54 protein-coding genes (1 of these 54 cut by a window edge) are annotated in these 56,095 nt (G+C 70.2%); 23 read left to right on the forward strand and 31 right to left on the reverse strand.

Annotation, left to right across the window (positions count from 1 at the left end; translation table 11 throughout):
• From ACZ69Q_RS20680 to glgB, 4 genes are all read left to right on the forward strand, one after another.
• Positions 1-795 (forward strand): alpha-amylase family glycosyl hydrolase (locus ACZ69Q_RS20680; protein WP_471043758.1); only part of this gene is annotated, 795 nt, incomplete at its 5' end.
• Complete coding sequence (gene treS, locus ACZ69Q_RS20685) at positions 792-2,492, forward strand: maltose alpha-D-glucosyltransferase (protein ID WP_471043760.1); 1,701 nt, start codon at positions 792-794, stop codon at positions 2,490-2,492. The genes ACZ69Q_RS20680 and treS, both read left to right, overlap by 4 nt.
• A gap of 83 nt (positions 2,493-2,575) precedes the next feature.
• Positions 2,576-4,021, forward strand: coding sequence for a maltokinase N-terminal cap-like domain-containing protein (locus ACZ69Q_RS20690; RefSeq protein ID WP_471043762.1), 1,446 nt, complete (start codon positions 2,576-2,578; stop codon positions 4,019-4,021).
• Positions 4,018-6,636 carry a 1,4-alpha-glucan branching enzyme gene (glgB, locus tag ACZ69Q_RS20695; RefSeq protein ID WP_471043764.1) on the forward strand — a complete coding sequence of 873 codons (2,619 nt, stop codon included), beginning with the start codon at positions 4,018-4,020 and terminating at the stop codon, positions 6,634-6,636. Before ACZ69Q_RS20690 ends, glgB begins: the two co-directional genes overlap by 4 nt.
• A gap of 165 nt (positions 6,637-6,801) precedes the next feature.
• Here the strand turns inward: glgB and ACZ69Q_RS20700 are convergent, their stop codons facing one another.
• The 4 genes from ACZ69Q_RS20700 to ACZ69Q_RS20715 form a co-directional block, all read right to left on the reverse strand.
• Positions 6,802-9,018: a HelD family protein gene (locus ACZ69Q_RS20700; RefSeq protein ID WP_471043766.1), complete on the reverse strand. Its 2,217-nt coding sequence runs from the start codon at positions 9,016-9,018 to the stop codon at positions 6,802-6,804.
• A 180-nt stretch (positions 9,019-9,198) separates the two neighbouring features.
• The gene (locus tag ACZ69Q_RS20705; RefSeq protein WP_471043769.1) at positions 9,199-9,531 is read right to left on the reverse strand and encodes a thioredoxin family protein; all 333 of its coding nucleotides are present in this window, start codon (positions 9,529-9,531) and stop codon (positions 9,199-9,201) included.
• Positions 9,528-9,914: a MerR family transcriptional regulator gene (locus ACZ69Q_RS20710; protein ID WP_471044670.1), complete on the reverse strand. Its 387-nt coding sequence runs from the start codon at positions 9,912-9,914 to the stop codon at positions 9,528-9,530. Before ACZ69Q_RS20710 ends, ACZ69Q_RS20705 begins: the two co-directional genes overlap by 4 nt.
• A gap of 29 nt (positions 9,915-9,943) precedes the next feature.
• On the reverse strand, positions 9,944-10,396 hold the full coding sequence (locus ACZ69Q_RS20715) for an Lrp/AsnC family transcriptional regulator (protein WP_471044672.1): 453 nt from the start codon (positions 10,394-10,396) through the stop codon (positions 9,944-9,946).
• A 111-nt stretch (positions 10,397-10,507) separates the two neighbouring features.
• Here ACZ69Q_RS20715 and ACZ69Q_RS20720 point away from each other — a divergent pair, with 111 nt between their 5' ends.
• Together ACZ69Q_RS20720 and ACZ69Q_RS20725 are read left to right on the forward strand one after the other, a co-directional pair.
• Positions 10,508-11,422 carry an NAD-dependent epimerase/dehydratase family protein gene (locus ACZ69Q_RS20720; protein WP_471043771.1) on the forward strand — a complete coding sequence of 305 codons (915 nt, stop codon included), beginning with the start codon at positions 10,508-10,510 and terminating at the stop codon, positions 11,420-11,422.
• Position 11,423: 1 nt separating this feature from the next.
• The gene (locus tag ACZ69Q_RS20725) at positions 11,424-12,320 is read left to right on the forward strand and encodes an aldo/keto reductase (RefSeq protein ID WP_471043774.1); all 897 of its coding nucleotides are present in this window, start codon (positions 11,424-11,426) and stop codon (positions 12,318-12,320) included.
• On the opposite strand, the gene ACZ69Q_RS20730 is transcribed toward ACZ69Q_RS20725, so the two are convergent.
• On the reverse strand, positions 12,275-13,744 hold the full coding sequence (locus ACZ69Q_RS20730; protein WP_471043776.1) for an AAA family ATPase: 1,470 nt from the start codon (positions 13,742-13,744) through the stop codon (positions 12,275-12,277). The genes ACZ69Q_RS20725 and ACZ69Q_RS20730 overlap by 46 nt on opposite strands.
• A 336-nt stretch (positions 13,745-14,080) precedes the next feature.
• Complete coding sequence (locus ACZ69Q_RS20735) at positions 14,081-15,475, reverse strand: cation:dicarboxylate symporter family transporter (protein WP_471043778.1); 1,395 nt, start codon at positions 15,473-15,475, stop codon at positions 14,081-14,083.
• Positions 15,476-15,675: 200 nt separating this feature from the next.
• Here ACZ69Q_RS20735 and ACZ69Q_RS20740 point away from each other — a divergent pair, with 200 nt between their 5' ends.
• From ACZ69Q_RS20740 to ACZ69Q_RS20760, 5 genes are all read left to right on the forward strand, one after another.
• On the forward strand, positions 15,676-17,436 hold the full coding sequence (locus ACZ69Q_RS20740) for an ATP-binding protein (protein ID WP_471043780.1): 1,761 nt from the start codon (positions 15,676-15,678) through the stop codon (positions 17,434-17,436).
• Complete coding sequence (locus tag ACZ69Q_RS20745; RefSeq protein WP_471043783.1) at positions 17,433-18,125, forward strand: response regulator; 693 nt, start codon at positions 17,433-17,435, stop codon at positions 18,123-18,125. Before ACZ69Q_RS20740 ends, ACZ69Q_RS20745 begins: the two co-directional genes overlap by 4 nt.
• Positions 18,126-18,343: 218 nt before the next feature.
• Entirely contained in the window at positions 18,344-19,720 is a 1,377-nt protein-coding gene (locus ACZ69Q_RS20750) for an extracellular solute-binding protein (RefSeq protein ID WP_471043786.1), read from the forward strand.
• A 22-nt stretch (positions 19,721-19,742) separates the two neighbouring features.
• The gene (locus ACZ69Q_RS20755; protein WP_471043789.1) at positions 19,743-20,699 is read left to right on the forward strand and encodes a carbohydrate ABC transporter permease; all 957 of its coding nucleotides are present in this window, start codon (positions 19,743-19,745) and stop codon (positions 20,697-20,699) included.
• A gap of 5 nt (positions 20,700-20,704) precedes the next feature.
• Positions 20,705-21,544 (forward strand): carbohydrate ABC transporter permease, encoded by an 840-nt coding sequence (locus tag ACZ69Q_RS20760; RefSeq protein WP_471043791.1) that lies wholly within the window; start codon positions 20,705-20,707, stop codon positions 21,542-21,544.
• Here ACZ69Q_RS20760 and ACZ69Q_RS20765 read toward each other — a convergent pair.
• The gene (locus tag ACZ69Q_RS20765) at positions 21,534-21,980 is read right to left on the reverse strand and encodes a PPOX class F420-dependent oxidoreductase (RefSeq protein ID WP_471043794.1); all 447 of its coding nucleotides are present in this window, start codon (positions 21,978-21,980) and stop codon (positions 21,534-21,536) included. The two genes, ACZ69Q_RS20760 and ACZ69Q_RS20765, sit on opposite strands and share 11 nt — an antisense overlap.
• Before the next feature lie 186 nt (positions 21,981-22,166).
• Here ACZ69Q_RS20765 and ACZ69Q_RS20770 point away from each other — a divergent pair, with 186 nt between their 5' ends.
• On the forward strand, positions 22,167-22,904 hold the full coding sequence (locus tag ACZ69Q_RS20770) for an XRE family transcriptional regulator (protein WP_471043795.1): 738 nt from the start codon (positions 22,167-22,169) through the stop codon (positions 22,902-22,904).
• 67 nt (positions 22,905-22,971) lie between these two features.
• Here the strand turns inward: ACZ69Q_RS20770 and ACZ69Q_RS20775 are convergent, their stop codons facing one another.
• Positions 22,972-23,997 carry an ATP-dependent 6-phosphofructokinase gene (locus tag ACZ69Q_RS20775; protein WP_471043797.1) on the reverse strand — a complete coding sequence of 342 codons (1,026 nt, stop codon included), beginning with the start codon at positions 23,995-23,997 and terminating at the stop codon, positions 22,972-22,974.
• Positions 23,998-24,180: 183 nt separating this feature from the next.
• Here ACZ69Q_RS20775 and pta point away from each other — a divergent pair, with 183 nt between their 5' ends.
• The 3 genes from pta (at position 24,181) to pyk (ending at position 29,041) form a co-directional block, all read left to right on the forward strand.
• Complete coding sequence (pta, locus tag ACZ69Q_RS20780) at positions 24,181-26,289, forward strand: phosphate acetyltransferase (RefSeq protein WP_471043799.1); 2,109 nt, start codon at positions 24,181-24,183, stop codon at positions 26,287-26,289.
• Entirely contained in the window at positions 26,286-27,524 is a 1,239-nt protein-coding gene (locus ACZ69Q_RS20785) for an acetate kinase (RefSeq protein ID WP_471043802.1), read from the forward strand. Before pta ends, ACZ69Q_RS20785 begins: the two co-directional genes overlap by 4 nt.
• Positions 27,525-27,610: 86 nt before the next feature.
• Positions 27,611-29,041 carry a pyruvate kinase gene (gene pyk / locus ACZ69Q_RS20790; protein ID WP_471043805.1) on the forward strand — a complete coding sequence of 477 codons (1,431 nt, stop codon included), beginning with the start codon at positions 27,611-27,613 and terminating at the stop codon, positions 29,039-29,041.
• A 122-nt stretch (positions 29,042-29,163) separates the two neighbouring features.
• On the opposite strand, the gene ACZ69Q_RS20795 is transcribed toward pyk, so the two are convergent.
• The 4 genes from ACZ69Q_RS20795 to ACZ69Q_RS20810 all read right to left on the reverse strand — a co-directional run bounded on the left by ACZ69Q_RS20795 (position 29,164) and on the right by ACZ69Q_RS20810 (position 33,529).
• Positions 29,164-30,543, reverse strand: coding sequence for a hypothetical protein (locus tag ACZ69Q_RS20795; RefSeq protein ID WP_471043808.1), 1,380 nt, complete (start codon positions 30,541-30,543; stop codon positions 29,164-29,166).
• Positions 30,533-31,105: a DUF6114 domain-containing protein gene (locus ACZ69Q_RS20800; protein WP_471043810.1), complete on the reverse strand. Its 573-nt coding sequence runs from the start codon at positions 31,103-31,105 to the stop codon at positions 30,533-30,535. The genes ACZ69Q_RS20795 and ACZ69Q_RS20800 overlap by 11 nt, the downstream gene beginning before the upstream one ends.
• 149 nt (positions 31,106-31,254) lie before the next feature.
• A complete protein-coding gene (locus tag ACZ69Q_RS20805; RefSeq protein ID WP_471043812.1) occupies positions 31,255-31,893 on the reverse strand; it encodes a DUF6230 family protein in 639 nt (212 codons plus the stop codon).
• A 661-nt stretch (positions 31,894-32,554) separates the two neighbouring features.
• Positions 32,555-33,529 (reverse strand): tetratricopeptide repeat protein, encoded by a 975-nt coding sequence (locus ACZ69Q_RS20810; RefSeq protein WP_471043814.1) that lies wholly within the window; start codon positions 33,527-33,529, stop codon positions 32,555-32,557.
• Between the two features lie 211 nt (positions 33,530-33,740).
• Here ACZ69Q_RS20810 and ACZ69Q_RS20815 point away from each other — a divergent pair, with 211 nt between their 5' ends.
• Positions 33,741-34,376 carry a TetR/AcrR family transcriptional regulator gene (locus tag ACZ69Q_RS20815; protein WP_471043816.1) on the forward strand — a complete coding sequence of 212 codons (636 nt, stop codon included), beginning with the start codon at positions 33,741-33,743 and terminating at the stop codon, positions 34,374-34,376.
• Positions 34,377-34,415: 39 nt separating this feature from the next.
• Here ACZ69Q_RS20815 and ACZ69Q_RS20820 read toward each other — a convergent pair whose 3' ends face one another.
• The 5 genes from ACZ69Q_RS20820 to ACZ69Q_RS20840 all read right to left on the reverse strand — a co-directional run bounded on the left by ACZ69Q_RS20820 (position 34,416) and on the right by ACZ69Q_RS20840 (position 38,757).
• Positions 34,416-36,116 carry an acyl-CoA mutase large subunit family protein gene (locus tag ACZ69Q_RS20820; protein ID WP_471043819.1) on the reverse strand — a complete coding sequence of 567 codons (1,701 nt, stop codon included), beginning with the start codon at positions 36,114-36,116 and terminating at the stop codon, positions 34,416-34,418.
• Between the two features lie 73 nt (positions 36,117-36,189).
• Entirely contained in the window at positions 36,190-36,522 is a 333-nt protein-coding gene (locus ACZ69Q_RS20825) for a DUF3817 domain-containing protein (protein WP_471043821.1), read from the reverse strand.
• Positions 36,523-36,572: 50 nt separating this feature from the next.
• Positions 36,573-37,082, reverse strand: coding sequence for a MarR family winged helix-turn-helix transcriptional regulator (locus ACZ69Q_RS20830; protein ID WP_380844463.1), 510 nt, complete (start codon positions 37,080-37,082; stop codon positions 36,573-36,575).
• Between the two features lie 83 nt (positions 37,083-37,165).
• Entirely contained in the window at positions 37,166-37,492 is a 327-nt protein-coding gene (locus ACZ69Q_RS20835; RefSeq protein WP_471043824.1) for an antibiotic biosynthesis monooxygenase family protein, read from the reverse strand.
• Complete coding sequence (locus ACZ69Q_RS20840; protein ID WP_471043827.1) at positions 37,489-38,757, reverse strand: cytochrome P450 family protein; 1,269 nt, start codon at positions 38,755-38,757, stop codon at positions 37,489-37,491. The genes ACZ69Q_RS20835 and ACZ69Q_RS20840 overlap by 4 nt, the downstream gene beginning before the upstream one ends.
• A gap of 144 nt (positions 38,758-38,901) precedes the next feature.
• On the opposite strand from ACZ69Q_RS20840, the gene ACZ69Q_RS20845 reads away from it, so the two are divergent.
• On the forward strand, positions 38,902-40,533 hold the full coding sequence (locus ACZ69Q_RS20845) for an FAD-dependent oxidoreductase (RefSeq protein WP_471043830.1): 1,632 nt from the start codon (positions 38,902-38,904) through the stop codon (positions 40,531-40,533).
• 56 nt (positions 40,534-40,589) lie between these two features.
• Positions 40,590-41,558, forward strand: a complete 969-nt coding sequence (locus ACZ69Q_RS20850; protein WP_471043832.1) for an amidohydrolase family protein — start codon at positions 40,590-40,592, stop codon at positions 41,556-41,558.
• Positions 41,559-41,614: 56 nt separating this feature from the next.
• Here ACZ69Q_RS20850 and ACZ69Q_RS20855 read toward each other — a convergent pair whose 3' ends face one another.
• From ACZ69Q_RS20855 to ACZ69Q_RS20895, 9 genes are all read right to left on the reverse strand, one after another.
• A complete protein-coding gene (locus ACZ69Q_RS20855; protein ID WP_471043835.1) occupies positions 41,615-41,938 on the reverse strand; it encodes a TcmI family type II polyketide cyclase in 324 nt (107 codons plus the stop codon).
• Positions 41,923-42,378, reverse strand: coding sequence for an SRPBCC family protein (locus tag ACZ69Q_RS20860; RefSeq protein WP_471043837.1), 456 nt, complete (start codon positions 42,376-42,378; stop codon positions 41,923-41,925). Before ACZ69Q_RS20860 ends, ACZ69Q_RS20855 begins: the two co-directional genes overlap by 16 nt.
• Position 42,379: 1 nt before the next feature.
• Positions 42,380-42,646, reverse strand: a complete 267-nt coding sequence (locus tag ACZ69Q_RS20865; protein WP_471043840.1) for an acyl carrier protein — start codon at positions 42,644-42,646, stop codon at positions 42,380-42,382.
• Between the two features lie 19 nt (positions 42,647-42,665).
• Positions 42,666-43,916: a beta-ketoacyl synthase N-terminal-like domain-containing protein gene (locus ACZ69Q_RS20870; protein WP_471043843.1), complete on the reverse strand. Its 1,251-nt coding sequence runs from the start codon at positions 43,914-43,916 to the stop codon at positions 42,666-42,668.
• Positions 43,913-45,187, reverse strand: a complete 1,275-nt coding sequence (locus tag ACZ69Q_RS20875; protein WP_471043845.1) for a beta-ketoacyl-[acyl-carrier-protein] synthase family protein — start codon at positions 45,185-45,187, stop codon at positions 43,913-43,915. The genes ACZ69Q_RS20870 and ACZ69Q_RS20875 overlap by 4 nt, the downstream gene beginning before the upstream one ends.
• Complete coding sequence (locus ACZ69Q_RS20880; RefSeq protein WP_471043847.1) at positions 45,184-45,648, reverse strand: cupin domain-containing protein; 465 nt, start codon at positions 45,646-45,648, stop codon at positions 45,184-45,186. The genes ACZ69Q_RS20875 and ACZ69Q_RS20880 overlap by 4 nt, the downstream gene beginning before the upstream one ends.
• Before the next feature lie 45 nt (positions 45,649-45,693).
• A complete protein-coding gene (locus ACZ69Q_RS20885) occupies positions 45,694-46,803 on the reverse strand; it encodes a SchA/CurD-like domain-containing protein (RefSeq protein ID WP_471043850.1) in 1,110 nt (369 codons plus the stop codon).
• Positions 46,804-47,096: 293 nt separating this feature from the next.
• Positions 47,097-47,390, reverse strand: a complete 294-nt coding sequence (locus ACZ69Q_RS20890) for an MTH1187 family thiamine-binding protein (protein ID WP_125524876.1) — start codon at positions 47,388-47,390, stop codon at positions 47,097-47,099.
• The gene (locus ACZ69Q_RS20895) at positions 47,387-47,731 is read right to left on the reverse strand and encodes a DUF3817 domain-containing protein (protein WP_351191897.1); all 345 of its coding nucleotides are present in this window, start codon (positions 47,729-47,731) and stop codon (positions 47,387-47,389) included. Before ACZ69Q_RS20895 ends, ACZ69Q_RS20890 begins: the two co-directional genes overlap by 4 nt.
• 262 nt (positions 47,732-47,993) lie before the next feature.
• Here ACZ69Q_RS20895 and ACZ69Q_RS20900 point away from each other — a divergent pair, with 262 nt between their 5' ends.
• The 4 genes from ACZ69Q_RS20900 (at position 47,994) to ACZ69Q_RS20915 (ending at position 50,664) form a co-directional block, all read left to right on the forward strand.
• A complete protein-coding gene (locus tag ACZ69Q_RS20900; protein ID WP_471044674.1) occupies positions 47,994-48,626 on the forward strand; it encodes an AIM24 family protein in 633 nt (210 codons plus the stop codon).
• Position 48,627: 1 nt separating this feature from the next.
• Positions 48,628-49,278 carry an AIM24 family protein gene (locus tag ACZ69Q_RS20905; RefSeq protein ID WP_471043853.1) on the forward strand — a complete coding sequence of 217 codons (651 nt, stop codon included), beginning with the start codon at positions 48,628-48,630 and terminating at the stop codon, positions 49,276-49,278.
• Positions 49,275-50,075 carry an AIM24 family protein gene (locus tag ACZ69Q_RS20910; RefSeq protein ID WP_471043855.1) on the forward strand — a complete coding sequence of 267 codons (801 nt, stop codon included), beginning with the start codon at positions 49,275-49,277 and terminating at the stop codon, positions 50,073-50,075. Before ACZ69Q_RS20905 ends, ACZ69Q_RS20910 begins: the two co-directional genes overlap by 4 nt.
• Before the next feature lie 112 nt (positions 50,076-50,187).
• Positions 50,188-50,664, forward strand: coding sequence for a MarR family winged helix-turn-helix transcriptional regulator (locus ACZ69Q_RS20915; RefSeq protein ID WP_471043858.1), 477 nt, complete (start codon positions 50,188-50,190; stop codon positions 50,662-50,664).
• A 36-nt stretch (positions 50,665-50,700) separates the two neighbouring features.
• Here the strand turns inward: ACZ69Q_RS20915 and ACZ69Q_RS20920 are convergent, their stop codons facing one another.
• Entirely contained in the window at positions 50,701-52,122 is a 1,422-nt protein-coding gene (locus ACZ69Q_RS20920; RefSeq protein WP_471043861.1) for a sensor histidine kinase, read from the reverse strand.
• A complete protein-coding gene (locus tag ACZ69Q_RS20925) occupies positions 52,119-52,787 on the reverse strand; it encodes a response regulator transcription factor (RefSeq protein WP_471043863.1) in 669 nt (222 codons plus the stop codon). The genes ACZ69Q_RS20920 and ACZ69Q_RS20925 overlap by 4 nt, the downstream gene beginning before the upstream one ends.
• A gap of 116 nt (positions 52,788-52,903) precedes the next feature.
• Here ACZ69Q_RS20925 and ACZ69Q_RS20930 point away from each other — a divergent pair, with 116 nt between their 5' ends.
• Positions 52,904-53,521 (forward strand): PepSY domain-containing protein, encoded by a 618-nt coding sequence (locus ACZ69Q_RS20930; RefSeq protein ID WP_471043866.1) that lies wholly within the window; start codon positions 52,904-52,906, stop codon positions 53,519-53,521.
• Between the two features lie 10 nt (positions 53,522-53,531).
• Here the strand turns inward: ACZ69Q_RS20930 and ACZ69Q_RS20935 are convergent, their stop codons facing one another.
• The 3 genes from ACZ69Q_RS20935 to ACZ69Q_RS20945 form a co-directional block, all read right to left on the reverse strand.
• The gene (locus ACZ69Q_RS20935) at positions 53,532-54,767 is read right to left on the reverse strand and encodes an MFS transporter (protein WP_471043868.1); all 1,236 of its coding nucleotides are present in this window, start codon (positions 54,765-54,767) and stop codon (positions 53,532-53,534) included.
• A gap of 239 nt (positions 54,768-55,006) precedes the next feature.
• Entirely contained in the window at positions 55,007-55,963 is a 957-nt protein-coding gene (meaB, locus tag ACZ69Q_RS20940; RefSeq protein WP_471043871.1) for a methylmalonyl Co-A mutase-associated GTPase MeaB, read from the reverse strand.
• A gap of 38 nt (positions 55,964-56,001) precedes the next feature.
• On the reverse strand, positions 56,002-56,095 hold the end of the coding sequence (locus ACZ69Q_RS20945; protein ID WP_471043874.1) for an acetyl-CoA C-acetyltransferase. The gene runs 1,109 nt beyond the window's last position; only the last 94 of its 1,203 coding nucleotides appear in the window; the start codon falls outside the window, past its right edge; the stop codon is at positions 56,002-56,004.

The following is a 56,095-nucleotide window of genomic DNA, read 5'->3' on the forward strand; positions in this document are numbered from 1 at the left end:
TTCACCCGGCCGGCGATGATGCACACCCTGGCCCAGATCGGCTTCCAGCAGTCCTACACGTACTTCACCTGGCGCAACAGCAAGCAGGAGCTCACGGAATACCTGACCGAGCTGTCCGGGGAGGCGGCCGCCTACATGCGGCCCAACTTCTTCGCCAACACCCCCGACATCCTGCACGCCTACCTGCAGAACGGCGGCCGGCCCGCCTTCGAGGTCCGCGCCGTCCTCGCGGCCACGCTGTCGCCGTCCTGGGGCATCTACAGCGGCTACGAACTGTGCGAGAACACCGCGCTGCGCAAGGGCAGCGAGGAATACCTCGACTCCGAGAAGTACCAGCTCCGCCCCCGCGACTGGGCCGCCGCCGAACACGACGGCCGCACCATCACCCCCCTGCTCACCCGCCTCAACGCCATCCGGCGCGAGAATCCGGCCCTGCGGCAGTTGCGCGACCTCCACTTCCACCACGCGGACCAGGAAGCGGTGATCGCGTACTCCAAGCGGCAGGGCTCGAACACGGTTCTGGTGGTCGCCAACCTCGACCCGCACCACACCCAGGAGGCCACGGTCTCGTTGGACATGCCGCAACTCGGCCTGGAATGGCACGAGTCGGTGCCGGTGCGCGACGAGCTCACCGGCGAGACCTATCACTGGGGCAGGGCCAACTATGTGCGCCTCCTGCCCGGCGGCGCGCATGTGCTTGTCGTCGGCTGGGGGTCCGGGGGTTATCCCCCGGACGGGCACAGCCGTGTTCTGCGACCGTCCACCCCGCAGATCGGAGGGTCACCCACAAAATGATCGTCAACGAGCCCGTTCAGGACACCTTCGAGGACACCCCTGCCAAGGATCGTGACCCCGACTGGTTCAAACGCGCCGTCTTCTACGAGGTCCTGGTCCGCTCCTTCCAGGACAGCAACGGCGACGGCGTCGGCGACCTCAAGGGCCTGACCGCCAAACTCGACTACCTGCAATGGCTCGGCGTCGACTGCCTGTGGCTGCCGCCCTTCTTCAAATCACCCCTGCGCGACGGCGGCTACGACGTCTCCGACTACACCGCCGTCCTGCCCGAATTCGGCGACCTCGCCGACTTCGTGGAATTCGTCGACGCCGCCCACCAGCGCGGCATGCGCGTCATCATCGACTTCGTCATGAACCACACCAGCGACCAGCACCCGTGGTTCCAGGAATCGAGAAAAGACCCCGACGGCCCCTACGGCGACTACTACATGTGGGCCGACGACGACAAGCAGTACGCCGACGCCCGCATCATCTTCGTCGACACCGAAGCCTCCAACTGGACCTTCGATCCGGTCCGCAAGCAGTACTTCTTCCACCGCTTCTTCTCCCACCAGCCGGACCTCAACTACGAGAACCCGGCCGTGCAGGAGGAGATCCTCTCGGCGCTGCGGTTCTGGCTGGATCTCGGAATCGACGGGTTCCGGCTCGATGCCGTGCCCTATCTGTACGCGCAGGAGGGCACGAACTGCGAGAACCTTCCGGCGACGCACGAGCTCCTCAGGCGGGTGCGCAAGGAGATCGACGCCCACTACCCGGACACGGTGCTGCTGGCGGAGGCCAACCAGTGGCCGGAGGACGTCGTCGACTACTTCGGCGACTACAGCAGCGGCGGCGACGAATGCCACATGGCCTTCCACTTCCCCGTCATGCCGCGCATCTTCATGGCCGTACGGCGGGAATCCCGCTACCCCGTCTCGGAAATCCTCGCCAAGACGCCGGCCATTCCGTCCGGCTGCCAGTGGGGCATCTTCCTGCGCAACCACGACGAGCTGACCCTCGAAATGGTCACCGACGAGGAACGCGACTACATGTGGGCGGAATACGCCAAGGACCCCCGCATGCGCGCCAACATCGGCATCCGGCGTCGGCTCGCGCCCCTGCTGGACAACGACCGCAACCAGATCGAGCTGTTCACCGCCCTGCTGCTGTCGCTGCCCGGCTCGCCGATCCTGTACTACGGCGACGAGATCGGCATGGGCGACAACATCTGGCTCGGCGACCGCGACGCCGTGCGCACCCCCATGCAGTGGACCCCGGACCGCAACGCCGGCTTCTCCTCCTGCGATCCGGGACGGCTGTATCTGCCGACGATCATGGACCCGGTCCACGGCTACCAGGTGACGAACGTCGAGGCGTCCATGGCCTCGCCGTCCTCGCTCCTTCACTGGACCCGCCGGATGATCGAGATCCGCAAGCAGAACCCGGCGTTCGGCCTCGGCACCTACACCGAACTCCAGTCGTCGAACCCGGCGGTCCTCGCTTTCCTGCGCGAATACGAGGACGATCTGGTGCTGTGCGTCCACAACTTCTCGCGGTTCGCGCAGCCGACGGAACTGGATCTGCGACGGTTCAACGGCCGACATCCCGTCGAGCTGTTCGGCGGGGTGCGATTCCCGGCCATCGGTGAGCTCCCGTACTTGCTGACCCTCGGGGGCCACGGCTTCTACTGGTTCCGGCTGCGCAAGGACGCCGCCTGAGAGCCCGGCGGGGCGGTTTCCACCGCCCCGCCCGGGGCACGCATGAGTAACACCCCGACCACCCGGGGAAAGGACGCGACGCCATGTCGGAAGCCGTCACCCGTACCGTCACCACCCCGCCCGCCCTCCTTGCGTCACTTGATCCACTGCTGCGGGAGTGGCTGCCACGGCAGCGGTGGTTCGCGGGCAAGGGGCGTCCGGTCACCGGGTTCTCGCTGGTCGCCGCCACCGAACTGCTGCCGCCCGGCGGCAAGCTGGGCCTGTACCACCTGCTGGTGCGCGCCCATCAGCCGCTCGCGCCGGTGCCGGGCGCACCCGAGCAGCCCGCCGACTGCTACCAGCTCCTCATAGGGGACCGAGAGGCGTTGCCGCCGCGGCTCGCGCCCGCGCTGATCGGGCACGTCGCCGAGGGCCCGCTCGCCGGACGAACGGTGTACGACGCCCTGTGCGACGCCCGTCCCGCCGAACTGCTCCTGGAGGCCATGCGCACCGGGGCCCGGATCGGCGCGCTGCGCTTCGAACGGGACGGCGGTGAGGAGATCCGGTCCTCCCTGGTGCCGCGCCTGGTCACCTCCGAGCAGTCGAACTCGTCGGTCGTCTACGGCGATACGTTTATCTTGAAGCTGTTGCGCCGGGTCGTGCCCGGCGTCAATCCCGACCTCGAGCTGCCGCTCGCGCTGGCCCGCGAGGGCTGCGACCGGGTGCCCGCGCCGACGGCGTGGTTCCGCTCGGAGCTGGCGGGCGAGTCGTACGTACTGGGTGTGCTCCAGCCCTTCGTGCAGGGCGCGGCGGACGGCTGGGAGCTGGCGCTGCGCGAGCTGGCCAAGGTTGAGGACTTCGCCGCCGAGGCGCGGGCGCTGGGGCGCGCGACCGCCGAGGTGCACACCGCGCTCGCCCGTACGCTGCCGACCGTGACGCTGGGGCACACACAGGTGCAGCAGCTCGTCGACGGCATGGTCGAGCGGTTGGACGCGGCCGCGCAGGCGGTGCCGGCGCTGCGGCCGTACGCGCCCGCGCTGCGCTCCGCCTTCGAGGCGCTGGCCGATCTCGCCGGCGAGGGCTGCACCTGGACCGCCCAGCGCATCCACGGCGATCTGCATCTCGGGCAGTGCCTGCGCTCGCCCGGCGGCCGGTGGTGGCTCATCGACTTCGAGGGCGAGCCGTCGAAGCCGCTGGCCGAGCGGCGGATGCCGCAGCCGCCGGTGCGGGACGTCGCGGGCATGCTGCGCTCCTTCGACTACGCGGCCCACTCGGCCGACCTGCCGGTGCCCGGCTGGGCCGAGGCCTGCCGGGCCGCGTACTGCTCCGGGTACGCGCAGGTCAGCGGCGTCGATCCACGGACCGATCCGGTGCTGTTGCGGGCGTACGAGACCGACAAGGCGATCTACGAGGTCGTCTACGAGGCCCGCCACCGCCCCGACTGGCTGCCGGTGCCGTTGTCCGCCATAGGCCGCCTCGCCGCGGACGCCGGCACCCCGTCCCCCTCCCTCCCCTCATCTCCACCTTCGCCTAGGAGGCCCCGCCCGTGACCCCCCGCACCACTCCCTCCAGCGGTTCGGAAGCCGAGAGCAAGGCCGAGCAGTCGGCCGAGAAGACGAGCGTCGCCAAAAGGGCGACGACCAAAGCCGCGGAGGCCGCCGAGGCCGTGAGGAAGGGGACGGCGAAGAAGACGGCGAAGGCCGCCGGGCAGAAGAAGACGGCCGAGAAGAAGACGGCCGGGGAGAAAGCCGCGGCGAAGAAGCCGGCCGCCAAGAAGGCCGTCGCGAAGAAAGCCGTCGCCAAGAAGGCGGTGACGAAGAAGGCCACCGCGAAGACGACGGCGGCGAAGAGCACACCGGCCAAGAGCACCGCCCCGAAGAAGGCCGCCAAGAAGATCCCCGCGCAGAAGGCGGCGCAGAAGAAGATTCCCGCGCAGAAGGCGGCTCCGAAGCCGGCCCGGCCCGTGGAGATCGCCGTCTCCCCCGCCCTGGACGCCTCCGACCGCGACCGTCTGCTCACCGGCACCCACCACGCCCCGCACTCCGTGCTCGGCGCGCATCCGGTGCCCGGCGGTGTCGCCTTCCGGGCCTTCAGGCCGTTCGCCCTGTCGGTGACCGTCGTCGTGGACAACCTGCGGGCGGAACTGCACGACGACGGGGAGGGGTTCTTCTCGGGGCTGCTGCCGCTGCGGGAGGTGCCGGCGGGCTACCGGCTCCTCGTGGCGTACGAGGGGTCGGTGCAGGAGACCGAGGACGCGTACCGCTTCCTGCCCGCGCTGGGTGAGCTCGATCTGCATCTGATCGGCGAGGGACGGCACGAGGAGCTGTGGCGTGCGCTCGGCGCCGAACCGATGACGCACCAGGGCGTGACCGGCACCCGGTTCACGGTGTGGGCGCCGAACGCGCGCGGCGTCTCCCTGGCCGGCACGTTCAACTTCTGGGACGGCACGGGCTGTCCGATGCGCTCGCTCGGCGGCACCGGTGTCTGGGAGCTGTTCATGCCCGGCATCGGCGAGGGCGAGCTGTACAAGTTCGAGATCACCCGGCCCGACGGCTCGAAGACGCTGCGCGCCGACCCGATGGCCCGCCGTACGCAGGCCCCACCCGACACGTCCTCCATCGTGCACGCCTCGCGGCACGAGTGGGGCGACGCGGCGTGGCTGGCCCGGCGCGGGTCGGTGCCGACGCACGAGGCGCCGTTCTCGGTGTACGAGGTCCACCTGGCGTCCTGGCGCCCCGGCCTGACGTACCGCGAACTCGCCGCGCAGCTCCCCGCGTACGTCAAGGACCTGGGGTTCACGCACGTGGAGCTGATGCCGGTAGCCGAGCACCCCTTCGGCGGCTCCTGGGGCTACCAGGTCACCGGCTTCTACGCGCCCACGGCCCGCATGGGCACTCCGGACGACTTCAAGTACCTGGTCGACGCCCTGCACCAGGCCGGCATCGGTGTGCTGATGGACTGGGTGCCGGCACACTTCCCGCGCGACGACTGGGCGCTGGCCGAGTTCGACGGGCGTCCGCTGTACGAGCACGAGGACCCGCTGCGGTCCGCGCACCCCGACTGGGGGACGCTGGAATTCGACTTCGGGCGGCGCGAGGTGCGCAACTTCCTCGTCGCGAACGCCACGTACTGGTGCGAGGAGTTCCACATCGACGGGCTCCGGGTGGACGCGGTGGCGTCCATGCTCTACCTGGACTACTCGCGTGAGCCGGGCCAGTGGGTGCCGAACGAGCACGGCGGGCGGGAGAACCTGGACGCGGTTGCGTTCCTCCAGGAGATGAACGCGACGGTGTACCGGCGCAACCCCGGGGTCGTCACCATCGCGGAGGAGTCGACGGCCTGGGACGGAGTGACGCGCCCGACGCACGTTTCGGGTCCGGGCGGCTTCGGGGGCCTGGGGTTCGGCCTGAAGTGGAACATGGGCTGGATGCACGACTCACTGCAGTACATGGCCAAGGAGCCGGTGCACCGCAAGTACCACCACAACGAGATGACCTTCTCGATGGTGTACGCCTACAGCGAGAACTACGTGCTGCCCATCTCCCACGACGAGGTCGTCCACGGCAAGCGGTCGCTGGTGTCGAAGATGCCGGGCGACTGGTGGCAGCAGCGGGCCGGCCACCGTGCCTACCTGGGCTTCATGTGGGCGCACCCGGGAAAGCAACTGCTGTTCATGGGGCAGGAGTTCGCGCAGGGCGCCGAGTGGTCGGAGGCGCACGGGCCGGACTGGTGGCTGCTGGACCCGGCGTACGGGGCGGAGCCCGACCACCGCGGGGTGCGGGATCTGGTCCGCGATCTGAACACGGTCTACCGCCACACGCCGGCCCTCTGGCAGCGCGACACCGATCCGTCGGGCTTCCAGTGGGTGGTGGGTGACGCCGCCGACGACAACGTGTTCGCGTTCCTGCGCTACGACGCGGAGGGCACCCCGCTGCTGGCGGTGTCCAACATGTCGCCGGTGGTCCGCGACGAGTACCGCCTGGGCGTCCCGGACGACGTCCCGGCGTGGCACGAGACGGTGAACACCGACGCGGCGAAGTACGGCGGCAGCGATGTCACCAACCCCGACCCCCTCAAGCCGGAGCCGCAGAGCTGGCACGGCCGCGCGGCCAGCATCCGGCTGACGCTGCCGCCACTGGCGACCGTCTGGCTGCGGCCGGCTTAGTTTGTCGCCCCCGCCGCCCCTGCCCGTCCCATCCTTCTGGGGCTCCGCCCCAGACCCCGCTCCTCAAACGCCGGAGGGGCTGGATTCTCAGCCCGTCCGGCGCTTGAGGAGGGGCGGCAGCCCCCGGGGACGGGAAGGGTAGGGGCGGCGGGGGCGAACCCAGTCTCAGGCGGTCGTCAGCGCCTTCGGCAACCGTCCCGTATGCAGCACTCCCAACCGCTGTGTGGCCCGCGTCAGCGCCACATACAGATCGCTCGTGCCGTACAACCCCGGTTCCACCACCAGCACGGAGTCGAACTCCAGGCCCTTCGACTGGCGGGGGTCGAGGAGGACCACCGACTGGGTGAGGTCGGGCTCCGTCCCCGCCGTCACCCCGTCAAGCCGCGCCGCCAGCTTGCCGTGCAGATGGCGCGGGGCGATGACCGCGAGCCGCCCCTCGGCCGGGGTGAGTTCCTCGACGGCCTTCGCGACCGCGCCGGGCAGGTCGTCGGTGGCGCGCACCCAGGGACGTACACCGGTGGACCGTACGGAACTCGGCGGTTCGAAGTCCGGGTTCTCCGCCCTCACGACATCCGCCGCGAGGTCCATGATCTCGGCGGGCGTGCGGTAGTTGACGCCGAGGCGGGTGTGCTCCCAGCGGTCCTCGACGTACGGCTGGAGGATCTTCTGCCACGAGCCGACGCCCGCCGCCTCGGCCGTCTGGGCCGGGTCGCCGACCAGGGTCATCGAGCGGGTCGGGCTGCGCCGCATCAGCAGCCGCCAGGCCATCGGCGACAGCTCCTGCGCCTCGTCGACGATGATGTGCCCGAACGCCCAGGTCCGGTCGGCCGCCGCGCGCTCGGCGGCGCTGCGGTGATCGTCCTCCTCGTGACGTTCGGCGAACCGCTCGGCGTCGATGATGTTGTGCGCGGACAGGACCTCGGAGTCCTCCTCGTCCTTGTCATCGAACTCGTAGGTGCGCGAGGCGTACGACACGTCCAGCACGCCCTGGGCGTAGGCGACCTGCGTCTGCCGCTCCCGCTCGGCCAGCGCCCGCTTCAGCCGGTCGTCCTCGCCGAGGAGTTCGGCGGCCTCGTCGAGCAGCGGTACGTCCGCCACGGTCCACGCCCGGGTCACCGGCCGGCGGATCGCGGCGACGTCCTCGTCGGGCAGGTAGCCCACGGGGTCGGCGAGGAAGTCCGCGACCAGCCGCTGCGGGGTCAGCCTCGGCCACAACTGGTCGATGGCGGCCCACACCTCGGGGTTCTCGGCGATGTCGTCACGGATCTGCGTGATGTCGCTCGGGTCCAGCAGATTCGTGCCGTCGAAGGGGTCCGTCCCGACCCGCTCGGCGTACAGCTCGGTGAGGGTGTTGAGGATGTGGCCCTCGAAGTGCTCGCGGGCCGCGTTGTGGGGCAGCCGCACCGCGCGGGCCTTCTCGCGCGCCACCTTCACCAGACCGTCGTCGAGCATCAGGATCTCGCGGTCGTGCTCGATGGCGATCACCGGGTCGGGCAGCGCCTGCCAGTCCCGTACGGCCTCGGCGAGCACGTCCGCCATGTCGGCGCGGCCCTTCACCGCGGCCGCCTCCCGGGTGTCGGTCGCCGTCGCCTTCACGCCGGGGAACAGTTCGCCGACGGTGGCCAGCAGCACGCCCGTCTCGCCCAGCGCGGGCAGGACCTCGCCGATGTAGCCGAGGAAGGCGGGGTTGGGGCCGACGATCAGGACCGCGCGCTTGGCGAGCAGCTCCCGGTGTTCGTAGAGGAGATAGGCGGCGCGGTGCAGGGCGACGGCCGTCTTGCCGGTGCCCGGGCCGCCCTCCACGACCAGCACGCCGCGGTGCGGCGCCCGGATGATCTCGTCCTGCTCGGCCTGGATGGTCTGCACGATGTCGTTCATCCGGCCGGTGCGCGCGGTGTTCAGCGCGGCGAGCAGGACCGCGTCGCCCGTCGGGTCCTCGTGGCCGGTGCGCTCCCGGTCGCCGAGGTCGAGGATCTCGTCGTGCAGGGCGGTGACCGTACGGCCCTCGGTGGTGATGTGCCGTCGGCGCCTGAGCCCCATCGGGGTGTGGCCGGTGGCCAGGTAGAAGGGGCGGGCGACGTCCGCCCGCCAGTCGACGAGAATCGGTGTGCGCTCGGCGTCGTCGGTGCGCAGGCCGATGCGGCCGATGTGGTGGGTGATGCCCGAGGAGAGGTCGATCCGGCCGAAGCACAGCGAGCCGTCCACGGCGTTCAGCGCGGCGAGCAGCCCCGAGCGCTCGGCGACGAGGATGTCCCGCTCCAGCCGTGCCTGCATGGGCGTGTTGCCCTGGGCGAGCGCGTCCGTGACGGAGTTCTCGGTGTCACCGCGCAACGCGTCCACGCGCGCGTACAGGTCGTCGATGAATTCCTGCTCGCGTCGCATTTCACCGTCTTGAAATTCGGTGTTTGACAATTCTGCTCCCGCCCGGATATACTGTGCTCACTGAACTTCACCGCGACCGAATTCACGCGAAGTCGCGAACCATTAAATATACGCAAAGAAATCCCCCGAGCGCAATTGCTCGGGGGATTTCTTGTGTTCCGGTTCGTGTCCCGGGTGGAATCACAGCACGTCGGCGAGCTCCTCCAGCAGCCGCCGCTTGGGCCGCGCCCCCACCATCGCCTTCACCGGCTCACCGGCGCGGAACACCATGAACGTCGGCATGGAGAGCACCTTGTAGGCGTTCGTGGTCAGCGGGTTGGTGTCCACGTCCAACTGCACCACCTTCAGGCAGTCGCTCGTCTCGTCCGCCAGGGCCGTGAGCACCGGCCCCATCTGCCGGCACGGCGGGCACCAGTCCGCGGTGAACTCCACCAGCACCGGCAGCTCCGCCCCGATCACCTCCGCCTCGAAGTCCGCGTCCGTCACCTCGGCCACGCCCGCCGCTCTGATCACGGTTCCTGCCCTCCCAGTTCGCACAACGGTGGTTCCCCTTCGGCCATCGACAGCCGCAGGCCGATCTTGGCCCGCACGGCCTGCAACTCGCCGATCAGCGCGTCGAGCTCGTCCAGCTTGCGCCGGTAGACCGCGAGCGAGGCGGGACACGAGTCACCCTCCGGGTGCCCGGCCCGCAGACACTCCACGAAGGGCCGGGTCTCCTCCAGGTCGAACCCGAAGTCCTGCAACGTCCTGATCTGCCGAAGCAGCTTCAGGTCGGCCTCGTCGTACGTCCGATAGCCGTTGCCGCCGCGTCGCGCGGGCAGCAGCCCCCGCGACTCGTAGTAGCGCAAGGTGCGCGTCGTGGTCCCGGCCCGCGCGGCCAGCTCGCCGATTCGCATGTCCACGAACGTAATCCTTGACGCCGACGTCAGGGCAACCGCGGCAGGAGCGGCTTTCTCGGCAGCGGGGAGGACAGCACGATCGACGTCGTCGTGCGGCCCAGCGCCGAGGTCTGTTCGAGGATCTCCTCCAGGTGGACGGTGTCCTCGACAGCGACCTTGAGGATCCAGCAGTCCTCGCCGACGACGTGGTGGACCTCCACGATCTCCGGGCGGTCGATCAGCTCCAGGGTGCGGGGGTGACGCAGGGTGTAGCCGCCGTGCGGGTTGACCCGGATGAAGGCCTGGATGCCGTAGCCCAGCCGGGCGGGGGCGATCTGCGCGCCGTATCCCGTGATCGCGCCCGCCGCCTCCAGCCGCCGCACCCGCTCGGTGACGGCCGCCGGGCTGAGCCGCACCCGCCGGCCCAGCTCGCTGAGCTTGATCCGGCCGTCGGTCTGGAGCAGCTCCAGGATCTGCCGGTCCAGGGCGTCGAAGGCCACCGATGTTTCGACGGCGGACGGGCGCAACTGCCGTGGTTCTTTCCGCACGGTGACCGGATCTCCCATGTCTTCCCCTTCAGGACGTGGTGCATGGCCGGGAGAATTATGGTCATGGGAAGCGCACGAGAGGTACTGGTCATAGGCGGCAGCCGCTACTTCGGCAAGCGGCTGATCGCGCGGCTGCTGGCCGCCGGGGACCGGGTGACGGTGCTCAACCGCGGTTCGTCGCCACCGCCGCCGGGCGTGGTTCACCTGATCGCCGACCGCGACGACGAGAAGTCCATGACGGCGGCGCTGGGTTCGCGGACCTTCGACGCCGTGGTCGACCAGGTCTGCTACACCCCGCGCCAGGCGGCGATCGCCCGCCGGGTGTTCGCCGGCCGCACCCGTCGTTACGTGCTGACGTCCACGGTGGAGGTGTACGAGTACGAGGACTCGATCGCCCCCGTGCGCGAGACGGACGTGGGCCCGCTGGGCGTACCCGTCGACCTCGAACTCCCCTGGGACGACCCGGAGTTCCTCGACACCCACTACGGCGAGGGCAAGCGGCAGGCGGAGGCCGTGTTCGCCGCCGGCCAGGACTTCCCGTGCACGGCGGTGCGGGTGGCCCATGTGCTGGGCGGGGACGACGACTTCACGGGCCGTATGACGCACTACGCGAGCCGGATCCGCGCCGGTGCGCCGATCGCCGTACCGGTGGTGAACCATCCGGCGACGTACATCCATGTCGAGGAGATCGCCGACTTCCTGTTCTGGGCGGTGGGCCAGGACTTCACCGGCCCGGTCAACGCCGCCTCGCACGGTCTGCTGACCACCGAGGAACTGTGCGCCGAGATCGCCGCGCACTACCCGGAGGGCCGGACCGTCCTCCAGCCCGTCGAGGTCGGTGAGGTCTCCCCCTTCTCCTTCACCCGCGCCTACGGCATGGACAACTCCCGCGCCACACGGCTCGGTTTCCGCTTCACGCACGCCCGGCAGTGGCTCCCGAAAGCCGTCGCCGAGACCCTCGGAAAGGACGGCGGCTGACATGCGCCGGCGCACTCTCGGCTCCCTGCGCGTGAGCGCGATCGGCCTCGGCGCGATGCCGCTGTCCATCGAGGGCCGCCCGGACGAGCGGCGCGCCCTGGCCACCGTGCACGCCGCCCTCGACTGCGGGGTGACGCTGCTGGACACGGCGGACTCCTACCATCTGCCCGGCGCCGAGCCCGGCCACAACGAACTCCTCGTGGCCCGCGCGCTGGCCGCGTACGGCGGCGACACGGACGACGTCCTGGTGGCCACCAAGGGCGGCCGGGGCCGACCGGCCGACGGCGACTGGACGGTGAACGGCGATCCGCGCCGGCTGAAGTCCGCCGCCGAGGCGTCGCTGCGCCGGCTCGGCATCGAGGCGATCGGGCTCTACCAGCTCCACAAGCCCGATCCGGCCGTTCCGTTCGAGGAGTCGGTCGGCGCGCTGCGCGAGTTGCTCGACGAGGGCAAGATCCGCCTGGCCGGCGTCTCCAACACGGACGTGGACCAGATCCGCACCGCCCACCGGATCCTCGGCGACCGGCTGGTGTCGGTGCAGAACCGGTACTCGCCCGCCGTACGGGACAGCGAGGCCGAGCTCCGCCTGTGCGCGGAGCTCGGGCTCGCGTTCCTGCCGTGGAGCCCGCTCGGCGGCATTTCGCGCAGCTCGCTTGACGGGCCGTCGGGAAGCGAGGAGGACACCCGCCTCGGTGCCTTCCGTGCCGTGGCGCAGGCGCACGGTGTCAGCCCTCAGCGGGTCGCCCTGGCCTGGCTGCTGGCACGCTCCCCCGTCGTGATCCCGATTCCGGGGGCGAGCCGCCCGGAGACGATCCGGGACTCGGCGGGCGCGGCCGACCTGGGCTTGAGCGCTCAGGAGCTGGAACGGCTCGACGGTGCGGTGGTTTCCGTCGGTTGACGCTCGCCGTCCTCGTCGGGGGTCTCCTCCACGCCGAGCAGGCGGCGGGTGAGGTGGTCCTGGTCGGAGAGGAGTTCGTCGAGCGCGGCACGGACGTCGTCCGGCTCCGTGCGAGGGGACTCGCGCTCGGCCGCGATCAGTACCGAGCGCCGAACCAGCTCCTTGGTGAAGGAGGCCGTCGTGCCCTCCGTGCGGGCCACCACCTCGTCCTTGACGTCCTTGCCGAGGCCGAGTCCGGCGCCGTAGAGGTCGAACAGCCGGGAGCGGCCCTCCCCGTCGGGCAGGGGGATCTCCATGGCGAGGTCGATCCGGCCGGGGCGCTGGGCCAGGGCCGGCTCCAGCAGGTCGGCACGGTTGGTGGTGAGCAGGAAGGCGACGTCGGCGTCGTCGCCGAGGCCGTCCATCTCGTTCAGGACCTGGAAGAGCAGGGGCTGGTCGCCGCCGCCGTAGTCGCGGGCCTCGGCGATCAGGTCGCAGTCCTCCAGGACGACGAGCGCCGGCTGGAGCATCCGGGCCAGCGCGCAGGCGGGGCCGATGGCCGAGATGCTGGTGCCGGCGAGGATCACCACCGTGAACTGCGGGAGGTGGGAGAGCAGATAGCGGATCGTGTGGGTCTTGCCGGTGCCGGGCGGGCCGTAGAGCAGCAGTCCGCGGCGCAGGTGCTGGCCCGCCGCGAGAAGCTGCTCGCGGCGCCGGGCGACGCCCATGACCTGGCGTTCCAGGCGCTCCAGCAGGCCGGTGGGCAGCACGATGTCGGTGCGGGTGAGGTCAGGGCGGCGGTGGAAACGGAACGGGCCGAGGCCGTGCCCGAACTCCGAGCCCTCGAAGGAGAGGACCTGGCCGCGGAAGATGTTCCCCTCGCGTACGAGGGTGTCGAACTCGGCGAGCAGCCGGTCCGCGAACTCCTTGTCCCGGGCGAGGACCTCGACCTCGACCTTGTTGCGTCCGTACTCGTCCCGCGGGCCGCGCAGCAGCACCGCGAACCGCTCGTCGCCCTCCCGGCCGAGGTAGAACCCGCTGGAGACGCAGGCCAGTTCGGTGTCCGGGGCGACGGGGAGGTGGGCGTAGTCGACGGCGCCGATCACGAAGCGGTCGTAGCGGTCGGCCGCGTCGAGGATGTCGCCGAGGGTGAGATCGCCGTGGTGCTGGGCGCCGCGCAGGCCGATGAGTTCGTAGGAGCGGGCGGGGTCGGCGGCGAACCAGCGCTCCAGGGCGAGGTGGACGTTGGGGAGGTCGTACGGCGCGTAGGCCGCCTTGACCACGGGGCGGTCGGAGGGGGTGGAGCCGAGGTGGGCCATCAGCCGGGTGCTGAGGTTGCGGCCGCTCTCCTGGTCCTTGCGCGAGGCGCGGGCGACCGCTTCGAGGAACTCGTAGAACAGGTCGTTCACCTGGTCCAGTGAGAGGGGTGCCGCCTCTTGCGCCATGCCCGCCTCCGAACGTCCGCGCCGGTAGGTCCACGTCGAGGGCACCAGCGTGAGCCGAACGGGCTGACAGGTCAAAGGATTTAGGGTGCGGGGCCGAGCAGGGGACCGGCCACCGGGAAACGCGGGCATCCCTGCCCGGGCGCAGGGATGCCATGCAGTCAGGCGTACGGCAGTTGCCGTACGCCTGAGTCGGGAGGGGGTTGGGACCGGGCGGCTGGGAGACGGGGGAGCATCCCGGCCGCCCGGAGCATTTGTGGCCGGACGCCCGGCCCCGGTTCAGGCGGGGCCGGGCGTCCGGAGCAGGTGGGTTCCGGTGCTTTTGCAGCGGGCCGCAGGTCAGGCCTTGGCGAGTTCCTTCTCCCCGCCCTGTTCCGGAGCCTGCGCGGCCGGGGCGGCGCCGTGGCCGTCGTCGTCCAGGAGGGTCTTCTCGTCGAACGGGAGCTGTCCGGCGAGCACCTGGTCGACCTTGTCCTTGTCGATCTCCTTCGTCCAGGTGCCGATCAGCACCGTGGCGACGGCGTTGCCCGCGAAGTTCGTCAGGGCGCGGGCCTCGCTCATGAAGCGGTCGATGCCGACGATGAGGCCGATGCCGTCCACCAGGGCGGGCTTGTGCGACTGCAGGCCACCGGCCAGGGTCGCGAGGCCGGCGCCGGTGACACCCGCGGCGCCCTTGGAGGCGACCAGCAGGAACAGCAGCAGCGGGATCTGCTCGGCGAGCGCCATCGGCGTACCCATGGCGTCGGCGATGAACAGGGACGCCATGGTCATGTAGATCATGGTGCCGTCGAGGTTGAAGGAGTAGCCGGTCGGGACGGTGATGCCGACCACCGGCTTGCTGACGCCCAGGTGTTCCATCTTCGCGATGAGGCGCGGCAGCGCCGACTCGGAGGAGGAGGTCGACAGGATCAGCAGGAACTCACGGCCGAGGTACTTGAAGAACGTGAGGATGTTCAGGCCCGCGACGATCCGCAGCAGCGCGCCGAGCACGATGAAGACGAAGAGGAAGCAGGTGACGTAGAAGCCGAGCATCAGCACGGCGAGGCTCTTCAGCGCGTCCAGACCGGCGGAACCGGTGACGGCGGCGATGGCGCCGAAGGCACCGATCGGGGCGGCCCACATGACCATGGCGAGGATGCGGAAGACGAGCCGCTGGATGTGCTGCACACCGCGCAGGATCGGCTCACCGGCGGAGCCCATGGCCTGGAGCGCGAAACCGGTGAGCAGCGCGACCAGCAGGGTCTGGAGGACCTCGGGGACGGTGAAGGCGGAGACGATCGTGGTCGGGATGATGCCGAGCAGGAACTCGGTGGTGTCCTTGGCCTCCGCGTCGACCTGCGCGTGACCGGCGTCCTTCACGGCGTCGGTGACGGCGAGGCCGGTGCCCGGCTCCAGGATGTTGCCGACGACGAGACCGATGGCGAGCGCGACCAGCGACATCGCGAGGAAGTAGACCAGCGCGATACCGCCGACCTTGCCGACCTTGGCGGCCTTCCGCACCGAGCCGATGCCCAGGACGATCGTGCAGAAGATGATCGGCGAGATCATCATCTTGATCAGGTTCACGAAGCCGGTCCCGATGGGCTTCAGCTCGACCGCGAAGTCGGGGGCGACGAGGCCCACGGTGATACCGAGGGCGACCGCGATGATCACCGCGATGTAGAGGTAGTGCGTGCGGTCCCGTTTGGCGACGGGTGCGGCAGGTGCCGTATCGGGGGAACTGGCGGCGGCCACGGCTGCCCTCCTTGACGTCTTCGTCGGTTTTGTCACCGGCGTGCGGCTCACGTCCGGGGTGGGGGGTCGCTGATCGGCTGCCGAGCCCCGGGGGGACGGGGGTCGTAATTCAGCGATGCCGTGACTATCTCCCGCGGTGTGAGGGCGGTCACCCTTCCGTTCATTTAGTTCACAATCGGCCATGGAGGCAGACTGACGACATGCGCATCCCCGTCCCGAGACCCCGCAGCCTGGCCGGCCAGCTCTTCGCCATGCAGGCCGTGCTGATAGCGGTGCTCGTCGCCGGATACGCGGTGTTCACCTACCTCAGCGACACCGGGCAGGCCGAGGACGCCGCGGGCCGCCAGGCCAAGGCGGTGGCCCAGTCGATCGCCGACGCCCCGTCCGTACGGGAGGCGATCCGCACCGCGGACCCGACGGCCGAGCTCCAGCCGTACGCGCTGCGCGTCCAGCACGACGCCGAGGTCGACTTCGTCACGATCATGAACACCAAGGGCATCCGCTGGACGCACCCGGACGAGGAGCAGATCGGCCAGCACTTCCGCGGCCACACCGAGCGCGCCCTGCGCGGGGAGCCCTTCACCGAGACGTACACCGGCACGCTGGGGCCGTCCGTGCGGGCGGTCGTGCCGATCTACGACGGGGGGCGGGACCCGGCCCACATCGTGGGGCTGGTCAGCGCGGGCATCCGGGTCGAGGCGATCAGCAAGCGGGTGCAGGACCAGCTCACCGCGCTGATCGGGGTGGCGGCGGGCGCGCTCACGCTGGGCGCGATCGGCACGTACGTCATCAACGCGCGGCTGCGCCGGCACACCCATGGCATGAACGCGGCCGAGCTGAGCCGGATGCACGACTATCACCAGGCCGCGTTGCACGCGGTGCGTGAGGGGCTGCTGATGCTGGACGGGCAGTTCCGGGTGGCGCTGATCAACGACGGAGGGCGGGAGCTGCTCGGGGTGGCGGGTGACGTGGTGGGGCGCTCGGTCGCGGAGCTCGGGCTGCCGGCCCCGCTGACCGGGGCGCTGCTGGCCTCCGAGCCGCGGGTGGACGAGGTGTATCTGACGGCGGAGCGGGTGCTGGTGGTGAACACCTCGCCGGTGTCGGGCGGTGAGCGGCGCGGCACGGTGGTGACACTGCGGGACGTCACCGAACTCCAGTCCCTGATGGGCGAGCTGGACTCCGAGCGGGGCTTCACGCAGGCGCTGCGGTCGCAGGCGCACGAGGCGGCGAACCGGCTGCACACGGTGGTCTCGCTGATCGAACTGGGCCGCGCGCAGGAGGCGGTGGACTTCGCGACCGCCGAGCTGGAGCTGGCGCAGGCGCTGACGGACCAGGTCGTCGCGGCGGTCAGCGAGCCGGTGCTCGCGGCGCTGCTGCTGGGCAAGACGGCGCAGGCCAACGAGCGGGGCGTGGAGCTCGTCGTGTCGGAGGACAGCCGGCTCGACGACGGTCTGCTGCCGGACACTCTTCCCGCCCGGGACCTGGTGACGATACTGGGCAACCTCATCGACAACGCGGTGGACGCGGCGCAGGGAAGCGTGGGGGCACGGGTGACGGTGACGGCGTACGCCGAGGGCGGCGAACTGGTGCTCCGGGTGTCGGACACCGGCGCCGGGGTGGATCCCGCGCTCGGCGAGACGGTGTTTCAGCGCGGTTTCTCCACGAAGCCGTCCGGGCCGGGCGGCCGAGGACTGGGCCTGGCCCTGGTCCGGCAGGCAGTGAGCCGGCACCAAGGCGTGCTGTCGGTGACGGAGGCAGACGGGGGCGGGGCGGTGTTCGAGGTACGGATGCCGCTGGTGGACGGGGCGGGCACGGCGGAGGAGACCGGCTCGACGCAGGGCACGGGCTCAGGGTCCGCCGAGGGCGCCGGCTCGGGCGCGGGTGCCGCTTCCCCCGGGGGAGCCGGTCCGACGGAGAGGGCCGCTTCCCAGGGCGCGGCGGTTGCGAGAGGTGACGTATGACGGCGGCTGCCGAGCAGGCGATTCGCGTCCTGGTCGTGGAGGACGACCCCGTGGCTGCGGACGCGCACATGATGTACGTCGGGCGGGTGCCCGGGTTCGTCGCGGTCGGCAAGGCGCACACCGGCGCTGAGGCACGCCGCGCGCTGGAGCGGACGCCGGTGGACCTGCTGCTGCTCGACCTGCATCTGCCGGATGTGCACGGGCTGCAACTGGCGCGCTCGCTCAGGGCGGCGGGGCATCAGGCGGACGTGATCGCGGTGACGTCGGCGCGGGATCTCGCGGTGGTGCGCGAGGGGGTGTCACTCGGGGTCGTGCAGTACGTACTGAAGCCCTTCACCTTCGCGACCCTGCGGGACCGGCTGGTGCGCTACGCCGAGTTCCACGCGGCCGTCGGCGAGGCGAGCGGACAGGACGAGGTGGACCGGGCGCTGGGCGCGCTGCGTGCGCCGGGGCCCGCGGCGCTGCCGAAGGGGCTGAGCGCGCCGACGCTGGAGCGGGTGACCGGCGCGGTGCGGGACGCCGGCGAGGGGCTCACGGCGGCCGGGGTGGCCGAGGCGGTGGGGATCTCCCGGATCACGGCCCGGCGGTATCTGGAGCATCTGGTGGAGGCGGGCCGGGCCGAACGCAAGCCGGTCTACGGGCAGGTGGGACGACCGGAGCTGGTGTACCGGTGGGTACCGGGCCGGTAGCCGCGGCGAGCGGGCGGAGAACTCGGCCGGCGAGGCCCTCAACGACGTCGGTCGGCGAAGCCCTCAACGACGTCGGCAGACGAAGCCCTCAACGACGTCGGCAGGCGAAGCCCTCAACACCCAATCCCCGGCAGAGGCATTGACCTGACTAGACCACTCAACCTACGTTCACCGGGCAGCCATCCCAGCGCCACGACGAAGTGCGCAAGCAGGAGGTCATGCCCGTGCGCCCCACCGCCGCCCTCCCCACATTCCTCGCCCTCACTCTCGCCGCCGCCGGCACGCTCACCGCGTGCGGCGGCGGATCCGGCAGTGACCCGGACACCGTCAAGGTCTCCTTCAAGCAGTCCACGGACAACTCCATCAAGGTGATGGACACCTACCTCGCCGACATCAAGAAGCAGTTCGAGAAGGCGAATCCCGGCAAGAAGGTCGAGTTCGTCCCCATCAAGGCCCCGGACTCGGAGTACTACACCAAGCTCCAGCAGATGCTCCGCTCCCCCAAGACCGCCCCCGACCTGGTCTACGAGGACACCTTCCTCATCAACTCGGACATCACCAGCGGGTACTTGAAGCCACTCGACCCCTATCTCGCCAAGTGGCAGGACTGGAACCGGTTCATCGACACGGCGCAGGCCGCGGCCAAGGGCGAGGACGGCAAGACGTACGGCGTCCCGGACGGCACCGACACCCGGGGTCTGTGGTTCAGCAAGGACGTCTTCAAGAAGGCCGGTCTGCCCGCCGACTGGCAGCCGAGGACCTGGAACGACGTCCTGGACGCCGCCCGCACCGTCAAGGAGAAGGTCCCGGGCGTCATCCCGCTCAACGTGTACACGGGCAAGCCCGTCGGCGAGGCCGCCACCATGCAGACCTTCGAGATGCTGCTGTACGGCACGAACGACGGCACGGCGGACCCGCTCTACGACAAGTCCGCCAAGAAGTGGGTGGCCGGCGGCCAGGGCTTCAAGGACTCGCTGTCCTTCGTCGAGACCGTCTACAAGGAGAAGCTCGGCCCGGACGTCTCCGACGCCCTCGACCCCAACGTCATGACCCGTGTGCGCGGCGAGTGGCTGCCGAAGGGCAAGCTCGCCATCGCCCTCGACGGCTCCTGGCTCCCGCAGGACTGGCTGCCCGGCAGTGGACACGAATGGCCCGAGTGGTCCGAGAAGCTGGGCCTGGCCGCCATGCCCACGCAGAACGGCCAGGCCCCCGGCAAGGTGAGCATGTCCGGCGGCTGGACCTGGTCCATCCCGGCCAAGGCGGCCAACCCCGACCTCGCCTTCGAGTTCATCAAGACGATGCAGACCAAGGCGAACGCCCAGAAGTGGTACATCGCCAACTCGGGCATCGCCGTACGAAAGGACGTCGCGGACGACCCGTCGTACACCGACGCCCAGCCCGGCATCAAGTTCTTCACGGACCTGGTCGCCAGCACCCACTACCGCCCCGCGTTCCCGGCGTACCCGAAGGTCTCCACCGCGGTCCAGGAGGCGATGGAGGGCGTGACGACGGGCGACATGTCGGTGGACGAGGCGGCCAAGGGATACGACGAGGAGCTCGAATCGGCGACGGACGACCAGGTGATCCAGAAGTGAGGGACGGCGAGGACCACCGCCCATGACCGCCGAAGCACAAGACGCGGCGACGGGCCCGGCGACGTGCAAGTCCCCGTCGGGCACGCCGGCTTCACGCCCGCCGGGCCCGCCGCCCGCCCCGCTGCACCGCAGCCTCGCCCGAGCGCTGCCCGTCTCCCCCGCCGTCGTCCTGCTGCTCCTCTTCCTCGCCGGCCCCATCGCCTACTGCGCCTTCATCGCCTTCACCGACCTCCAGCTCACCGGCCAGGCCGAGGACTCGTTCGTCGGATTCGACAACTTCCGTACGGCCTTCGGTGACGAGGCGTTCCTCAACGCCGTATGGCTCACCCTCGTCTTCACCGTCATCTCGGCCCTGCTCGGCCAGAACACCCTGGGCCTGGCCCTGGCCATGCTGATGCAGCGCGCGTCCAAGCCGATCCGCACCCTGGTGGGCGGGATCGTCATCACGGCATGGGTGCTGCCGGAGGTCGTCGCCGGGTTCCTGCTGTACGCCTTCTTCCGCCGCGAGGGCACCCTGAACGCCATCCTGGAGTGGCTGCAACTGCCCACCCAGAACTGGCTGTTCACCCTGCCGATCCTGGCGGTGTCCTTCGCGAACGTGTGGCGGGGCACGGCGTTCTCGATGCTGGTCTACTCGGCCGCGCTCAACGAGATCCCCAAGGAGATCACCGAGGCGGCGCAGGTCGACGGCGCCGGCGGCTGGCGCCGGATATGGCACATCACGCTCCCGATGATCCGCCGCTCCATCGGCACCAACCTGATGCTCATCACCCTTCAGACGCTGTCCGTCTTCGGGCTCATCTGGGTGATGACCAGGGGCGGCCCGGGCGGCAAGAGCCAGACATTGCCGCTGTTCATGTACGAGGAGGCGTTCCAGAAGAGCATGATCGGCTACGGCACCGCGGTCGCCCTGCTGCTCCTGGTGGTGGGCTCGCTGTTCTCGGTGGTCTACCTGCGTCTGCTGCGGACGGAGGTCTGACGCCCATGCCCCGATCCCTCTCGTCCCGCGAGAGCACCCATCGCCTGGCCGCCGACGCCGGGCTCCTGGTGGTGGCCGCGGCGTTCGTGCTGCCGCTGGTCTGGGTGGTCCTGTCCTCCCTGGACACCGGCGCCGACCTCCGGGTGAAGCTCCCGGACGGCATCACCCTGGACAATTTCGACGCGGTCCTGACCCCGGAGATCACCTTCACGCCGCTGCTCAACAGCCTGCTGCTGTGCGGCGGCGGGACGGCGCTGACGGTCGCGTGCGCGGCGCTCGCCGCCTACCCGCTGTCCCGGTTCCGCTCGCGGTTCAACCGCCCGTTCCTGCTCACGATCCTGTTCGCGACGAGCCTGCCCATCACGGCGATCATGGTGCCGGTGTACGCCCTGTTCGTACGGGTGAACCTGATCGACACCATGCAGGGCACGATCTTCTTCTTCGCCGCCTCCCAACTGCCGTTCGCCATCTGGCTGATGAAGAACTTCATGGACGGGGTGCCCAGGGAACTGGAGGAGGCGGCCTGGACGGACGGGGCGTCCTCGCTCCAGTCGCTGGTGCGGATCGTGCTGCCGCTGATGGGACCGGGCGTGGCCGTGGTCACGGTGTTCTCGTTCGTGATGATGTGGGGGAACTTCTTCGTTCCCTTCATGCTGCTCCTGACCCCCGACCAGATGCCGGCCTCCGTCAGCATCAACGACTTCTTCGGGAACCGGGGGATGGTGGCGTACGGGCAGTTGGCGGCGTTCTCGATCGTCTACTCGACGCCGGTGATCCTGCTGTACGTGCTGATCTCACGGCGGTTGGGCAGCGGCTTCGCGCTGGGCGGGGCGGTCAAGGGGTGACGTCGGGCAGCACCCCCGCCCGGAACGCCTCCACCCCCACGACCCGGCGCACCCGCACCGGCTCGATCAGCAGCATCACGCGCCGCTCCCCGGGCAGCAGCCATGGGTAGCGGTCCTGCCCGATGTACTTCTGCGCGAGCCGGTCCATGGCCCGCTCCGCCACGTCCCCCTCAACGAACCGGACGACCCGCCCCCGGATCTCGGCCCGGTCGTAGGGGTTCTCCGGGTCGTGGTGGGACAGGGAAACGTTGGGATTGAGCCGCAGGTTGTCCACCTTCACCCGCCCCATGGACGTGTTGACCATGACGTACTCATCTTCGATGTCCGCCCACATGGGCGAAACCTGCGGCGTCCCGTCGGGGCCCACCGTCGCGAGGTGCCAGAAGTTCGGCGCCAGGAGACGCTCGCGAATATGCCCGTTGAGCTTGCCGTTCACCGGTTGTCACCACCCTTCGGGGCCGCCACGGTGACGCCCCGGCGCCATCCTCACCGTCACCCCACCGCATCGACAGACGATCTTCGGCCAGCGGCGAACCCGCCGGTAGCCGTAGGTTCCTACAATCCGTGATCCTGGCCGAACAGACCGTAGTCACCCCATCTCGGCGGGCCTACGTTGTGGCGCGTGCGTCGACCCCCAGCCCAACCGAACCAGCCCTACAACCGCTCCAGCCGCCGCAATCCACCCACTCCTCCGTTCAACGCCCCCGCCGCCCGCAGACTCCGCGCCGCCCTGAGCATGGGCCCCGAGCATGTCGCCTACGGCATGCGCGTCAGCTACGGCCTTCCCTATGTCACCGAGGACCTCGTCATCGCCTGGGAACGCGAACTCGCCGCTCCCACCAGCCACGAGCTCAGCGCCCTGGCGGGCGTGCTGTGGTGCTCGCCCGCCGAGCTGCTCGGCAAGCCGCGAACCCTGCGCGAGCACCGCATCGCCCGCGGCCTCGCGCCGGAGGACGTGGCCCGTGCCGTCGGGCACGAGGTCGTCGAGTATCTGCGCATGGAGGAGGACGACGACTGGCATGGCACCGACCGCCAGTCCGCCGCCCTCGCCGAGGCCCTCGGCCTGACGATCCCCGACTTCATCACCGTCACCGGCCGCGAGGCCCGGCTCGCCGACCTGCTGCGCAGTGCCGTGACGACGCGCTGGCAGGCGTATGTGCGCCCGGTCGGCAAGATGGTGCCCCTGGACCGGCGCCTGCTGGAGACCACGCTCCAGGAACTGCACCAGCACTACCAGGGGCAGATGACCGCCACCCTGAGCTGGGGCGGCGGCAGCGGTGACTCCAGCGCGGCCGGCCGCGAGTTCATGGACGGCATCGTGGAGCGCTTCTGGAGGATGGTCCAGGAGAACAGCCCCTGAAGCCCTGTACGCCTGATTCCGAGCAGCGCTGACGGGCGGGGCCTGTGACCGGCAGCGGGCCCTGCGGCTAGAAGACGGACTCCGCCTCGTCCATGCGGTCCTTCGGCACCGTCTTGAGCTCGGTGACCGCCTCGGCCAGCGGCACCATGACGATGTCCGTGCCGCGCAGCGCGGTCATCCTGCCGAACTCGCCCTGATGGGCGGCCTCCACCGCGTGCCAGCCGAAGCGGGTGGCGAGCACCCGGTCGTACGCGGTCGGCGTGCCGCCGCGCTGGACGTGGCCGAGAATGACCGGCTTGGCCTCCTTGCCGAGGCGGCGCTCCAGCTCGAAGGCGAGCGCCGTGCCGATGCCCTGGAAGCGCTCGTGGCCGAACTGGTCGATCTCGCCCTTGCCGTAGTCCATGGTGCCGTCGGCGGGGTGGGCGCCCTCGGCCACGCAGATCACTGCGAACTTCTTGCCGCGCGCAAAGCGCTCCTCGACCATCTTCACAAGGTCGGCGGGGTCGAACGGCCGCTCCGGCAGACAGATGCCGTGCGCGCCGGCCGCCATGCCGGACTCCAGCGCGATCCAGCCCGCGTGCCGGCCCATGACCTCGACGACCATCACCCGCTGGTGCGACTCCGCGGTGGTCTTCAGGCGGTCCATGGCCTCGGTGGCGACGCCGACGGCGGTGTCGAAGCCGAACGTCCGGTCCGTCGAGGAGATGTCGTTGTCGATCGTCTTGGGCACGCCGACGACCGGCAGCCCGGCGTCGGACAGCATGCGTGCCGCGGTCAGCGTGCCCTCGCCGCCGATCGGGATGAGGGCGTCGATGCCGAAGTCGCGGGCGATGTCGGGGGCGTTCTCGCAGGCCTCGCGCAGCCGGCCCCGCTCCAGTCGCGAGGAGCCGAGGATCGTGCCGCCGCGGGCCAGGATGCCGCTGACGGCCTCCAGGTCGAGGCGGCGGTAGTGACCGTCCAGCAGGCCCGCGAACCCGTCCTCGAAGCCGATCACCTCGTCGCCGTACTGTGCGACGGCACGGTGCACGACCGACCGGATCACGGCGTTCAGGCCGGGGCAGTCGCCGCCTGCGGTGAGAACTCCGATACGCATCGTGCTGTGTCTCCTGCTCGCTGTTGATACCGGTGAGCCAGTCCGATTGTTTCACGTCCCCGAGGGCCCTGTCCGACCCGGGAACCTGACGGGCGCCTTATCCATCGCCAAAGGTATTGTCAAGAGGGTTTCGCTCACCTCACCGGGCGATTTTGCGACCACACGACGAAGGGGAGACCACGCGTGACGCGCAGCGTGTACGTGACCGGCATCGACCGCGGCGACGGCCGGCAGGTCGTCGAACTGGGGGTCATGGAGCTCCTGACCCGGCAGGTCGACCGGGTGGGGGTGTTCCGCCCGCTGGTGCACCACTCCCCGGACCGGCTGTTCGAGCTGCTGCGCGCCCGTTACCGCCTCTCCCAGGACCCGGCGACGGTCTACGGCATGGACTACCACGAGGCGTCCGCCCTGCAGGCCGAGCGCGGCACCGACGAGCTGGTCTCCACCCTCGTCGACCGCTTCCACGCGGTCGCCCGCGACTACGACGTCGTCCTCGTCCTCGGCACCGACTTCGCCGACACCCAGCTCCCGGACGAGCTGTCCCTCAACGCCCGACTCGCCAACGAGTTCGGCGCGTCCGTGATATCCGTCGTGGGCGGGCGCAAGCAGACGACCGAGTCGGTGCTCGCCGAGACGCGCAACGCCTACCGGGCGTACGAGAACCTGGGCTGTGACGTGCTCGCCATGGTCACCAACCGGGTCGCCCGCACCGACCGGGACGAGATCGCCCGGCTGCTGGAGTCCCGGCTGCCGGTGCCCTGCTACGTCGTCCCGGACGAGCCCGCGCTGTCCGCGCCCACGGTCTCGCAGATCGCCCAGTCACTCGAAGCGAAGGTCCTGCTCGGCGACGACTCGGGGCTCGCGCGCGACGCCCTCGACTTCGTGTTCGGCGGCGCGATGCTGCCGAACTTCCTGAGCGCCCTGACCCCGGGCTGCCTGGTCGTCACCCCGGGGGACCGCGCGGATCTGGTCGTCGGCTCGCTGGCCGCGCACAACGCCGGCACCCCACCGATCGCCGGCGTGCTGCTCACCCTGGACGAGCGCCCCGGCGACGCGATCCTCACCCTCGCCTCCCGCCTCGCCCCCGGCACCCCGGTGCTGTCGGTGCCCGGCTACAGCTTCCCCACCGCCGAGCAACTCTTCTCCCTGGAGGGCAAGCTGAACGCGGCGACCCCGCGCAAGGCGGAGACCGCGCTCGGCCTGTTCGAGCGGTACGTCGACACCGGCGAGCTGCTGGGGCGGGTCTCGGCGCCGAACTCCGACCGGGTCACGCCGATGATGTTCGAGCACAAGCTGCTGGAGCAGGCCCGCTCGAACATCCGCCGCATCGTGCTGCCCGAGGGCACCGAACCGCGCGTGCTGCACGCCGCGGAGGTCCTGCTGCGGCGCGGGGTGTGCGACCTGACCCTGCTCGGGCCGGTCGACCAGATCCGCAAGCGGGCCGCCGACCTCGGCATCGACCTGGGCGACACCCAGCTCATCGACCCGGCCACCAGCGACCTGCGCGACTCCTTCGCCGAGAAGTACGCCCAGCTCCGTGCCCACAAGGGCGTCACCGTCGAGCTGGCCTACGACGTCGTCTCCGACGTGAACTACTTCGGGACCCTGATGGTCGAGGAGGGTCTGGCCGACGGCATGGTGTCGGGGTCCGTCCACTCGACCGCGGCGACGATCCGGCCCGCCTTCGAGATCATCAAGACGAAGCCGGACGCCGGCATCGTCTCGTCGGTCTTCTTCATGTGCCTGGCCGACAAGGTCCTCGTGTACGGCGACTGCGCGGTGAACCCGGACCCGAACGCCGAGCAGCTCGCCGACATCGCCATCCAGTCGGCGGCGACCGCCGAGGGGTTCGGTGTGGTGCCGCGCATCGCGATGCTGTCGTACTCGACGGGCACGTCGGGTTCGGGCGCCGATGTCGACAAGGTGCGCGAGGCGACCGAGCTGGTGCGCCTTCGGCGGCCGGACCTGATGATCGAGGGGCCCATCCAGTACGACGCCGCGGTGGAGCCGTCCGTCGCGGCGACGAAGTTGCCGGAGTCCGAAGTGGCCGGGCAGGCAACGATTCTGATCTTCCCCGACCTCAATACAGGTAACAACACCTACAAGGCCGTGCAGCGCTCGGCCGGCGCCATCGCCGTCGGCCCGGTGCTCCAGGGTCTGCGCAAGCCGGTCAACGACCTGTCCCGGGGCGCCCTCGTCCAGGACATCGTCACGACCGTCGCCATCACGGCGATCCAGTCCCAGCCCCAGTCCACCGCCCCGTCCCTCCACGAGAAGGCCACCGTCCAGTGACCGCGTCCCGCGTCCTCGTCCTCAACTCCGGCTCCTCGTCGGTGAAGTACCAACTGCTGGACATGCGTGACAGCAGCCGGCTGGCCGTGGGCCTCGTCGAGCGCATCGGCGAGCAGGTCTCCCGGCTCAAGCACACCCCGCTGGCGGCCGGCGGCGAGAGCCGCGAGCGGACCGGCCCGATCGCCGACCACGACGCCGCCCTGAAGGCCGTGGCGGCGGAGCTGGCCAAGGACGGCCTCGGCCTCGACTCCCCCGAGCTGGCCGCGATCGGCCACCGGGTGGTGCACGGCGGCAAGCACTTCACCGAGCCCACCGTCATCGACGACGCCGTGCTCGCCGAGATCGAGCGGCTCATCCCGGTGGCCCCGCTGCACAACCCCGCCAACCTCACCGGCATCCGCACGGCACAGGCGCTGCGCCCCGACCTGCCCCAGGTCGCCGTCTTCGACACCGCGTTCCACACGACGATGCCGGAGTCGGCCGCCCGCTACGCCATCGACGTGGAGACCGCCGACCGGCACCGCATACGCCGGTACGGCTTCCACGGCACCTCGCACGCGTACGTCTCGCGGGCCACGGCCAAGCTGCTGGGCAAGGCCCCGGAGGACGTGAACGTGATCGTGCTGCACCTCGGCAACGGCGCGTCCGCGTCGGCGGTGCAGGGCGGCAGGTGTGTGGACACCTCCATGGGCCTGACCCCCTTGGAGGGGCTCGTGATGGGTACGCGATCGGGTGACATGGATCCCGCCGTCATCTTCCATTTGGCGCGTGTTGGCGATATGTCCATCGCGGAAATCGACACTCTTCTCAACAAGAAGAGCGGATTGATCGGCCTGTGCGGCGACAACGACATGCGGGAGATCGGCCGCCGGATCGAAGAAGGTGACGAGCGGGCCCAATTGGCCTTCGACATCTACATTCACCGACTGAAGAAGTACATCGGCGCCTATTACGCCGTGCTCGGCCGGGTGGACGCGATCGCGTTCACGGCCGGCGTCGGCGAGAACGCGGCACCGGTGCGGGAAGCCGCCGTGGCGGGCCTGGACGCACTGGGCCTCGCGGTGGACGCGGAACTGAACGCCGTACGCGGTGACGAGCCGCGGCTGATCTCGCCCGCGGGCGCGAGGGTGGCGGTCGCCGTGGTGCCGACGGACGAGGAACTGGAGATCGCGACACAGACCTACGCACTGGTCGGCAGCACCGATATGCGACTGCGCCGCGCGGGCAACGACTGAGTAACACGGCTGAGCAAAGCGCAGCTCATTTGTATCTTCCACCAGACGGAATATTCCGCGGCGAAACAAACCGATAGGATCGTCCCATGCGCCGTTCGAAAATCGTTTGTACTCTCGGCCCCGCGGTCGACTCCCATGAACAGCTTGTCTCGCTGATCGAGGCGGGCATGAATGTGGCCCGCTTCAACTTCAGCCACGGCACGCACGACGACCACCAGGGGCGGTACGAGCGCCTGCGGGCCGCCGCCGCGGAGACCGGGCGGGCCATCGGTGTGCTCGCCGACCTCCAGGGGCCGAAGATCCGCCTGGAGACCTTCGCCGAGGGCCCGGTGGAGCTGGAGCGCGGTGACGAGTTCGTCATCACGACCGAGGACGTCCCCGGCGACAAGCAGATCTGCGGGACGACCTACAAGGGCCTGCCCGGTGACGTCGACAAGGGCGACCAGATCCTCATCAACGACGGCAACGTCGAGCTGAAGGTCACCGAGGTCGAGGGCCCCCGGGTGAAGACGATCGTCATCGAGGGCGGCGTCGTCTCCGACCACAAGGGCATCAACCTGCCCGGCGCGGCCGTGAACGTGCCGGCGCTGTCCGAGAAGGACGTCGAGGACCTCCGCTTCGCGCTGCGCATGGGCTGCGACATGGTCGCCCTGTCCTTCGTGCGGGACGCGAACGACGTGCAGGACGTGCACAAGGTCATGGACGAGGTCGGCCGCCGCGTCCCGGTCATCGCCAAGGTGGAGAAGCCGCAGGCGGTCGCCAACATGGAGGACGTCGTGCTGGCGTTCGACGCCGTGATGGTCGCGCGTGGCGACCTGGCCGTCGAGTACCCGCTCGAGAAGGTCCCGATGGTGCAGAAGCGGCTCATCGAGCTGTGCCGCCGCAACGCCAAGCCGGTGATCGTGGCGACCCAGATGATGGAGTCGATGATCACCAACTCCCGTCCGACCCGCGCCGAGGCCTCCGACGTGGCCAACGCGATCCTGGACGGCGCCGACGCGGTCATGCTGTCCGCCGAGTCGAGCGTGGGCGCGTACCCGATCGAGACCGTCAAGACGATGTCGAAGATCGTCACCGCGGCCGAGCAGGAGCTGCTCTCCAAGGGCCTGCAGCCGCTCGTGCCCGGCAAGAAGCCCCGTACGCAGGGTGGTTCGGTGGCCCGTGCCGCCTGCGAGATCGCCGACTTCCTCGGCGGCAAGGGCCTGGTCGCCTTCACCCAGTCCGGCGACACCGCCCGCCGGCTGAGCCGCTATCGCGCCGCCCAGCAGATCATCGCGTTCACCACGGACGAGTCCACGCGCAACCAGATGACGCTGAGCTGGGGCGTCGAGCCGCACGTGGTGCCGTTCGTCAACAGCACCGACGAGATGGTCGACCTGGTGGACCAGGAGATCGTCAAGCTCGGCCTGTTCAACGAGGGCGACATCGTGGTCATCACGGCCGGCTCCCCGCCCGGCGTCCCGGGCACCACCAACATGGTCCGGGTGCACCACCTCGGCGGCGGCGCGCGGGACTGACCCGCAGACCGCCCGCAAGGGCCCTGAACGACGCTGAGGGCGCCTCCTGAGACAGGGGGCGCCCTCAGCGCTTGTGCGGCTCCCGAACGGGCTTGTGGGGGCGTCTGATCGAGACGCCCGGCTCAGTCGGTCGTGAAGTTGTGCAGCCCGGGCACGTGCAGGGTGCCGCCGAACTGACCGGCCTGGGTGACCTTCACCTTCGTGAAGTAGATCAGCGGGATGTTCAGCGGCGGCGGGTGCTCCGGGTCGAACGTGACCGGGATCAGACCGAGCAGGTTCCCGGAGATGCTCTCCGTGTACATCACGGTCTTGCCGTTGCGGATGGTGGACGTCGAGCCCTGCGCCGCCTGCACGTGGTAGGTCTTGCCGGACTGCTTGTCCTTCACCGTCTGGTGCAGGTCGCCGATGTCGGTGCCGTCGGAGATGACGTACTTCAGCACCTTCTTCTTGGCGCCGCTGGCCGTCTTCACCTCGACGATGCCCTGGTAGTCGGCGCCTTTCAGCAGCAGCGAGCTGGCGTTCAGGTACCACGGGTCGTCGGGCAGCGGCACGGGGTTGTCGACGCCGCCCTCCGCGTCGGTGGCGGCCGGGCAGTCGTCCGGGTCCGTGCCGGAGCTCGCGGACGGGCTCGGCGAGGCGGTGGCCTCGTCGGCGGCGTCCTTCGCTCCGTCGGTGACGTCCTTCGCCGCCTCGGACGCCTTGTCGGTGGCGTCCCCGACGGTGTCCTTGACCGTGTCGGTGACCTTGTCGGTGGTCTCCTTCACCGGGTCGGACGCCTCGGACGTCTCCTTGCCGGAGGAGTCGGAGGAGTCCGCGGACCCCGAGGAACCGGACGCCGCCTCCTCGCTCGCGGAGGGCGTCGGCGTCGGGCTCGCGCTCTCCCCGGCCGAACCGCCCGTGAAGATGCCCTCGATGGCGTCGCCGATGTTCTCCAGCAGGTTGCCGCCGCTCTCGGACGGCGAGGGCGACGCCGTGGCCGTGTCCCCGGCCTGGGCCTCGCTCGACTTGCTCGCGGAGGGCGAGGGCGTGGGCTCGGCCGCGTCGTCGGAACCTGAATCCGACGAAGAGGAGTCACCGTCCGCCGAGTCCTCCGAACCCGAAGTGCCCGAGGAACCCGAGGAGTCGGAGGAGTCCGCGGAGTCCTGGCCTTCGGTCGCCGACGCGGTGGGCTCCGGCGTCTCGTCCTTGTCTGCGGACTCACTGGCGCTCGGGGTCGCGGAGGCCGAGGCCTCGTCCTCCAGAGCCGCCACGCAGTCCTTGTACTCGTCCGCCGTGAGGCTGTTGGACGTCGGCTTCGTGGCGTCGCTGTCGGCCTGGGCGAGCGTCGGCGTGAACCCCATTCCCATGAGGACGGCCGTCGGCATCGCCGCCAGGGCTATCGCCTTGCCGGCCGGCATGTGGAACCTGGTGAACAGCGGCTTCTTGGGCGCCGCGTGACGCGGCCCGGTTCTCACACGGGACTTGTCCACCTCAGTCCCGTGGGTCACCTCGTCAGCCGGCACTGTGCCTCCCGTTCGCCCCGTTCGCCGGGCTCGTTCCTGACAGATCGTTCGGCTCGCCCACCACGGGCTTGAGGATGGTGGTGTCGGGGTCCGCGGCACCCTGGGGTGCGCCGCCCTCGCCCGTCGTGTCCGTCTTCGCCGGCTGTGCGTCGGCGTCCCCGCCGGGCACCCATGCCACCGCCATCGCCCCGCCCACGAGGGCGAAGAGGAAGCCGATGAGGAAGCCGCCGAGGTTGGACAGCGGGATGGACACCAGTGCCAGCAGGATCGCCGCGATGCCCGCGAAGGTGCGGACGTGCTTCTGGAACCACAGCGTGAAGCCGAGGACCACGAGCAGCACACCGATGATCAGGGAACTGGAGCCCCCCGCGGTCTGCATCGCCAGCGTCAGGTGGCCGATCTGAAGGTTCGCGTACGGGAAGTAGGCGATCGGGAGTCCGCCGAGCATGACGAACAGACCGGCCCAGAACGGCCGCGTACCGCGCCAGGCGCGGAAGTTCCGCCGAAAGACCCGGAGGTAGTGCTCGTCATGGCCGCGCGCGGCAGGAGTCTCGGCGCTCATCGAAAACAGCTCCCTGGTACGGCATTGCTGTGGTGGTGGTGCGATGGTGATGCGGTGTTGTGTCGCGGCCGTGTGACCACTTGTGAAGAAAGCAAGCGGAGAGTGGACGGGCGGGGGCGCCATCGGCTCCCCCGCCCGTCAGAGAGTGCTTAGTAGCACTCCTTGACACCCGTCGACAGCGACATCTTCAGACCGCTGAGCTTGAAGGTTCCGGCGGTGGTCGCCCACGCCGTCTGCTTCACGTTGCTCAGCGTGGCCTTGTCGGCCTGCTGGGCGAAGCCGAAGGGGTTGGCCTGCTCGCCGCCACCCTTCATGCCCGGACCCTTGTTGGCGTCCTTCGCGGCAACACCGATGTCGATGTTCTCGAACGTCGCGTCGGCCTCGAGGTCGGCGACGTCGATGTAGAGGTTCTTGGCCTCGACCGGCTTGTTCGGGTCTTCGCCCGCCCGCAGGATCAGGCTGACGCTCCCGAGGATCGGGATGTCGGGCGTGACCACGGACTGGCACATGTTGCTGATCGTCGCGGACTTGAAACCCGAGACGGCGACGGGGTGAACCGTCTTCTTGCCGGAGAGCGTGTAGCCCTCGTCAAGAGCGCCGTACTGCGAGAAGCCCGTACCGACCAGCTTGTCGGTCGTGACCTTGAACGACTGGCCGGAGACACTGAACGACGCGGCGAGAGCGCCCTGCGCGAGGGCGACACCTATCGCAGCCGTGGCGGCGACGCTGGGCACCATGACCACAGCGAACCGCTTCCATCTGGTCCCGCCACGCACCTGGGACTCCATATTTCCTCCTTCTCGGACGTACATCTCCTGACCCTGGCTGCCACCGTCGTCTCGACGGCTCAGCCGGTCAGGGATGGGAGAAGTGCTACGTCCTCGGGAAGGAGAGCGCCTGCGCTCGTCGGCACGAATCGCGCCCGAACTACCGGCGATCACCCCCGAGCGACAACCACTGGTCGCGCCTGACACGCATCACGCACAACCTTGCCGGACAGGCTTCGCCGAGTGGGCGAAGACCCCCCTGTCCAAGAGCCGGCGCCACTGCCGCCGACTCTGCTCGGTGGGGACCCAGGAACTCCCGCGACCCAACCGGCTGTCGGGGTACGGGAACGGACCGAGCGTGGCCGATCGTGGTGCATTCTCGCCGCCCGCACAAGGGGCTTCGTTACTCAGTAGTAACGGCCGGATAACCGAACAACGACCCGCCGGTCTCGGACGACGACGCAGGGTGGCTTCAGGTGACCGGACAAATCCACGAATCGGGAGACAGAAACCGACAGAACGACGCCCGCGACTTACCCGCAGTAACTGCGGCCGCGATTACCAAGATTTGGTAAAGCGCGGCCGCTCTGATGCTCTGTCGACAAATCTTTCACTCGCGCAACATGCGTCCGTGCGTTTAGTGACTGGTCAGAACGGGGCTGTCGCCCCGCTCACCAAACCGTCAGAACAGCGCACGCGCCAACGCCCTGCGAGCGGCCGCGACCCGCGGGTCCTCACCGCCCACGACTTCGAAGAGCTCCAGCAGCCGAAGCCGCACGGTGTCCCGGTCGTCACCCGCCGTGCGCCGCACGGTGTCGATGAGCCGGCCGAAGGCGTCCTCGACGTGACCGCCCACCAGATCCAGGTCGGCGGCGGCGATCTGCGCCTGGGCGTCGGCGGGCCGGTCGGCGGCCTCCTTACGCACCTGCTGCGGGTCGGCATCCTGCACGCGCTGGAGCAACTCGGCCTGGGCGAGCCCGAGTTTGGCCTCCGAGTTCGCCGGGTCCTGGCCCAGCACGCTCTGGTACGCCTGGACGGCACCGGCCAAGTCGCCCGCGTCCAGCGCCTGCACGGCGGCCTCCAGCAGGGCGTCGTAGGGACCGGCCGGCGCGGCGGGAGCGCTCTGGGCGCCGCCCGGCTCGGCGTCCGGGTCGACCGTCAGGCCGGTCAGGCCGAAGCGCTGCTCGGCTACGGCGACGAGCTGGTCGAGCGTCTCGCGGATCTGGGCCTCGCCGGCCGCGCCCTGGAAGAGGGGCAGCGCCTGCCCGGCGACGACCGCGAAGACGGCAGGGATCCCCTGCACGCCGAACTGCTGCATCAGCATCTGGTTGGCGTCGACGTCGATCTTGGCGAGCAGGAGGCGGCCGTTGTACTCGACGGCGAGCCGCTCCAGCAGCGGGCTGAGCTGCTTGCAGGGCTCGCACCACTCGGCCCAGAAGTCGATGACGACGGGCACCTCGGCGGACCGCTGAAGGACCTCGCGCTCGAACCCCGCCTCATCCACATCGATGACGAGGTCGGCGGGGGACACGGCACCCGCCCCGCCCTGCCGGGCGGCCTCGGCACGCGCTTGCTCCGCCTTCGCCTTGGCCTCTTGGGCCGCCTTCACCGCGGCGAGGTCGACGACTCCGCTCATGGACATGTTCCGTGGCTGCATGCGTCTATCCTCCCCCGTTCGGCGCGCACTGTGAAAAGCGGTCTGAAAGCCGGGCCCGGCAGGTGCTGTTCGGCGCCGGGTCCCCACCCCACGCCTGTGGTCATCGCTTTCGCTACGACTCGTAGCGTAATGGCAGTGGGGCCCTGCGGAACACCACCCTCCCGTGATCTCCCTCACGACCACACACGAACCGCCCGGTTATGGTCATGGGATGCAGAGCAGCACCGCCGCCGCCCGTCCCGGACGCCCGCGCAGCGCCGCCGCTGACGCCGCGATCCTGGCGGCGACGCGGGAGGCGCTGGTCGAACTGGGCTGGTCCAAACTCACCCTCGGAGACGTGGCCACGCGCGCGGGGGTTGCAAAGACAACCCTGTATCGCCGCTGGTCGGGGAAGAACGAGCTGGTGGTGGACGCCGTCGCCGAGCTCTTCGACGAGCTCCGCCTGCCCGACCTGGGCAGCCTTGCCGCCGACATCGAGGGCGTCGTGCTCCAGTTCGCGGCGATCCTGGCCCGGCCGGAGGCGAAAAGTGGCCTGATGGCGGTGGTCGCGGAGTCGACCCGGGACGACGCGCTGCGCGAACGCATCCGCGCGTCCATCGTGGACCGTCAGAAGAGGCTGGTGGTGGAGGGCCGGGCGCGGGCCCAGTGCCGGGGCGAACTGCCGCCGGAGACGGACCCCTCGGAGACCGCGCGCACGGTCGACCTCATCTTCGACATGGTCGCGGGCGCGGTGGTCCACCGCACGCTGGTGAGCAGCCACCCGGCGGACGAGGAGTGGGTGCGCGGCTTCACCCAGATGCTGCTGCTGGGCCTGACGGGAGCCGCAGCGCAGCCCGCCGAGGGCTGAGTGGGGAGGGCGGCCGGGCCGCCCTCCCGCCGGAGCCTCTCAGAAGCCCGCCGGCTCGGTGTACACCCCCCACTCGTCCCGCAGCACGTCGCAGATCTCGCCGAGGGTCGCCTCGGCGCGTACGGCCTGGAGCATCGGCTCGATCATGTTGGCGCCGCTGCGGGCGGCGGCCAGCATGGCGTCCAGCGCGGTGCGCACCGCGGCGTCGTCGCGGCCCGCCTTGCGCGCGGCCAGCACCCGCACCTGCTCGCGCTCCACCTCGTGGCTGACCCGCAGGATCTCCAGGTCGCCGGTGACGGAGCCGGTGTTGACGTTGACGCCGACGACCCGCTTCTCGCCCTTCTCCAGCGCCCGCTGGTACCGGAACGCCGACTCGGCGATCTCCCCGGTGAACCAGCCGTCCTCGATCCCGCGCAGGATGCCGGAGGTGATCGGCCCGATGGGGTGCTGCCCGTCGGGGTGCGCGCGCAGCCCGCGCTCCCTTATCTGCTCGAAGATCTTCTCGGCGTCGGCCTCGATCCGGTCGGTGAGCTGCTCGATGTACCAGGAACCGCCCAGCGGGTCGGCCACGTTGGCGACCCCGGTCTCCTCCATGAGGACCTGCTGGGTGCGCAGGGCGATCTCGGCGGCCTGCTCGGAGGGGAGCGCGAGGGTCTCGTCGAGGGCGTTGGTGTGCAGCGAGTTCGTCCCGCCGAGCACGGCCGCGAGCGCCTCCACGGCCGTACGCACCACGTTGTTGTACGGCTGCTGGGCGGTCAGCGAGACACCGGCGGTCTGGGTGTGGAAGCGCAGCCACTGCGCCTTGTCGCTCTTCGCCCCGTACACGTCGCGCATCCAGCGCGCCCAGATGCGGCGGGCGGCCCGGAACTTGGCGATCTCCTCGAAGAAGTCGACGTGCGCGTCGAAGAAGAAGGACAGGCCGGGGGCGAAGACGTCCACGTCGAGGCCACGCGACAGGCCCAGCTCGACGTACCCGAACCCGTCCGCCAGCGTGTACGCCAGCTCCTGTGCGGCCGTCGCACCGGCCTCGCGGATGTGGTAGCCGGAGACGGACAGCGGCTTGTAGGCGGGGATGGCGGCCGCGCAGTGCTCCATGAGGTCGCCGATGAGGCGAAGGTGCGGCTCGGGCTGGAAGAGCCACTCCTTCTGGGCGATGTACTCCTTGAAGATGTCGGTCTGGAGCGTGCCGTTGAGGACGCCCGGGTCGACGCCCTGGCGCTCCGCCGCGACCAGGTACATGCAGAAGACGGGCACGGCCGGTCCGCTGATGGTCATGGACGTCGTCACATCGCCCAGCGGGATGTCCTTGAACAGGACCTCCATGTCGGCGGCCGAGTCGATGGCGACCCCGCAGTGCCCGACCTCGCCCAGCGAGCGCGCGTCGTCGGAGTCGCGGCCCATGAGCGTCGGCATGTCGAAGGCGACCGAGAGACCGCCTCCGCCGTTGCCGAGGATCATCTTGTAGCGCTCGTTGGTCTGCTCGGCGTTCCCGAACCCGGCGAACTGCCGGATGGTCCACGTCCGCCCTCGGTAGCCCGTCGGATACAGCCCGCGGGTATAGGGGTACTCCCCGGGCCATCCGATCCGCTCGAAGCCCTCGTACTCGTCACCCGGCCGGGGCCCGTACACCGGCTCCACGGGGTCCCCGGAGAGCGTGGTGAAGTCACCGTCGCGCTTGCGCGCGGCGTCGTACCGGGCCTGCCAGCGACGGCGGCCCTCCTCGATGGCGTCAGCGTCCATACCTTCGAATTTACTAGGACGTCCAAGTAAATGTCGATGGGGGACCGCCGTACGCGTGCGTACGGCGGTGCGGTCAGGCCTTGGCGACGGCCGGGGCCGGCTCCCCGATCAGGGGCTCCACACTGCGGGTGACCTGGCGCTCCACGAAGAAGGCGGCCAGCGGGATCGTCCCGGACAGCAGCACCCACAGCAGCTTGCCGAACGACCACTTGGCCTTGGAGCCGAGGTCGAAGGCGAAGATCAGGTAGATGATGTAGAGGAAGCCGTGGACCTGGGAGACGGCGAAGGTGACGTCCTCGCCCATGTCGAAGCCGTACTTGAACACCATGCAGGTGCACAGCACGAGCAGCATGACGGCGGTGACGTAGGCCATCACCCGGTAGCGGGTCAGGACGCTCTTCTTCATGCGCAAGAGCGTAACCACCCGTTCCGGGAGATCTTGCCCGGGGTCCCGGGTCAGCTCTCCTCGAAGTCGTGTGCCGACACCCTGAGCGGGCGCAGCATCGCGAAGATCTCCGCGCACTCCTCCGCGTCGTACACCCCGAGCCCGAAGTCCATCGCCATCAGGTCCCGGGTGGCCGCCTCGACCACCTCGCGGCCCTTGGCGGTGATGGAGGCGAGCGTGCCGCGCCCGTCGTTGGGGTTGGGCCGCTTGTCCACCAGGCCCGACTTCACCAGCCGGTCCACGGTGTTCGTCACCGACGTGGGGTGCACCATGAGCCGCTCGCCGATCTTGGACATCGGCAGTTCGCCGGCCTTGGAGAAGTTGAGCAGCACCAGCGCCTCGTAGCGCGCGAACGTCAGTCCGTAGGGCTTGACCACCGCGTCGACCTCGGCCAGCAGGATCTGCTGGGCGCGCATGATCGAGGTGATGGCGGCCATGGAGGGCACACTTCCCCAGCGCTGCTTCCAGAGCTCGTCGGCTCGGGCGATGGGATCGAAGGGAAGGCTGAGCGGCTTCGGCACGCGACCGACCTTACCGGCCGGTCACATGCTGGTCAGCCCTGTCTCGCCTTTCGGTCGGTATCGGCACCGCCCGGTGCCGTTGTTCACCGTGCGGCCATCTCCTTCACCTGGAAGACCCCCGTCCAGCGATCGTCGTGCAGACAGGCGTTCATCGGCTCGACCAGGGCCTCGTGCGCGGTGCCGGTGCGCCAGCGCCGGATGGCGTCGAGGTCGGCCCACTCGCTGGTGAGCAGCCACTGGGCGGGGTCGTCCAGGGAGCGGCACAGTTGTTCGCCGAGGTGCCCGGGAAATCGCTCCGCTCCCGCACGCACGTCCCTGTAGGACCGTACGAACTCCGCCTCCATCCCGTCGCGCACGCGCAGCAGCCGGATCACCCGCACCCGCGCCGGGGCGGAGGTCCCGGCGGTCATGACGGGTCGAGGACGACGGGCAGCTCCGCAAGTCCTCGGAAGGCGGGGAACGGCACGGTCATCCAGCGCGCGTCCTCGGGGGCGCCGACGAGGGACATGCGGGGGTGGCGGCCGAAGAGCGTGCCCAGGGCGATCTGCATCTCCAGCCGGGCCAGGGGCGCGCCGACGCAGTAGTGCGGGCCGTAGCCGAAGGCCAGATGCGTGGCCTGGACGTTCGGGCGCCGGACGTCCATCTCGTTCGGCGCGGTGAACATCTCCGGGTCGCGGTTGGCCCCGGTGATCGAGATCTGGACGAGCGCGCCCTTGGGGATGAGCGTGTCCCGGATGACGACGTCTTCCTTGGCGTGCCGGAAGGTGGAGTTCTCCACGGACGTCTCGAAGCGGAAGATCTCCTCGATGGCCGCGTTCATCGAGCTCGCGTCCCGCAGGGCCAGCTCCTTCTGGTCCGGCCGGCTGAGCAGGTGGTAGACCGCGTTGCCGATCTGGTACGCGGTCGACTTGTGGCCCGCGAAGAGCAGCACCCACGCCGTCGAGACGAGTTCGTGGTCGGTGAGCGAGCCCTCCTGGTCCTGGGCGGTGACGAGCGCGCTCAGCAGACCCGAGTCCGGCTCGCTGCGCTTGCGTGCGCACAGGTCCACCAGATAGTCGCGCAGATTTCCCTCGGCGATCTCCAGTTTCGCGCGCGCCTCCGGACCGAATCCGGTCTGAGCGACGGTGGCGGACCATTCCTGCGCCTGTTTCCGCTCGTTCTCCGGAACGCCCAGGAGTTCACAGATCACCTGGAGCGGCAGCGGGAAACAGAATTCCGGGAGCAGATTGACCGGCCCGCTCTTCGGGCACTGGTCGAGCAGTTCGTCGGTGATCTGCTGCACGCGCGTCCGCAGCGATTCCACCCGCTTCGGGGTGAAGGTGTTGCCGACGATCCGGCGGAGCCTGGTGTGCTTCGGCGGGTCCGAGAAGAGCATGTTGTCGTCGAGCGCGATCGACGAGTCACCGAAGATGCGGTGGTAGGCGTCGATGGCCCCGTACATGTCCTTGCTCAGCCGGGGGTCGGCGAGCGCGGCGCGGGCGTCGTCATAACGCGTGATCAGGTACGTCTGCACCCCGTGGGGCGGCGACAGCGGGCACACGGGCGCCGTCTCGCGCAGCGCGGCGTAGACGGGATGCGGATTGGCGCGGAACTCCCTGCTGCACGAAGAGGCCGCGGCCGCGGCCTCTTCGGACAACAGTGCCTCGGATTCCTCGGATGCGAACGCTTGCGTCATGACTGGTCCCCGGGTCGGCTTGAATTTCGGTGGTCAGAGCCACCGTTTCCCGGGCCGTACCGCGCCGCAAACGGCGCTGCGCCATATGGGTCGGCTCCCCGCAACACGTGTGTGTCGCAGCCCGGCTTGGTAAACATCGACCTCGTGAGCGGACACCAAGCGGAATCTGTACCAGTTCTCATCGTCGGCGGATCCCTGGTGGGTCTTTCCACTTCGGTTTTCCTGGGCCGCCTCGGTATCGAGCACATGGTCGTGGAACGCCATGCCGCGACATCGACGCATCCGCGTGGCCGCGGCAACAACGTGCGCACCATGGAGATCTACCGGACCGCCGGTCTTGAGTCACGCATCCGGGACGCGGCCCGCGTCCTCGCCGCCAACGACGGCATCCTCCAGGTGGACACCCTCACCGGGGAGCAGCGCCGCTGGATCATCGGGGACATCTCCGGCGGCATGGACATCTCCCGGGTGAGTTCCTCCAACTGGTGCCTGTGCAGCCAGAACGATCTCGAACCGGTGCTGCTGGACTACGCCCGCGAGCAGGGTGCCGACATCCGCTTCGGCTCGGAACTGCTCTCCTTTGCCGAGCACGGGGACGGCGTCGAGGCACGGATCAGGAACCGGGACACCGGTGAGACCTACACCGTGCACGCCGAGTACCTGGTGGCCGCCGACGGGCCCCGCAGTCCTGTCCGCAGTCACCTGGGGATCGGGCAGTCGGGGCCGGGCGAGCTGTTCCACAACGTCAGTGTCACGTTCCGCAGCAGGGCCCTGAAGGACCACGTCGGAGAGAAACGATTCGTCGTCTGCTACGTCACCGACCCCGAGGGCGAGGGCGCCCTGCTGCCGGTGGACAACGAGGAACGCTGGGTGATCCACGTTCCCTGGCGCCCCGAGAGGCGTGAGGAGCTGGAGGACTTCACCGACGAGCGGCTCGCGGCACACATCCGCGCCGCCGTCGGCGTACCGGGCATCGACGTCGAGATCACCGGCAAGGCGCCCTGGCACGCCTCGAAGCGGGTCGCCGACAGCTATGGCGAGGGCCGGGTCTTCCTGGCCGGCGACTCTGCCCACGAGATGCCGCCCACCGGGGCGTTCGGCTCGAACACCGGTATCCAGGACGCTCACAACCTCGCCTGGAAGCTGGCCGCGGTGCTGCGCGAGTGGGCCTGTCCGTCGCTGCTCGACACCTACGAGCTCGAACGCCGGCCCGTCGCCCTCGCGACCGGCACGCGCGCGTGCGTGCAGGCGGCCGACGAACAGCACCCGGGCTTCAGCCCCGGCGCCGGACGCAACGACGATCCGGGGGACCTGATGACGGTCGCCCTGTGCTACCGGTACGCGTCGAACGCCGTGGTGGGCGCCCCGCCGGAGCGGCCGATCGTCCCGGACGCCTTCCAGCTCGGCGGCGAACCGGGCAGCCGCGCGCCCCACATGTGGGTGACGCGCGGGGACACCAGGATCTCCACGCTCGACCTGTACGAGCGTTCCTTCGTGCTGCTCGCCGGGTCCGGGGGGCACAAGTGGCGGGCCGCGGTGGAGCGGGCCTCCCTGAACCTGGGCGTCCCCATCGAGGCGTACCTGGTGGGTACGGGACCCGATCACGACCTTGTCCCCGACCCGGACGCAGACTGGGCGGAGCTGCACGGCACGGCCGAGGACGGTGCCGTGCTCGTACGCCCCGACGGCTTCGTCGCCTGGCGGGCGGACGCGGCGATGCCCGACGCCGACCGCGTGCTGACGAACGTGATGCAGGGCGTGCTCTGCCGCGACTGAACCCCCGCTCTCCTCTCCTCTTCCCCTTTTCGCCCCCCCACCCCGAGGACGTTGTTATGAGCCTTGCCGGACGCATCGACGTCCACCATCACTTCACCGCCCCGGCCTGGCTGGACTGGGCGGAGGCGCGAGGTGTCGTCAGCCGCGACAAGCTGCCCTGGTGGACCCGCTGGGACATGAACGCGGCACTGGAGATCATGGACAAGACGGGGATCGGCACCTCCGTCATGACCGTCGCGATGCTGGGCCGGCTCCGTGAGCGCGCCGAGCGCCAGGAGAGCGCCCGGGTCGCGCTGCGGGCGGCGGCCGACGTCGTCGAGGCCCACCCCGGCCGCTTCGCCTTCTTCACCCCCGTCTTCCTGGACGACCTGGAACTCTCCTCGTGGAGCCTGCGTCACGGCCTCGACGAGCTCGGCGCCATCGGGGTGAGCACGCGCACGAGCATGGGCGGCGTCTTCCTCGGCGACGAGTCGCACGACCGTCTGCTCCAGGAACTGAACGAGCGCTCCGCGGTCATCAGCACGCACCCCATGGACGTACCGGCCGGGGGGAAGGACGGCGGCGCGGGGCTGCCGGGCATGCCGCCGTTCGTGTGCGACTTCCTGCTGGACACCACGCGCGCGGCCATCAACCTCATCAGGAACGGCACGCTGGAGCGCTATCCGAACCTCAGCTTCATCCTTCCGCACGGCGGGGGCTTCCTCCCCTACATGGCCACCCGGCTCGACCTCTTCGGCGGGAGCATCACTCCCCCGATCGAGCCCGGCCGGGTCCGTGACCACCTGCACCGGTTCTACTTCGACACGGCGGGCCCCATGTCGCCGTCGGCCACGCCCACCCTGCTGGCCACGGTCGACCCCGACCGCATCCTCTTCGGCACCGACTGGCCGCCCACCCCCGCCCATGTCCTCGTCGACAGCGTGACGCCCGCCCTGGACGGCGACCCCTGTCTTACGCAGGAGCTGCTCCAGGGCATCAACCGGGACAACGCGCTGCGGCTGATGCCGGCGCTCGCACGGCAGTAGCCGGACGGACGAAGGAGGCCGCCGCCCGGGTCCGGGCGGCGGCCTCCTTCGTTCGGTCAGTGCTTCTCCCAGTGGTAGAAGCAGCGCGCCATCGCGTCCTTGGGACTGCGCCAGGTCTCGGGGTCGTACGGGCTGACGAAGGCTTCGAGCCGCCTGCTGATGTCGACGAACTCGGGGTGCCCGGTCACCTTCGCGATCGCCGGTCCCGGGTCCTGCTCGGCCTCGATGAAGTGCATGTACACATCGCCGAACTGGAACAGGGAGCGCTGCCGTACGCCGACGAGGTGCGGGAGTTCACCGCTGTCGGAGTCCGCGAAGACACCGGCGATGTCCTTGGCCGAGTTCGGGGACATCCTGGCGACGATCAGGCCGTGGTGCATGCCGCCTCCACACGGTCGCGGATGAGGGCCATCTGGATGGGCGAGTTGCGGTTGATGATCTCCGTCATCCCGGCGTCGTCGACCGGCGCCTCGGGCTTCATGGCGAAGTCCTGCGTCCAGTGCATCCGGGTGCCGGCCGGCGTCTCCTCGTACTCCCACACGATGTTCATGTGGGCGAAGGGCCCGGTCTCGACCCGGCGGGCCCGCACGATGCGCTTCTCGCGGTCGGCGGTCCGCTCCGAGACCCAGCTCCACACCTTGCCGTTCTCGTCGGGGTGCATGGTCAGTCGGAAGGTCACCGTGTCGCCCTCGCGGGACAGCACCTCGCAGGAGGCGTACTCGCTGAAGAGCTGCGGCCAGCGGTCCAGGTCGTTCGTCATGTCCCAGACGAGGTCGAAGGGAGCGGCGATGGTGATCTCGTTCTCGGTGTGTCCGGCCACTTCAGGCTCCTGTCGTGAGGGCGCCGTTGACGAGGTCGAGGAAGGCGCGGGGGCTCTTGCAGCGCTCGGCGTCGGTGGGCAGCGCCCGGCCGTGCCGGTTCTCCAGCTCGCCGACGATGCCGAGGAGGCCGAGCGAGTCCAGTCCGAACTCGGCGAAGGTGGCGTCCGCCCGGCTCTCCAGGTCGTGCGGGTCGACGGTCACGCCGGCGCCCTTCTTCATCAGCGCGGCCAGGTCTGCGAAGGTCACTTGGTTCACTTCGGTGGTCATGAGCGTTCTCCTTGTCTTTCTAGGCGTCCTGCACCGGGCCCCGGCGCAGGACCAGCGCCGCGTTGGAGCCCATGAGTCCCCGGCTGAGGACCAGGGCCGTGCGCAGCTCGGCCGGGCGCGCCGTGGCGGTCACCAGGTCGATGTCGTGGCAGATGTCGAAGACGCCCGGCGTCGGCGGGATCTGCCCGTGCTCCATGGCCTGCACCGCGGCCACGATGTCCAGCAGGGGCGCGCCGCAGTACGACCGTCCGATGCCGGCCTTGGGGGCCGTGACCGGCACACGCGTGCCGTGCGGGCCGAGGGCGTCGGCGAGGGCGAGGGCCTCGGCGCGGTCGGCCTCGGGGACGCCCATCGCGTCGGCGAAGACCACGTCGATCTCCTCCGGTGCGCAGCTTGCCTCGTCGAGGGCGCCGCGGATGGCGTGCGCGAGCCCCTCCCGGGACCGGTCCCAGCGCGAGGCGCCGGTGAATGTGGCGGCGTGTCCGGCCACGGTGGCGCGCACGACCGTGTCCCGGCGCCGGGCCCGCTCCAGGTCCTCCACGACCAGCACCGCACCGCCCTCGGCGGGTACGAAGCCGCAGGCCGCCGAGGTGAAGGGGCGGTAGGCACGGGTCGGGTCCTCGACGGTGCTGAGCTCGCGGTAGCCGAGCTGGCAGACCCCCGAGTACGGGGCGAGCGGCGCCTCGGCCGCGCCGACCACGACCACGTCCGTGCCGCGATGCACGGCCCGGGCGGCGTGCGCGACGGCGTCCAGGCCGCCCGCCTCGTCGCTGGCCACCACGCCACAGGGGCCCTTGAAGCCCTTGCGGATGGAGATCTGGCCGGTGCTGGCCGCGTAGAACCAGGCGATGGACTGGTAGGGCCCGACGAACCGGGAGCCCTGTCCCCACAGCTTCTGGAGTTCGCGCTGGCCGAACTCACCGCCGCCGGACCCGGCCGCGGTGACGACTCCGACGGTGTACGGCGCGTCGGCCCAGGCGCTCTCGCTCAGCCCCGCGTCCTTCAGGGCGGCGTCGGCGGCCGCGAGCGCGAAGTGGGTGAACTTGTCGGTCTGGACGAGGAAGGTCTCCTCGATCAGGGCCGTCGGGTCGAATCCCCGGACCTCACCGGCCACCCGGAGCGGCAGATGCTCGCAGCCCTCCCGGGTGACCCGGTCCAGGACGCTCGCGCCCTCCTTGACGTTCTTCCAGTACGTGTCGGCGTGCAGGCCGTTGGGCGCGACCACGCCGACGCCCGTGACTGCGGTCTGCCGGGCGCGTGGACCACTCATCGTCGTCTCCTCCCACTCGGCCCCGTCAGGAGCACCGCGGACTGGAACCCGCCGAAGCCGCTGCCCACCGAGAGCACGTTGTCGAGCCGGCGGGAGCGTGCGGTGCGCGGGACGTAGTCCAGGTCGCACTCGGGGTCCGGGGTCTCGTAGTTGGCCGTCGGCGGCACCACCTGCCGGGCCAGCGCGAGCACACAGGCCACGACCTCGATCGCGCCGATCGCGCCGAGCGAGTGGCCCACCATGGACTTGATGGAGCTCATGGGCGTCTCGTAGGCGTGCGAGCCCAGGGACTTCTTCACGGCGGCGGTCTCGTGCCGGTCGTTCTGGCGGGTGCCGGAGCCGTGCGCGTTGACGTAGTCGATCTCGGTGGGGTCCACGCGCGCGTGGTCGAGCGTTTCGTCGATGGCCCTCGCCATCTCCAGGCCCTCACTGGTCAGACCGGTCATGTGATAGGCGTTGCCGAAGGTGGCGTAGCCGCCGATCTCGCAGTAGACGTGCGCGCCGCGCGCTCGGGCGTGCTCCAGGTCCTCCAGTACGAGGACGGCCGCGCCCTCGCCCATCACGAAGCCGTCGCGGTGGGCGTCGAAGGGGCGGGAGGCGTGCTCCGGGTCGTCGTTGTTGGGCGACGTGGCCTTGATGGCGTCGAAGCAGGCCATGGTGATCGGGGAGATCGGGGAGTCCGAGGCCCCGGCGAGGCAGATGTCGGCGCGGCCCTCCTCGATGGTGTGGAAGGCGTAGCCCACGGCGTCGAGTCCGGAGGTGCAGCCGGTGGACACGGTCTGCACCGGGCCCTGGGCGCCGAACCGTTCGGCGACGTCGGCCGCCAGCGTGCTGGGCGAGAACGCCCGGTGAAGCTGCGGCTCGGCGGCGCGGTGGTCGACGTCCCAGCGCTGTCCGCCCGCGCTGACCAGGACGTAGTCGTGCTCCAGCCGGGTGGTGCCGCCCACCGCGCTGCCCAGGGACACGGCCACGCGCCAGGGGTCCTCGGCGGCGAAGTCGACGCCGCTGTCGGTCACGGCCTCCTGGGCGGCGACCAGGGCGAACTGTATGTACCGGTCGGCGCGTTCGACGACGTTCGCGTCGAGGCCGTGGGCGAGCGGGTCGAAGTCGCACTCGGCGGCTATCCGCGAGCGCAGGCCCTCGGGGTCGAACAGGGTGATGCCGCGGGTCGCCGTACGGCCGTCGGACAGCAGGTCCCAGAACGCCGGGACCCCGATCCCGCCGGGGGCGACCACGCCTATGCCGGTGACCGCCACGCGCCGCCGGGTCATGACAGCACCCCTGGGCGTTCCGGCTGCGCGCCCTCCGCCTGGACGAGCGGGTAGGGCTTGATGTCGTCGCTGATCTCGGGGGCCTCGGTGTCGACGTGGCCGAGCTTGGGGTTCGGCGCCAGCGGGCCCAGGTGGAAGACCATCCGGGCCTCCTCGTCACCGACGTTGCGGAAGCGGTGCCGCATGTCGATGGGGATCATGAGGCCCTGGTCGGCACCGAGGGGAACCGTTTCGCCGTCCAGGTCGACCTCCAGTCGGCCCTCGACGACGTACACGAACTCCTCGGAGTAGGGGTGGTAGTGCTCGCTGATGCGTTCGCCGGGCCGCATGATGGCCAGGCCCATGAAGCCGCTCGTCGCACCCACCGAGACAGGGGTGAGCAGGGTGCGAATGTCGCCGCCGCGCTTGCGGTTGGGCTCGATCTCGTTGAGGTCCACGACGCGCGGGCGCATCTTGTCCATGGTTCTGTCTCCAGGTCGTTCGATGAGGTGTCGGTCCCCGCGCCGTCAGGACTGCGCGGCCCTGCGGTCGGTGATCAGCGCCATGTCGGCGTGCGCCAGGAGGCGGTTGGCGTCCCGTGCGCCGGTGAGCGGCCCGGTGATGCCGAGCGCCTCGCCGTCGAGCAGACGCGCCAGGACGGCGGCCTTCCTGGGGCCGTGGATACCGAGCGCCATCACCGGATCGGTCTCGGGATCACCCTGTACGTCGATGAGGCGGACGACGATGTCCTCGCGCTGGAAGACGGTGCTGCGGTGCACCGGGGACGCGGGGTCGGCCGCGGCCGCCTCGTCCTGCCGGGCGAGCAACTTGGCCAGCGCCATCCCGCAGCCCTGTTTGGCCGGGTAGTACAGGGCCTTGCGGCGCAGTTCGCCGGGTTCCGGGCCGCCGCGCGCCACGTGGTGGACGGGCGGCGTGGCGGCACGGATGAAGAAGTTCCGCGCGGACTCGGGATCGGTCAGGTCCCGGTCCTGCTCCAGATACGGGTTGATGGCCTCCTCGACGGCCCGCACCTCGGGCTGGCGGGAGACGTGGCGCAGCGCCGCGGTCAGGTCGCCCTCGACCTCGACGGTGCGCACGACCCGGTTGCCGTGCATGAACAGGGTGGTGCGGCGCAGCCGTGTGGTGGCGTCGACGCGGGCCTCGGGCGGCGCGTAGCCGGCGAGGATCTCGGCGACCTTGGACTCGGAGCCGGGCTTGACGGTGAAGGTCAGGGCATGGCGGATCACGCCGTCGCCCTCGCGCGGCGCCGACAGGAGCGCGCCTGCCCGCGGGCGGTCGCCGCCGGTCTCACGGACGATGCCGTAGCGCATCGAGCGCAGCTCCCGGACGCAGCTCTGCAACGGCCGGACCGTCTCCAGATGCTCGTCGCTGTTCACCCAGGCGAGGTACGGCGGGGCCGTCTCCCATTCGCTCGTGATGATCCACTGGGAGGGGTTCTCCACGGACTGGCACAACTGGTCACCGAGGTGACCGGGCACCGAGGCGACACGGTCACGCATCTGCTCGTACGCGTCCAGGAACTGTTGCTGGGCACCCTCGTGGAGGTCGACGAGCAGGAGGACGCGCATCCTGGAGCCGTCGAACGCCGACTGGGACGTGTAGGGCGAAGTGGTCATCCGGCAGACCCTTCCTTCGCGGGAGCAAGTGGCGGCCGTCCCTGTCCACCAGCGCGAACGCGGGTTTCGGCCCTTGAGCCTTCATCGTGGGTCAGGGCCTTGGGGTCCGCGAGCCACGCGGGCCAATTGAGGGAACTGCCCGCCGGGCAAGCCGGGATACGTTCGCACCAGCACAGCCGGATGACGTCGAGCGCCTGCTGACGCCCGGCCCCACAAACGCCGAAGTCCCCGCTCATCACGGGGACTTGAGACAGGCACGGGCCGCGGGGCCGCCGGACGGCTCCCGCGCCCGCCTACTCGGCGAGGTGACGCTCGACCGTCTCCACCTTGGAGGTCAGGCCGTCCGTCACGCCGGGGCGGATGTCCGCCTTGAGGACCAGGGACACCCGCGGCGCCCGCGCCTCGACGGCGGCGACGGCACGCCGGACGACGTCCATGACCTCGTCCCAGTCACCCTCGATCGAGGTGAACATCGCGTCGGTGCGGTTGGGCAGACCCGACTCGCGGACCACACGGACGGCGTCGGCGACGTACTCCCCCACGTCCTCGCCGACGCCGAGCGGCGTCACGGAAAACGCGACGATCATGCGCCCACGATTCCTTCCTTGCGGGCGCGGGAGGCGATGACCGCGTCCTCGGCCTCCCGCTTGAGCTTGCGGTCGGCGAAGAAGCCGCCGGTCGGCAGGACGGAGAGGACGAAGTAGAGGGCCGCGGTCTTCAGCGGCCACTTGGCGCGGTTCCAGGCGTCCGCCCAGAAGATCACGTACAGGACGAAGAGCACGCCGTGGACCATGCCCATCACGGGCACCGCGTTGAAGTCCGTGGTCCGCTTCAGCACCGAGCAGACGAGCAGGAGCAGGAACGACACCGCCTCGGGGGCCGAGACGAGGCGCAGGCGGCGGAGGGCGGTGGCGGTCTTGATGTCCACAGGTCACCTTCGATGGGTTGGGTGGGAGCGACGTCGGTCGGCTCGGCTCAGCTTGTGAACGCAAGCACAAACGTCCAGCCATTGTGGCAAACCCCGGCGGGTGCTCCGGGCCCGGGGTCCGGCTGCGCGCGGGCACGGCGTTCGTCCGGCCACGGCGGGACGAAACGCACCGAGCGCGGACCTAAGGGTCTCGTCAGGGGTGAAGTCAACCTTTGGGATCTGTCGGTGGCGGCCCCGGGCGGTTTACCTTCGCTGCGTGGCGATGTTCCGACTCCAGGGCAGCAAGGTGCTCGCCGTCGACATGACCGGAGACGCCGTGAAGGCGAAGAACGGCTCGATGGTCGCGTACGACGGGCAGATGGCCTTCAAGAAGATGAGCGGCGGCGGTGAGGGTCTGCGCGGCATGGTGACCCGGCGCCTGACCGGTGAGCAGATGACGGTGATGGAGGTGAAGGGGCACGGGACGTGCTGGTTCGCCGACCGCGCCTCCGAGATCAACCTCGTGAACCTCCAGGGCGACAAGCTGTACGTCGAGTCGAGCAACCTGCTCGCGACCGACGCCGGGCTGCGCACCGGCACGTCCTTCACGGGGCTGCGCGGCGCCTCCCAGGGCAACGGCCTGTTCACCACCACCGTCGAAGGGCACGGGCAGGCGGCGATCATGTCGGACGGACCGGCCGTGGTGCTGCGGGTCAGCGCGCAGTACCCGCTGACCGTCGACCCGGGGGCCTATGTGGCCCACCAGGGAAACCTGCGGCAGTCCTTCCAGTCCGGTGTGACGTTCCGCACGCTCATGGGCGAGGGCGGCGGCGAGGCCTTCCAGATCCGGTTCGAGGGGGACGGTCTGGTGTACGTACAGCCGAGCGAGCGGAACACGATCGCGGGGGACGTGTGACATGGCCTTCCGCGAGATCAACTCCAAGATGGTCGAGGCGACGGTCACGCCCGGCCAGAAGCTGTTCAGCCAGCGCGGCGCGATGCTCGCCTACAAGGGCGAGGTGTCCTTCACCCCCAGCATGGCGGGCGGCCAGGGCGGGATCATGTCGATGATCGGGCGCCGGGTGGCGAACGAGGACACCCCCCTGATGACCGTCGAGGGCAGCGGCACCGTGCTCTTCGGGCACGGCGGCCACCATGTGCAGGTGATCCACCTCGCCGGCGACACCCTGTGCGTCGAGGCGGACCGCCTCCTCGCCTTCGAGGGCACCCTCCACCAGGGCACGATGTTCCTCGGTTCGCAGGGCGGCGTCATGGGCATGGTCCGCGGCCAGGTCTCCGGTCAGGGCCTGTTCACCACCACCCTCAAGGGGCACGGCGCGGTGGCGGTCATGGCGCACGGCGGCGTCTTCGAGATCCCGATCACCCCCCAGCGCCCGGTCCACGTCGACCCCCAGGCCTACGTCGCCCACCACGGCGACGTGCGCAACAAGCTGTCCACCGCGCTCGGCTGGCGCGACATGGTGGGCCGCGGCTCCGGCGAGGCCTTCCAGTTGGAGCTCAGCGGCAGCGGTGCCGTCTACGTCCAGGCGTCGGAGGAAAAGCTGTGAGCACCTACGGAACTCCCGGCGGCCCCACGGTCCTCGACCCGGCGTCGCTGCCCTCCGACGACAACGTCAACGCCTACACCTTCTGCGTGGAACTCAAGGGAAGCCAGTGGTTCCTGCAGAAGGGGAAGATGATCGCCTACTACGGCTCGATCGACTTCAACGGCGTCGGACACGGTCGACTCGACCGACTTGTCCGTACGTCCTTTCATTCGCCACTGCACGCGAGCGACTGGGTCGTGGCGGAGGGCTCCGGCAAGATGCTGCTGGCCGACCGGGCCTTCGACGTGAATTCGTACGACCTCGAAGAGGGCAACCTGACCATTCGCTCGGGCAACCTGCTCGCTTTTCAGCCAACTCTTGCACTCAAGCAATCAATCGTGCCGGGATTTCTGACACTCATCGGAACCGGAAAGTTCGTGGCTGCATCTAACGGGCCGGTGGTGTTCATGGAACCCCCGATCCGGGTGGACCCCCAGGCGCTCGTCGGCTGGGCCGACTGCCCCTCGCCGTGCCACCACTACGACCATGGCTACATGACCGGCGTGATGGGCGGTCTACGTGCACTGACGGGCCTCGGCGGGGCCTCCGGGGAGGAGCATCAGTTCGAGTTCGTCGGAGCCGGCACCGTCCTGCTCCAGTCGACCGAGACCCTCATGGCCGAGCAGGCCACGGGGGCGGTCCCGCCGGACGCCGGAGTGCCCGGTGGCGGGGGGTCGCACACAGGGCCTTCACAACAGGCCGGGGTACCGCGCCTTCCCGGACAGCTCGGAGACCTCCAGCGTCGCTTCGGGCTGTGAGCGGTAGTCTGCGGAGTGTGACATCGAACGTGTGAGCACACAGCCTTCATGCGAACGTGTCATAGATAACCCTCACTAGTTCGCCTTTCAACTTCTTAGGTAGACTTCATTCATGGAGACCGAGACGGCCACTCGCTGGCTGACCGATGCGGAGCAGTGCGCCTGGCGCACCCACCTGGAGGTCAACAGGCTGTTGACGTACCAGCTCGAGAAGGACCTGCAGCCGTTCGGCCTGACTATGAACGACTACGAGATCCTGGTGAACCTCTCCGAGTCGGACGACGTACGGATGCGGATGAGCGACCTCGCCTCCGCCACCTTGCAGTCCAAGAGCCGCCTCTCCCACCAGATCACCAGGATGGAGAACGCGAACCTGGTCCGGCGTGAGAACTGTGAGTCCGACCGCCGCGGGCTCTACGCGGTCCTCACCGATCACGGCATGGAGACGATGCAGAAGGTCGCGCCGCACCACGTGGCGTCCGTCCGCCGGCACTTCATCGACCTGCTCTCCCCCGAATCCCTGGCAGAGCTCGACAAGGCCCTCAAGCCGATCGCGGAGCACCTGCGCGGCCAGCGGGGACGTCCGTAACCCGGGCGGACCCCATGGCACCGGGGAACCCGGCGCCTACTGAGCCTGCGGCAGGCGGAGTTCGAACAGGGCTCCGCCCGCCGGCGCCCGGCCCACGGTGAGCGTGCCCCCGTGCCGTACGGCCACGTCACGGGCGATGGCAAGACCCAGCCCGGCCCCGCCGTCGTCACGGCTGCGGGCCTCGTCGAGCCGGACGAACCGCTCGAAGATCCGCTCCCGGTCGGCCTCGGCCACCCCCTCCCCGTCGTCGGCGACCGCCACGACGACCCACTCCCCTTCCGTACGCACGGTCACGGTGACCGCCGAGCGTGCGTGCCGCCGGGCGTTGTCCAGCAGGTTGGTGAGCACCCTGCCCACCTGCCCCCGCGACCCGGCCACCCGCGCGGACCGCGCCTCGACCGTCACACCCGCCCGCCCCTCGGCCTGCTCACGGGCCAGCGCTGCGAGGTCGAACCGGGCGTCTGCCGGCCGCTCCCCCGCGTCCAGACGGGCGAGCAGCAGCAGGTCGGCGGCCAGGCCCTGGAGCCGTACGGTGTCCTCCACCGCTCCGTCGAGGTCGAGCAGCTCGGGATGCGCGACGCCCACCTCCAGTTGGGTGCGCAGGGAGGCGATCGGGCTGCGCAGCTCGTGCGAGGCGTCGGCGACGAAGCGGCGCTGGCGCTCCACCGAGGTCTGCAGGGCGGCCAGGGTCTCGTTCGTGGTCAGCGCGAGGCGGGCGACCTCGTCGTGCGTGCCCGGCACCGGCACCCGGCGTGCGAGGTCCTCGGATGCGGTGATCGCCGCCATCTCGCCGCGGATGCCCTCGACCGGGCGCAGGGCGCGCCTGGTGACCAGCCAGGTGACGCCGGCGACGACGCCCAGCAGCAGCGGGAAGCCGATGAGCATGACGGTGAACGCGGTGTTCACGGCACTCTGCTCGGCGTCCAGCGAACCACCCGCGTAGACGGTCAGCCGCCCGCGGTCGCCGGCCTTCACGGGGACGGCGGCGAAGCGGTAGTCGGCGGTTTCACCGTCGATCGTCGCGGAGCCGTCGCTGAACTCGGTGCCCTCGCCGATCTCGCCGGGCTCGCCCTGGGCGCTGTCGTCGTCCGCGTCGTCGTCGGAGTCCTCGCCGCCTGTACCGCTCGTGCCGCCCGACTGCGGCCGCGGCTTCACCGCGTCGGTGGCCGTACCGCTGATCCGCTCCAGGTCCTCACTGGCCGCGACCAGCGTGCCGTTCGCGTCGACGACCTGGACCGGGCCGTCGTCGTCCAGGTCGAGCCGGTCGTAGGCCTTCCCGGCGGCAAGCTGGGCGACGACGTTCTGCGCGGTGCGCTGCGCCTCGTTGCCCGCCTGTTCCATCAGGTTGGACCGCAGCGACAGCAGCACCGCGGCGCCGGCCGCGACCAGCGCCACGGCGACGACGAGGGTGGCGCCGAGCGTGGCTCTGGACCGGACCGAGCCGAAGAGCCTTCTCATCGCTCCTTCTCCAGCCGGTAACCGGCACCGCGCACCGTCCGGATCAGCCCGGGGCGCAGCTTGCGCCGCAGGGTGCTGACGTACACCTCGACGATGTTGGGATCGCCCTCGTATGCGAAGTCCCAGACGTGCTCCAGGATCCCGGCCTTGGACACCACCTCGCCGGCCCGCGTCACGAGCTGCTCCAGGACGGAGAACTCCTTGGTGGTGAGCGTCACTTCGCCATCGCCGAGAAAGACCCGGCGGGCGGCGGTGTCGACCTTGAGGTCACCGACGACGTGCACGGGAGAAGCGCCGGCGCCCTGGCCGCCGCGCCGCAGCAGCGCCTTGACGCGGGCGACGAGGACGACGTACGAGAACGGCTTGGTGAGGTAGTCGTCGGCGCCGGTGTCCAGCCCCTCCGCCTCGTCGTACTCGCCGTCCTTGGCGGTGAGCATCAGGATCGGCACCTCGTGGCCGGCGGCGCGCAGGGCGGCGCACACGCGGTAGCCGTTCATGCCGGGCAGCATGATGTCGAGGATCACGAGGTCGTACGAGCCCTCCGAGGCCCGGTACAGCCCCTCGCGGCCGTCGTGGACGACGTCCACCGCGTATCCCTCGGCGGTCAGCCCCTTGGCCAGCGACAGGGCCAGCCGCTTCTCGTCCTCCACGATCAACAGGCGCATGCGTAAAGGTTCGCAAAGCCAAGCTGAAGATCTCTTCAGGGTCCTTCAGGTTCCCCTCAGCGTCTGTTCGGCAGATTGAGCGGTGTCGAAACGAGAACGACTCGGGAGGAACCGGGATGAAGCGCAACATCGTCATCGCCACCGTCGCAGCCGCGGCCCTGATCGGGGGCGGCACCGTCGCGGCCTACGCCGCCGCCGATGACGACGACGGCTCGGCCACGCAGCGGCAGTCGAGCGTCCGGATCGCCGATGACCGGGACGACAGCGCGGACGACCGGGACGACGACAGCATCGAGGTCCGTTCGGACGCCGCCACCGCGAAGGTCACCGCCGCCGATGCCATCGCCGCCGCGCTGAAGCACACGCCGGGCACGGCCGTCGGCGCCGACCTGGACGACGACGGCTCCGGCGTGTGGGAGGTGAGCGTCGTCAAGGGCGACGGCACCGACCACGACGTCAGGGTCTCCGCGAGCGACGGCAAGGTCCTCGGCGACCGGCGCGACGACGATGACGACGACGCCCGCGAGGACCTGGCCGCGCTGAAGGGCGCGGACGTCGACGCCCGCGAGGCCGCCGTCGCCGCGGCGGCCAAGGGCACCGTCACCGAGGTCGACCTCGACGACGACGGCCCCGCGGCCTGGAGCGTGCAGACCACCAAGGGCGAGTGGAAGGTCGGCCTGGGGACGGGCAAGGTCACCCAGGACCACGACGACCGCGACGGCGACGACGACTGAGGTCGGACCGTCACACGAGGGGTACGGGAACTCCCGTACCCCTCTTGCGTTGCGCACCCCGCGCCACGGCCGTCGCCGTCAGCAGCATCACACCCCCGGTCAGCGCGAAGCACACCCCCGCGGGCAGCCACCCGGCGAGCACACCGGCCGCCGCGGCACCGGCCGTACCGCCCGCGTTGACGGCCGTGTTGACCCAGGCCCCGGCCCGGACCCGGGCCTCGGGCGCGGCGGTCTCGTCGGCGATGAGATACGCGGTCGTGATCAGCGGGGACACGAAGACACCGGCGACCGCGACCGCCACGGCGAGGGTGCCCAGCCCCTGGGCCAGTGCGGCGCCGCACAGCGCCAGCCCCAGTCCGGCGGCCTGCGCGGCCAGCCGGGTCCCGGCGGCGGACCGCCACGTCACGGCCCCGTTGAGCAGTCCGCCGACGGCGCTTCCGGCGGACAGCGCGGCGAGCACCCAGGCGGCGCTGCCCGCGCCGTGGCCGCTCCCTTCGGCGAAGGCGACGACCAGCAGATCGAGCACGCCCAGGGCGAGGCCGACGCCCGCGGCGGCGAGCACCGGCCGCCCGAGCCCGCGCAGCACCTTCCGCCCGGCCGCACCCGGCCCCGCCTCGCGCCCGCCGGCCGGCACCGCGCGCACGACGGGCGACGCCACGAACCCGGCCGTTCCCGCCACCATCAGCCCCGCCCCGACGAGCACCCCGACCGTCGGCGCGGCGAACCCGACGAGCACGCCCACCAGCAATGGCCCGGAGACGAAGAGCAGTTCCTCCGCGACGGCGTCGAGGCTGTAGGCCCGCTGCAGCAGCGCCCGGTCCGGGGCCAGCCGCCCCCACACGGCACGCATGGTGGGCCCGAGCGGCGGAGTGCAGGCACCGGCGAAGGCGGTCACGGTGCCGAGGACCAGCGGCGAGGCGAGACCCGGCCGCCACACGAGCACCGCCAGCAGCGCGAGCAGCGCCGAGTGGGCCGCGACCATCGGCACGAGCGCCCGGCGCGGCCCGTGCCGGTCGATCAGAGCCGCCCGCGCGGGCGACAGGAAGACGCTGGTACCGGAGAACAGCGCCATGACGACGCCGACCACCGCGTACGACCCGCAGGCCCGGGTCACCGCGAGCATCACGGACAGCGGGGCGACACCGTACGACAGCCTGCCGAGCAGGGCGGCGGCGAAGGTTCGGCGGGCATGGGGGATCCGGAGAACGGCGGCATACGAAGGCCGCGCCACAGATGTGGAAGACACGGGGGTTCCTCGACTCGAGGCGGAAAAGGGGACGCCGAAGCGCCACGCCGGTCACGACCGAGGGGCCGTGCACCGTACGCGGGCGAGGCGTGCCCTATGCCAAGAGGAGGTACATGTGGATCAACCTAGCAACGCAACCCCGGAGTTGACCACGCCTTTGAGGGGCGCGGGGAACTGCGCGACCGGCCACGACGAACCAGCGGACGAATGACGACACATCGCGGCGCTTTCAAAAGCCCTCAGGCCTGAGTGAGCCCCGCCACCAGTTCGTCCGCCGCACGATAGGGGTCCAGCTCCCCGGCGACGATCTTCTCCGCCAGTGCCGTGAGACGGCGGTCACCATGCAGGTCGGCGATCCGCTCCCGCAGGGCGGTGACGGCGATGGTCTCCACCTCGCGGGCGGCGCGGGCGCGGCGGCGCTCGGCCAGGACTCCGCGCTCCTCCATCCAGGCCCGGTGCTTCTCCAGGGCCTCCACGACCTCGTCGATGCCCTCGGCACGGGCGGCGACCGTCTTCACGATCGGCGGGCGCCAGTCGCCGGGGCCGCGGGACTCGCCGAGGCCGAGCATGTGGTTGAGCTCGCGGGCGGTGGCGTCGGCCCCGTCGCGGTCCGCCTTGTTGACGACGTACACGTCGCCGATCTCCAGGATTCCGGCCTTCGCCGCCTGGATGCCGTCGCCCATGCCGGGGGCCAGCAGGACGACGGAGGTGTCGGCCTGGGAGGCGATCTCGACCTCCGACTGGCCCACACCCACCGTCTCGACCAGGACGACGTCGCAGCCGGCCGCGTCCAGGACGCGGATCGCCTGCGGGGCGGCCCAGGCGAGGCCGCCCAGATGGCCCCGGGTCGCCATCGAGCGGATGTAGACGCCGGGGTCGGAGGCGTGATCCGACATCCGGACCCGGTCGCCGAGCAGGGCACCGCCCGAGAACGGCGAGGACGGGTCGACGGCCAGGACGCCGACCCGCTTGCCCTGCTTGCGGTACGCGGTCACCAGGGCGGAGGTGGACGTCGACTTGCCGACGCCCGGGGAGCCGGTCAGGCCCACGACGTAGGCGTTGCCCGTCAGTGGGGCCAGCGCCGCCATCACCTCCCGGAGCTGCGGGGACGCCCCCTCCACCAGGGAGATCAGCCGGGCCACGGCCCGCGGCCGGCCTTCCCTGGCCTGGGCCACCAGGGTGGAGACGTCCTGCATCACAGCTCCGTTCGCAAAGAGGTCCTACAAAGGAGAACTCAGGCCTTGGGTACCCGCACGATCAGCGCGTCACCCTGACCGCCGCCACCGCACAGCGCGGCCGCACCGACGCCGCCGCCCCGCCGCTTCAGC

The sequence above is a fragment of the Streptomyces sp. NPDC036764 genome (assembly GCF_055609385.1).

Excerpts from the sequence above, each read along its gene's own strand:
- ACZ69Q_RS20775 (WP_471043797.1), bottom strand. The coding sequence starts at position 23,997 with ATGCGTATCGGAGTTCTCACCGCAGGCGGCGACTGCCCCGGCCTGAAC.
- ACZ69Q_RS20725 (WP_471043774.1), top strand. The coding sequence starts at position 11,424 with ATGCGCCGGCGCACTCTCGGCTCCCTGCGCGTGAGCGCGATCGGCCTC.
- ACZ69Q_RS20755 (WP_471043789.1), top strand. The coding sequence starts at position 19,743 with ATGACCGCCGAAGCACAAGACGCGGCGACGGGCCCGGCGACGTGCAAG.
- pyk (WP_471043805.1), top strand. The coding sequence starts at position 27,611 with ATGCGCCGTTCGAAAATCGTTTGTACTCTCGGCCCCGCGGTCGACTCC.
- ACZ69Q_RS20805 (WP_471043812.1), bottom strand. The coding sequence starts at position 31,893 with ATGGAGTCCCAGGTGCGTGGCGGGACCAGATGGAAGCGGTTCGCTGTG.
- ACZ69Q_RS20720 (WP_471043771.1), top strand. The coding sequence starts at position 10,508 with ATGGGAAGCGCACGAGAGGTACTGGTCATAGGCGGCAGCCGCTACTTC.
- ACZ69Q_RS20740 (WP_471043780.1), top strand. The coding sequence starts at position 15,676 with ATGCGCATCCCCGTCCCGAGACCCCGCAGCCTGGCCGGCCAGCTCTTC.
- ACZ69Q_RS20900 (WP_471044674.1), top strand. The coding sequence starts at position 47,994 with ATGTTCCGACTCCAGGGCAGCAAGGTGCTCGCCGTCGACATGACCGGA.
- ACZ69Q_RS20870 (WP_471043843.1), bottom strand. The coding sequence starts at position 43,916 with ATGAGTGGTCCACGCGCCCGGCAGACCGCAGTCACGGGCGTCGGCGTG.
- ACZ69Q_RS20815 (WP_471043816.1), top strand. The coding sequence starts at position 33,741 with ATGCAGAGCAGCACCGCCGCCGCCCGTCCCGGACGCCCGCGCAGCGCC.
- ACZ69Q_RS20710 (WP_471044670.1), bottom strand. The coding sequence starts at position 9,914 with ATGCGAATCGGCGAGCTGGCCGCGCGGGCCGGGACCACGACGCGCACC.
- ACZ69Q_RS20855 (WP_471043835.1), bottom strand. The coding sequence starts at position 41,938 with ATGCACCACGGCCTGATCGTCGCCAGGATGTCCCCGAACTCGGCCAAG.
- ACZ69Q_RS20840 (WP_471043827.1), bottom strand. The coding sequence starts at position 38,757 with ATGACGCAAGCGTTCGCATCCGAGGAATCCGAGGCACTGTTGTCCGAA.
- ACZ69Q_RS20690 (WP_471043762.1), top strand. The coding sequence starts at position 2,576 with ATGTCGGAAGCCGTCACCCGTACCGTCACCACCCCGCCCGCCCTCCTT.
- ACZ69Q_RS20875 (WP_471043845.1), bottom strand. The coding sequence starts at position 45,187 with ATGACCCGGCGGCGCGTGGCGGTCACCGGCATAGGCGTGGTCGCCCCC.
- ACZ69Q_RS20810 (WP_471043814.1), bottom strand. The coding sequence starts at position 33,529 with ATGCAGCCACGGAACATGTCCATGAGCGGAGTCGTCGACCTCGCCGCG.
- ACZ69Q_RS20745 (WP_471043783.1), top strand. The coding sequence starts at position 17,433 with ATGACGGCGGCTGCCGAGCAGGCGATTCGCGTCCTGGTCGTGGAGGAC.
- ACZ69Q_RS20865 (WP_471043840.1), bottom strand. The coding sequence starts at position 42,646 with ATGACCACCGAAGTGAACCAAGTGACCTTCGCAGACCTGGCCGCGCTG.
- ACZ69Q_RS20890 (WP_125524876.1), bottom strand. The coding sequence starts at position 47,390 with ATGATCGTCGCGTTTTCCGTGACGCCGCTCGGCGTCGGCGAGGACGTG.
- ACZ69Q_RS20880 (WP_471043847.1), bottom strand. The coding sequence starts at position 45,648 with ATGGACAAGATGCGCCCGCGCGTCGTGGACCTCAACGAGATCGAGCCC.
- ACZ69Q_RS20730 (WP_471043776.1), bottom strand. The coding sequence starts at position 13,744 with ATGGCGCAAGAGGCGGCACCCCTCTCACTGGACCAGGTGAACGACCTG.
- ACZ69Q_RS20835 (WP_471043824.1), bottom strand. The coding sequence starts at position 37,492 with ATGACCGCCGGGACCTCCGCCCCGGCGCGGGTGCGGGTGATCCGGCTG.
- ACZ69Q_RS20825 (WP_471043821.1), bottom strand. The coding sequence starts at position 36,522 with ATGAAGAAGAGCGTCCTGACCCGCTACCGGGTGATGGCCTACGTCACC.
- ACZ69Q_RS20925 (WP_471043863.1), bottom strand. The coding sequence starts at position 52,787 with ATGCGCCTGTTGATCGTGGAGGACGAGAAGCGGCTGGCCCTGTCGCTG.
- treS (WP_471043760.1), top strand. The coding sequence starts at position 792 with ATGATCGTCAACGAGCCCGTTCAGGACACCTTCGAGGACACCCCTGCC.
- ACZ69Q_RS20885 (WP_471043850.1), bottom strand. The coding sequence starts at position 46,803 with ATGACCACTTCGCCCTACACGTCCCAGTCGGCGTTCGACGGCTCCAGG.
- ACZ69Q_RS20750 (WP_471043786.1), top strand. The coding sequence starts at position 18,344 with ATGCCCGTGCGCCCCACCGCCGCCCTCCCCACATTCCTCGCCCTCACT.
- ACZ69Q_RS20760 (WP_471043791.1), top strand. The coding sequence starts at position 20,705 with ATGCCCCGATCCCTCTCGTCCCGCGAGAGCACCCATCGCCTGGCCGCC.
- ACZ69Q_RS20850 (WP_471043832.1), top strand. The coding sequence starts at position 40,590 with ATGAGCCTTGCCGGACGCATCGACGTCCACCATCACTTCACCGCCCCG.
- ACZ69Q_RS20700 (WP_471043766.1), bottom strand. The coding sequence starts at position 9,018 with ATGCGACGCGAGCAGGAATTCATCGACGACCTGTACGCGCGCGTGGAC.
- ACZ69Q_RS20905 (WP_471043853.1), top strand. The coding sequence starts at position 48,628 with ATGGCCTTCCGCGAGATCAACTCCAAGATGGTCGAGGCGACGGTCACG.
- ACZ69Q_RS20930 (WP_471043866.1), top strand. The coding sequence starts at position 52,904 with ATGAAGCGCAACATCGTCATCGCCACCGTCGCAGCCGCGGCCCTGATC.
- ACZ69Q_RS20915 (WP_471043858.1), top strand. The coding sequence starts at position 50,188 with ATGGAGACCGAGACGGCCACTCGCTGGCTGACCGATGCGGAGCAGTGC.
- ACZ69Q_RS20800 (WP_471043810.1), bottom strand. The coding sequence starts at position 31,105 with ATGAGCGCCGAGACTCCTGCCGCGCGCGGCCATGACGAGCACTACCTC.
- ACZ69Q_RS20920 (WP_471043861.1), bottom strand. The coding sequence starts at position 52,122 with ATGAGAAGGCTCTTCGGCTCGGTCCGGTCCAGAGCCACGCTCGGCGCC.
- ACZ69Q_RS20820 (WP_471043819.1), bottom strand. The coding sequence starts at position 36,116 with ATGGACGCTGACGCCATCGAGGAGGGCCGCCGTCGCTGGCAGGCCCGG.
- meaB (WP_471043871.1), bottom strand. The coding sequence starts at position 55,963 with ATGCAGGACGTCTCCACCCTGGTGGCCCAGGCCAGGGAAGGCCGGCCG.